Source organism: Micromonospora sp. DT31, from assembly GCF_049841795.1.
In the GTDB taxonomy this organism is placed as follows: domain Bacteria; phylum Actinomycetota; class Actinomycetes; order Mycobacteriales; family Micromonosporaceae; genus Micromonospora.
In genome coordinates, this window is record NZ_JBNCKZ010000004.1 from 232,376 (window position 1) to 286,666 (window position 54,291).

A 54,291-nucleotide genomic window follows, 5' to 3' on the forward strand; every position below is an offset into this window, starting at 1 on the left:
CCGACCGGCCCGCGCTCCCGCCGCCCGCCGCGGCCGGCCGCCCCACGCCGCCCGCCGGCCCCAGCATGGGCCCCGCCCCCCAGCGCCGCCGGGCGGCCGGCTCCCGCCGGCCGCCCTTCGCCGTCTTTCCCCGCCCGGGTGGGTCCGCCCTGCCGATCACGAAGTTGACGGCGGAAATGGAGATCCACCAGGCGGCCAACCTCATGATCGGTCCAGGAAGGGGTGGGAGGTGAAGGGGTCCGTCAGGTGGGGGGTCGCCAGGGTCGCGGGGGCGAGAGTGGCCAGCAGGTTCGCGCGGGAGTGGCGTGCCGCCTCCGGGTCGACCTCGTGCGCGTACGCCAGCTCGGGATCGACGAGCTGCACCGCGTGCACCAGGAGGTCGCCAGTGATCAGGAGGCGCTCGTCGGCCGCCTCGACCAGCACCGACTGATGGCCCGGCGTGTGCCCGGGCGTGGGCAGCAGTCGTACCCCCGGGGTGAGGGACGTCTCGCCGTCGACCACCCGCAGCCGGCCGACGGCGCGCAACGGCGTCAGCAGCCGGACCGGTAGCTCCGGGTGGAACAGCTCCAGCGCGGAAAGCTCGGCGCGCTGGATCAGATGCTCCGCGTTCGGGAAGAGCGGGCCGGCCCAGCCGACGTGGTCGGTGTGCAGGTGGGTGAGGACCACGGTGCGTACGTCGGCCGGGTCGATCCCGGCGGCGGCCAGCTCGGCGGGCAGCTGGCCCGGCACCGGCGCCCAGCTCGCGGCGAGTGAGTCGGCCGGGCCGATGCCGGCGTCGACGAGGGTGACCGGCCCGTCGCCGACCCGCACCGCGAAGGCGCGGAACCGCAGCCACCACCGGCCGTCGTCGGTGACCCCGCCCGGATCGAGCCGGTCGACCGCCTGCCAGTGCGCGGCGGTGGCGCCGGGAAACGCCTCGCCGCGAGGCTGGAAGAAGGGCCCCTCGCCGTCGGAGAGCGCGGTGACCGTGATAGACCCGAGGGTGCGGCTGCGCGGCATCGGCTGATGGTGCCAGGGGCCGCAGTGCGGCGCAGCCCGCTTTCCGGCGGTCCACCCCGGGCCGCCTGGGGACTGCCGGCCAGTTTCCAGTACGCTCGTACTGCTTGAGCACGTGTCCCCCGAGAGGAGCGCCGGCCGATGGCGAAGATCAAGGTAAACAACCCGGTCGTGGAGATCGACGGCGACGAGATGACCCGGATCATCTGGAAGCAGATCCGGGAGCAGCTGATCCTGCCCTACCTCGACGTCGACCTGCACTACTACGACCTGTCGATCCAGCACCGCGATGCCACCGACGACCAGGTCACGGTCGACGCCGCCAACGCCATCAAGGAGCACGGCGTCGGCGTCAAGTGCGCCACCATCACCCCCGACGAGGCCCGGGTGGAGGAGTTCGGCCTGAAGAAGATGTGGCGGTCGCCCAACGGCACCATCCGCAACATCCTGGGCGGCGTGGTCTTCCGCGAGCCGATCATCATGTCGAACGTGCCGCGGCTCGTCCCGGGCTGGACCAAGCCGATCATCATCGGCCGGCACGCCCACGGCGACCAGTACAAGGCCACCGACTTCGTCGTCCCCGGCCCGGGCAAGGTGACCATCACCTACACCCCGGCCGACGGCAGCGCCCCGATGGAGATGGAGGTCGCCAACTTCCCCGGCAGCGGCATCGCCATGGGCATGTACAACTACGACGAGTCGATCCGGGACTTCGCCCGCGCCTCGTTCCGGTACGGCCTGGACCGCAAGTACCCGGTCTACCTGTCGACCAAGAACACCATCCTCAAGGCGTACGACGGTCGGTTCAAGGACCTCTTCGCCGAGGTCTTCGAGAACGAGTTCAAGGCCGAGTTCGACGCCGCCGGCATCACCTACGAGCACCGGCTGATCGACGACATGGTCGCCGCCGCGCTCAAGTGGGAGGGCGGCTACGTCTGGGCCTGCAAGAACTACGACGGTGACGTGCAGTCCGACACCGTCGCGCAGGGCTTCGGCTCGCTGGGCCTGATGACCTCGGTGCTGCTCTCCCCGGACGGCCGTACGGTCGAGGCCGAGGCGGCGCACGGCACCGTCACCCGGCACTACCGGCAGTACCAGAAGGGCGAGAAGACCTCGACCAACCCGATCGCCTCGATCTACGCCTGGACCCGGGGCCTGGCCCACCGGGGCAAGCTGGACGGCACCCCGGCGGTCACCGAGTTCGCCGACACGCTGGAGAAGGTCATCGTGGACACCGTCGAGGGCGGCCAGATGACCAAGGACCTCGCGCTGCTCATCTCGCGGGACGCCCCGTGGCTGACCACGGACGAGTTCATGAACGCGCTCGACGAGAACCTGGCCCGCAAGCTCGCCTGACTGATGTAAGGAAGGGCCCCCTCTTAACGCCTGGCGTTGTGGAAGGGGCCCTTCCTTTCACGTGGTGCGGAGGAGTTCGGCGGCACGCTCGGGGGCGATGTCGTTGATGAAGACGCCCATGCCGGACTCCGACCCGGCCAGGTACTTCAACTTGTCCTTGGCCCGGCGGATGCTGAACACCTGCAGGTGCAGGTGGCCCAGTTCCCGGTCGATCCGCACCGGCGCCTGGTGCCAGGCCGCGATGTAGGGCATGGGCAGGTCGAACAGCCCGTCGAAGCGGCGCAGCAGGTCCAGGTAGAGCGGCCCGAAGGCGTCCCGCTCGGCGTCGTTCAGCGCCGGGATGTCCGGTATCGGCCGGTGCGGCGCCACGTGCACCTCGAACGGCCAGCGGGCCGCCGCCGGCACGTACGCGGTCCAGTGTTCGTTGCTCGTCACCACCCGCTCCCCGGCGGCCCGCTCGGCGGCCAGCACGTCGGCGTAGAGGTTGCCCCCGATGCGGTCGGCGTACCGCCGGGCGGCGCCCAGCATGGCGCGGGTCCGGGGGGTGACGAACGGGTACGCGTAGATCTGACCGTGCGGGTGGTGCAGGGTCACGCCGATCTCCACGCCCCGGTTCTCGAACGGGAAGACCTGTTCCACCCCGGGCAGCGCGCTCAGTGCGGTGGTGCGGTCGGCGAGCGTGTCCAGTACGGTCCGCACCCGACGCGGGGTGAGCCGGGCGAACGAGGCGTTGTGGTCGTCGGTGAAGCAGACCACCTCGCACCGGCCGAGGCCGGGCCGTACCGGGGTGAACGGGGTGATCTCGGGCGGCTCGTCGGCGACCCGCTGGCTGAGCGAGGGGAACCGGTTCTCGAACACGACCACGTCGTAGTCGGGCGCCGGGATCTCGCTGTGCCGGTCGCCCCGGGACGGGCAGAGCGGGCACTGGTCGGCCGGCGGTAGGAAGGTGCGCGTCTGCCGGTGTACGGCGACCGCCACCCACTCGTCGGTCAGCGGGTCGTAGCGCAGTTGGGAGGCAGGCGGAGGCGGGGGCAGGTCCCGCAGGTCCGGCTGGTCCCGGATCGTGTCGTCCCGCTCGTCGAAGTAGATCAACTCACGGCCGTCGGCCAGTTCGATCTCCGTACGTTTCACTCCGCACCCCTCTTCGCCGGTACCGTCACCAGCTCGCCGACCCGGTCGCCGAGTACCCGCTGTGCCTGGGGTGCCAACCGGTCGTCGGTGACCAGCACGTCCGCCGCGTCCAGGCCGACGATCGAGGAGATGCCGACCGTGCCCCACTTGGTGTGGTCGGCGAGCACCACCAGCCGGTCGGCAGCGGCCACGAGTGCCCGGTTCGTGTCGGCCTCCATCAGGTTGGGCGTGGTGAACCCGGCCCGTTCGCTGATCCCGTGCACGCCGAGGAAGAGCAGGTCGAGGTGCAGCGCGGCGATCGCGGCCACGGCGAGCGGGCCGACCAGCGCGTCCGACGGCGTGCGTACGCCGCCGGTGAGCACCACGGTCCGGTCGGGTCGGCCGTCGGCGTGCAGGATCTCGGCCACCGGCAGCGAGTTGGTGACCACCGTCAGGTCGGGCACGTCCAGTAGGCGACGGGCCAGTTCGGCGGTGGTGGTGCCGGCGGACAGGGCGATCGCGGCGCCCGGGCGGACCAGCCGCGCGGCGTGCTCGGCGATCGCGGCCTTCTCGGTGGACTGTCGGACGGACTTGGCGTGGAAGCCGGGCTCGTCGGTCGAGCCGGGGCCGGCCGCCGTCGCCCCGCCGTGCACCTTGGCGATGAGGCCCTGGTCGTGCAGGGTCTCCAGGTCCCGCCGGATGGTCATGTCGGACACGCCGAACTCGGTGGCGAGTTCGGTGACCCGGACCCCACCCGTGGTGCGGACCCGTCCCAGGATGGCCGTCTGCCGTTGCCGCGCCAGCATCCCCTTCACCTCCCGAGCCCGAGCCTGAGCCCGAGCGCCAAACGCGCGCACGCGGTCGAACGTGTTCCAACAAACCCGAACACTACCGGGCGGCCGGGGACACGGCGACGCCGCCGTCCCGCTGCGGACGGCGGCGTCCAGGTGGGCCGGTCCGGTGGACCGGAGCGGTGGCGGTCAGGTGGACCGGTGCACGGCGGTCAGGCGGGCGGGAGGCGGGGCTCCACCCAACCGGTCTCGGTGAGGTGCTCCATCACCTGGGCGACCGCCTCCTCGACACTCAGATCCGAGGTGTCCACCACCAGATCCGCGTCGGTGGGCTCCTCGTACGGGTCGTCGATGCCGGTCATCCCGGTGAGCAGGCCGGCCCGGGCGCGCGCGTACAGACCCTTGCGGTCCCGCTGCTCGCAGACCGCCAGCGGGGTCGCGACGTGGACCAGCAGGAAACCGGCGCCGGAGGCCTGGGCCATCTCCCGGGCGGTGGCCCGGGCCGCCGCGTACGGCGCGATCGGGCAGCAGATGCCGACCCCCCGGTGCCTGGCGATCTCCGCGGCCACCCAGCCGATCCGGCGTACGTTCAGATCCCGGTCGGCCTTGCTGAAGCCCAGACCGGCGGAGAGTTCCCGCCGCACCACGTCACCGTCGAGCAGCGTGATCGTCCGGTCGCCCTGCTCCCGCAGGACGTCGGCCAGTCCTCGGGCGATCGTCGACTTGCCCGAGCCGGACAGCCCGGTCAGGAAGATCACCAGGCCGCGGTGCCGACGCGGCGGGCGGGCCCGGGTCAGCTCCCGGGCCACCGCCGGCGGGGTGTGCCACTCCGGCAGCGGGAAACCCCGGTCCAGCAGGTCGTCGATCTCCTCGGTGCTGAGCGCCAACCGTCGGTTGCGCGGCGGGATGTCCTCCCGCCAGCGCCACTGCCCGTCCCGGTTGTCGTACGCCAACTCCCGGGGCACCAGCACTCGCAGGCCGGCGCCGGAGAGCATTCCCTCGGTCGAGAGCAGGTGCGTCACCCCGTACGAGGCGGCGACCCGCGCCCGCAGCAACGCGTCGCTGATCTCGTCGCGTCGCCGGGCCAGCGGCACCGCGATCACCGTCGCCGGGGCATCCGGTCGCGGGCGGCGAACACGCTGCGTACCAGCGCCTCGGCGGGCAGGCCGCCTGTCGACTCCTCGCTCGCCGGGATCAGCACCAGCAGATGCGCCCCGAGCGTGCGGGCGGCGTGCGCGATCTGCGCCAACTGTGGGCGGTGCAACGGCCGGTCGGCGAAGACACCGAGCACCCGGCCCGGCGGCAGCAGTCCGCGTACCTCGTCCGGGCTGCGCCGCAGGCGCTGGAACGGCCCGTGGCCGCCGTCGCCCAGGCGCCGCACCGCGCCCCCCACCCCGACGGTGCCGTCACGCGCGGGCCAGACGTCGGTCACGTCCATCGCCGCCACCGGCGCACCCTCACCGTCGGTCAGCACCAGCGCGCGGCGGGCCGGGTCGGTCAGGTCCAGCCCTTCGGCGAGAGCCGCCGGCACCTGGAGCGTCACCGGCACCGGCCACGGCGTGCCGTCGGCGAGCCGGCCGCGCCGGCCCAGCGACGCCAGGTCGGCCCGGGACAGGAACCCGGTCAGCGGCGCGTACGCCCCGGTCAGCAGCAACTCCAGATCGGCCAGCTCAGCGGGCCTGGGCGCGTATGACGGCGCATCCCGCAGAACGTCCTCGGGCAGCACCCACCCGTTGTTCATCGAACCCCCAACTCACCGGCCGGCACACAGTTTCGCAGCCCACCGGCGATCGGTCGAGAGCGCCACTCCACCTCGGGCGGCGACGGCCCGCGGAGCACGGGCCGCGGGTGGAGTCAGGGTGACCGAATCCTCACCGGCCGGGCTCCGCACGTCGATCGTTCGACCGGTCGCCGCGCCGCACCGTCCGGCCGAGCGCGCGCCCCACCCGCCGGACCGCCCGGTCGACGCGGGACCGCAGTAGGCGGGTGTCCTCCACCCGCGGCGCCGCGCCGTCGGTGGCGCAGCGCACCAGCAGGGGCAGCCGGGAGTCCAGCGCCCACCCGGCCTGCACCAGCCGGGCCCGGACCTCCCAGGTGCCTGCGGTGCGGCCGCCGCCCAGCGCGGCGAAGTCGACGGTGGCGGTGGTCCGGTGCCGCACCTGGGCGTCGCCGTCACCGGACGGGATCCGTTCGGTCGTGGTGGTGACCGGCAGGAAGAACTCCTCCCGGGTCTCCCGGCGGCGGACCACGACCTCCGTCTTCGTGCCACCGGCATGCAGCGCCGGCCCGGTGCGGGGTTCCACCTCGGCCACCGGGAGCACCGGCAGGCCCCGTCCGTCGAACCGGACGGGTTGTTCGCCGGCGCCCAGGTGACCGGTGACGGCGAGCGTCAGCGTCGAGCCGGCCACGGACCACCTGTCGACCGTGGCGTGCGCGCGGACACTCACCTCCCACTCCGCCAGCCGCCGCAGGTCCGCGACCCGGCCCTGCTCGGCCAGGTGCGCGACCACCCGGTACAGCGGTGGCAACCCGGCCACGTCGTCCGGCGTGAAGCGGTCCCGCAGCAGGCCACCCACCTCGCCCGCCACCTGTTCGACCCACTGCTCGGGTGCGCTCAGCAGGGCCCGACCGCGCAATCGGTTCAGCATCTCCTTGCGCAGCCAGCGGCGGTGCAGGCGGAGCCGGGCCGCGGCCGGAGGTCGGTGGGCGGCCACGATGTCCAGCGCGGCCCGGAGGGCGGAGTAGTACTCGGCGGGGTCCATCCGGGTCGCCGTGACGTTGCCGGCGTCCGTGCGACGGTAGTGGTGGTAGCAGAGGTGGTCGGCCAGAACGCAGACCCGCTCGGCCAGCAGGTAGGCCTGCGTCATCAGCCGGTGGTCCTCCAGGCGGCGCGGGTGGCCCTCGGGGAAGCGCAGCCCGTGCCGGTGCAGGAAGGACCGCCGGAACAGCTTGTGGCAGGTCAGACTGTCGGCAAGCGGCGCGTCGACAAGGGTGGTGCCGAACCGGTTCTCCCGGAACAGTTCCCGCGGGACGCCCCGGCCGTGCCCGACCATCCGGCCGATGACGATGTCCGCGTCGTGCGAGCGGGCGCAGTCGAGCAGCCGGGCCAGCGCCCCGTCGCCGAACCAGTCGTCGTCGTCGGCGAAGAAGACGTATTCGCCGCGGGCCTGCTCCAGCCCCTGGTTGCGCGGATGCGACGGCCAGCCCGAGTGCTCCAGGTGCAGCACCCGCAGGTGCGGGTCGGCGGCGGCCAACGCGTCCAGGCGCTGCGGCGTGTCGTCGGCCGACCCGTCGTCGGCGAAGATCACCTCGTAGTCGCCGGGCGGCAGCGCCTGCCGGCCCAGCGAGGTCACCAACGGTTCGAGGTGCTGCCCGCTGTTGTGCGTGGGCACCACCACGCTCACCCCGGGCCGGTCCACGCCAGCACTCATATCGCCCCCTACGATCGAGCGGACCGGTGCTCGGCGGGCCCGATCCGGCCATCACGGTCGCAGCTTCCGTCGATGTCCGCCACCCCGTCCCGTCCGGCGCCCGGTCGGTCGCCGGCCACGCCCGCCCGCGCTGTCCGGGCGGAATCAGGGACAACCCCGAGCGTTTCCTGGTGCCCTCGGGGCGTCGGGGTTCCTAGGCTGGCAGCGTGACACTGCTCGCGACCGAGTCGCTGACCAAGACGTACGGAGGCCGGGTCACCGCGTTGGCCGACCTCACCGTGTCGGTCGAGCCGGGGATCATCGGACTGGTGGGCGCGAACGGCGCCGGCAAGTCCACCCTGATCAAGATCCTGCTGGGTCTGCTCCCGCCGACAGGCGGCCGGGTGCGGGTGCTCGGCCTCGACCCGACCACCGATCCGGCTGCCGTCCGCGCCCGGGTCGGCTACATGCCCGAACACGACGCGCTCCCGCCCGACCTGTCCGCCGCCGAACTGGTCACCCACCTGGGTCGGATCAGCGGGCTGCCGCGCACGGCCGCCCGGGAACGGGCCTCCGAGGCGCTGCGCCACGTCGGCCTGCACGAGGAGCGGCACCGGGCCGTCGGTGGCTACTCCACCGGCATGAAGCAGCGCGTCAAGCTCGCCCAGGCGCTCGTGCACGACCCCGACCTGCTGCTGCTCGACGAGCCCACGAACGGCCTCGACCCGGCCGGCCGGGACGCCATGCTCGCCCTGATCCACCGGATCGGCACCGAGTTCGGCATCTCGGTGGTGGTCTGCTCGCACCTGCTCGGCGAGGTGGAGCGGATCTGCGACACCCTGGTCGCCATCGACGGCGGCCGGCTGCTGCGCGCCGACCGGGTCTCCGCCATGACCACCGCCACCGACGTCCTCGCGGTCGAGGTGAGCGAGGGCACCGAGGAACTCGCCGCCCGGCTCACCGCGCTCGACCTGCCGGTGACCCGGGACGGGCGGCTGCTGCTCGTCCCGCTCGCCGACGACGCCACCTACGACCAGATCCTCGGCGCGGTCGCCGAGCTGGACCTGCCACTGCACCGGCTGGACCAGCGACGGCACCGGGTGGCCGAACTCTTCGCCACCAGGGAGCCCAGCCATGTCTGAAGCCACCGGCGTCATCCACGACATCGGCTACCAGCGCTACACCGGCCCGCGGCTGGGCCGCCGGCAGGTGTTCGGCGCGCTCTACGCGCACGGCGTGCGTACCGTCTTCGGTTTCGGCCGCAGCGCCAAGGCGAAGATCTTCCCGTGGCTGGTGGTCGCGGTGGTCACCGTGGTGGCCGCCGGCCTGACCGCGGTACGCAGCCAGACCGGGCAGACCGTGATGACGTACGCCCAGTTCGCCGACTCGATGAGCTGGCTGGTCATCTTCTTCGCCGCGGTGGCCGCCCCCGAACTGGTCTCCCGCGACCTGCGCAGCGGCGTGCTGCCGCTCTACTTCTCCCGGCCGCTGCCGCGCGGCGACTACGCCATCGCCAAGCTGCTGGCGCTGATCACCGCGCTCTGGCTGCTGCTCGGCGGCCCCCAGTTGGTGATGTTCCTCGGCGCCGCGTTCACCACCTCCCGCGGCGTACGCGGGGTGTGGGACGAATTGCTCGACCTGCTGCCCGGCCTGCTCTACGCCGGACTGTGGGCGGTGGTCTTCGCGTCGATCGCCCTGCTGGTCGCCTCGCTCACCGGCAAGCGGGCGTTCGCCGCCGGTGGCATCGTGGCGGTCTTCCTGATGACCACGCCGGTGGTCGGCGTGCTGACCATCCTGCCGTCGACCACGGTCAACGATCTGGCCTTCCTCGCCTCCCCGTCGACGCTCGTCGGCGGGGTGGGCACCTGGGCGCTCGGTGACCTGCTCACCCAGGGGCAGGGCGGCGGTGTTCCGGTCGGCGACTACGGGCCCGTCTACGGCGTCGTGGCGGTGCTGCTCGTGGCCGCCTGCGTCAGCCTGCTGCTCCTGCGATACCGGAAGGTGGCCGCCCGATGACGGCGATCAGCACGCAACCGGCGGCCGGCGTGCCCGCCGCCGCGACGAGCACGCTCGACCTGGCCGGCGTCTCCCGCTGGTACGGCAACGTGGTGGCGGTCAACGACGTCACCATGCGGCTCGGCCCCGGGGTGACCGGCCTGCTCGGCCCGAACGGCGCGGGCAAGACCACGCTGCTGCACATGATGGCCGGGTTCCTGGCCCCGTCCCGGGGCACGGTGACGCTGGACGGGGAGCCGACCTGGCGCAACCCCGGCGTCTACCGGCGGCTCGGCCTGGTCAGCGAACGCGAGGCGGTGCACACGTTCCTCAGCGCGTACGAGTTCGTGCTGGCCAGCGCGAAGCTGCACCGGCTGCCCGACCCGGAGGCGGCGACCCGGCGGGCGATCGACCTGGTCGAGCTGGAGGGCGCGCAGAGCCGGCGGATCGGCACCTACTCCAAGGGCATGCGGCAGCGCACCCGGGTCGCCGCCGCGCTTGTGCACGACCCGCAGGTGCTGCTGCTCGACGAGCCGTTCAACGGGATGGACCCGCGCCAGCGGCTGCACATGATGGCGCTGCTGCACCGCCTCGGCGACGACGGGCGGACCATCCTGTTCAGCTCGCACATCCTGGAGGAGGTCGAGCAGGTCTCCGGCACGGTGCAGGTGATGGTCGCCGGCCGGCTGGCCGCCTCCGGCGACTACCGGACCATCCGCCGGTTGATGACGAACCGGCCGCACGTCTTCACGGTGCGCTCCACCGACGACCGGGCACTGGCGGTGGCGCTGATCGCCGAGCCCTCGGTGTCCGGCGTCGAGCTGGGCCGCACCGGGCTGACCGTCAAGGCGGGCGACTACGGCGCGTTCACCCGGGCGTTGCCCCGGATCGCGCTCCGGCACGACATCCGGGTCCGGCAGCTCCTGCCGCAGGACGAGTCGCTGGAGAGCGTCTTCTCATATCTGGTGGAGGCCTGATGTCGACCGTTACCTGGATCACCGCACGCGGTCTGTTCGGCCGGAGCCGGTTCCTCATGCTGCTGCCGCTGCCCCTGATCCTCGTCGGCCTGGCGGTGCTCTGCCGGTCGCTGGGCGTGGACCCGGGCCAGTGGGGGCCGCCGGTCCTTGTCGGCCTCGGCCTGGCCGTGGTGCTGCCGGTGGTCGCCCTGATCGTCGGCACCGGCGTGCTCGGCGCGGAGATCGACGACGGCACGGTGGTGCACATCCTGACCAAGCCGCTGCCCCGCTGGCAGATCGTGCTGCCGAAGCTGGCGGTCGCGGCCGGGGTCAGCGCGGTCACCGTGGGTGCCCCGATCTACGTGGCGGGCGTGCTCGCCGACTCGGTACGCCTCGGTCTGGCCCTGGTCGCGGCCTCGGCGGCGGGCGCGCTGGCGTACTCGGCGCTGTTCCTGGCGCTGAGCCTGGTCACCCGGCGGCCGGTGCTCCTCGGCCTGGTCTACGTGCTGATCTGGGAAGGGCTGCTCGGCCGGTTCGTCAGCGGCACCCGGGTGCTGTCGATCCAGCAGTGGGTGATCGCCCTGGCCGACAAGATGGCGCCGACGCCGCTGCTCGGCACCACCGTCTCGGTGCCGGTCGCGGCGGTGCTCACCGCCGTGGTGGCGGTCGGTTTCACCGTGCTGGCGATCGACCGTCTGCGTTCGTTCAGCGTGGCCGGCGAAACCAGCTGACCTCGGGCGGTGCCCCGTTTCCCGCGTCCGCCGCGGACGGAAATGGGGTACCGCCCGACCCCACCCGGTCTGTTAGGTTGCCCCGCGACCACACCAGACACGGGGAGAACACCTTGCGTAGCACTCGACTGGCCCTGCTGGCCCCGGCCGCGGTGGCGGTGCTCGTCATGTCCGCCTGCACCGACGGCGACGACACCTCGTCGGCCGCACCGGCGACGCCCGCCGCGCCGGCCGCCACGTCCGTGCCGCCCAAGTCGGCGGCCCCGGCCCGGGTGGGTCTGGACGCCGCCACCCGGACGGCGTGCGCGGCGGCGGAGAAGGACATCACGTCCGCCCTCAAGGAGGTCGCCGCCGCGGAGAAGATCGGCCCGCCGGCCGGGCACTCCGCGGTGAGCGCGCAGTACTCGGCCGGCGCGGCCGTGCTCTACACGCACGCCTTCACCGGCAGCGACGAGGTCAACGGCGCGGTGAAGGGGGTCGCGACCGCGATGAGCGACCTCGCCGACACCTGGGCGAAGGCGCCGAAGAAGGCGCCCAGCAAGGCGGAACTGACCGCCGCGCGGGACAAGCTCAAGGCGGCCTGCGCGGCCGGCTAGGCACCTGACGCGCGCGGGGGCGACCGGCACGCCGCCGGCCGCCCCCGCGCCGTCCGACCGGTCAGAACGCGCAGGCGACGACCAGTTCCGTGGTGCGGTCGGGCAGCAGGTCCAGCTTGCCGATCCGGCCCGCCGAGCGCAGGTCGTCGGCGACGGTGGCGAGCTGGTCCAGCAGGGCCGCCGGGCCGAGCGCCTCGGCCAACGGCACCTCCGCCCGCATCGACAGTTTCCGCTCCGACTTGGCCCGTCGGACCTGCCCCAGCGCGTCCGCGGCCAACCGCAGCAGCCCCGGGTCGCCCGGCGCCGCCATCGCCTGGCCCACCTCATGGGTGGTGGGCCAGGTCGCGCGGTGCACCGAGCCGTGCCGCCACCACGACCACACCTCCTCGGTGACGAACGGCAGCACCGGTGCGAACAGCCGCAACTGCACCGACAGCGCGGTCGCCAGCGCCGCCCGCGCCGACTCCGCCGCCGGCCCGGCGCCGTAGGCGCGTTCCTTCACCAACTCGATGTAGTCGTCGCAGAACCGCCAGAAGAACGACTCCGTGGCCACCAGGGCGGCCGTGTGGTCGTACCCGTCGAGCGCGGCGGTCGCGGTGGCGACCACGGCGGACAGTTCGGCGAGCATCGAGGTGTCCAGCGGTGCGGTGACGGGGGCCCGCAGCGCGTCGGCGGCGCCCGGCCCGAGCACGAACCGGGACGCGTTGAGCAGTTTCGTGGCGAGCCGCCGCCCCACCTTCACCTGCGCCGGGTCGAAGGCCAGGTCGGTGCCGGGCCGGCCGTTGGCGGCCCAGTAGCGGACCGCGTCCGAGCCGTACTCGGTGAGCAACCCCATCGGCGTGACCACGTTCCCCTTGGACTTGGACATCTTCTTGCGATCCGGGTCGAGGATCCAGCCGGAGAGCACCGCCGTGGCCCAGGGCAGGGTGCCGTGTTCCAGGTGCGCGCGGGCCACGGTGGCGAACAGCCACGTCCGGATGATGTCGTGCCCCTGCGGGCGCAGGTCCATCGGGAAGACCCGGGAGAACAGGTCCGGGTCGGTCTCCCACCCACCGACGATCTGCGGGGTCAGGGACGAGGTGGCCCAGGTGTCCAGCACGTCCGGGTCGCCGGCGAAACCGCCCGGCTCGCCGCGCTGCGATTCCTGGTAGCCGGGCGGCGGCTCGCTCGTCGGGTCGACCGGGAGTATCGCCTCATCCGGTGTGAGAGGCTGGGACCAGTCCGGCTCGCCAGTGTCGTCGAGCCGGTACCACACCGGCACCGGCACGCCGAAGAACCGCTGCCGGCTGACCAGCCAGTCGCCGGTGAGGCCGCCGACCCAGTGCTCGTAGCGGTGCCGCATGTGCTCCGGCACCCAGCGCAGCTCCCGCCCCCGGGCCAGCAACTCCTCCCGCAGGCCGGTGTCCCGGCCGCCGTTGCGCAGATACCACTGCCGGGTCGAGACGATCTCCAGCGGCCGGTCGCCGCGCTCGTAGAACTTCACCGGGTGGGTGATCGGACGCGGTTCGCCGACCAGGTCACCCGCGTCGGCCAGCAACTGCACGAGCGTGCGCCGGGCGCCGTTGACGGTCTGCCCGGCCACCGCCGCGTAGGGCCCCGCCGGCACGCCGGCCGGCGGCTCCGGCAGCAGCCGCCCGTCCCGGCCGATCACCACCCGGGTGTCCAGGCGCAGCTCCCGCCACCAGGTCACGTCCGTCAGGTCGCCGAAGGTGCACACCATCGCGATGCCCGTGCCCTTGGCCGGGTCCGCCAGCGGGTGCGCGCGCACCGGCACCCGGACCCCGAAGACCGGCGTACGCACAGCCGCGCCGACCAGGCCCGCGTACCGCTCGTCGTCCGGGTGGCAGACCAGCGCCACGCACGCCGGCAGCAGCTCCGGCCGGGTGGTGTCGATGAGCACCTCGCGGCCGTCCGGCCCGGTGAACCGCAGCCGGTGGTACGCCCCCGGCCGCTCCCGGTCCTCCAGCTCCGCCTGCGCCACCGCGGTGCCGAACCCGACGTCCCACAGCGTCGGCGCCTGCGCCTGGTACGCCTCGCCCCGGGCCAGGTTGCGCAGGAACGCGCGCTGGCTGGTGGCCCGGGCCGCCGACCCGATCGTGGTGTACGTCAACGACCAGTCCACCGACAACCCGAGCCGCCGCCACAGTTCCTCGAACGCCTTCTCGTCCTCCACCGTCAGCAGTTCGCACAGCTCGATGAAGTTGCGGCGGGAGATCGCGGTCGGGTTCTTCCGGGCCGCGTCGTCCACCGGGGCGGCCGGCGGACGCCAGTGCCTGTCGTACGGCAACGCCGGGTCGGGGCGCACGCCGTACACGTTCTGCACCCGGCGTTCGGTGGGCAGCCCGTTGTCGTCCCAGCCCATCGGGTAGAAGACGGTCCGTCCGCGCATCCGCTGGAACCGGGCCGTCGTGTCGGTGTGCGTGTACGAGAAGACGTGCCCCATGTGCAGCTCGCCCGACACGGTCGGCGGGGGAGTGTCGATGGCGTATACGTCCGACCGCTCCTTCGTGCGGTCGAACGTATACGTGCCGTCGGACTGCCAGCGGCGGGCCCAGGTCTCCTCGATGCCGTCCAGGCTCGGACGTTCGGGGACACCGCCGCGGGCGTTCCTCGTCGTGTCGGTCATCAGCCGATGGTAGGCAGCCGGGGCCCCGCCGCTCCACAATTTTGCCGTGCTCGGCGGCGTGCCGGCCTTTCCCGGCTGTGACAAGATCGCACCGTCGACGACGATGGGGGATGCGCCATGATGGACCGGCCTGTACGGACATCGACCGTTGCCGGCACCGTCGCCGCCGCGCTCGCCGCACTGCTGACGGGGGCCTACTTCGGGACCCGCGGCCTCGCGGTGGCCCGTCAGGTGAGCCTTGTCGATTTCGCCCGCAACGACCCGGGCGTGTCGTCCCGGATCGGACACACACTCGTCGCGGTGGCCGTGGGCGGGTTGCTCGCCGTGCTCCTGACCGCCGTCGCCGTCACCGACCGGCTGCCCGGCTGGCCGGTGGTGGTCGCCGGGCTGGCGCTCGACTACCTGGCCGCGCAGATGATCTCCAGTCTCGGGATCGGAAGCATGATCCGGGGCGGGGGCCTGTCGGCCGAGCAGATGCTGGCGCTGTCCGTCATGGCGGTCGCGGCGGCGCTGGTGCTCGGCGGTGCGCTGTCCGCGCTGGCCCGGCTCGGGCCGCCGCGACGTTGGGTGGTCGCCGCCGCACTCGCCGCCGGCCTGGTCCTCCACCCGGCGGTACAGGACCTGTTCCGGTTGGCGGGAGAGGGGGCCGGCGTCGGCATCGGCGCCTCCTGGTCGGTCCAGATCGGCGTCAGCGTGCTCGCGGTCGTCGTCGCCGCGGTGCTCGCGCACCTGGAGCGGTCCGACAGGCACCCTTCGGCCTGGCGGTTCCGGATCGGCCCGCCGATCGCCGTCACCGTCACGGTCGTGCTGCTCCTGTTCGGGTTCCTGGTCAGGTCGCTTGTGGGCGAGGCGTTCCGGAGCGGGACGGGCGGGCTGAGCCGGCCCGGGTCCGCCGGCGACCTCATGTACTTCCTTCCGATCGTCATCGCCGTGCTGTGCGGGATCTTCCTGTTCGGCTACGCCCGCCACATCGGACAGGCCGCCGGTGCGCGGTGGGTGGTGCTCGGCTTCGCGGCCGGCCCGCTGCTCTTCCACGGGTTGCAGGTGTCCTTCTACAGCCAGCCGCAGCAGGCGTATCCGGTCGCGCTGGCCGCCGCCGTGGCGGTCGGCGCCGGCATCGCGCTGGCCCGGCTGGCGCCCCGGGTGTTGCCGTGGGACGCGGCCGGCGTCTTCCTGGCCGTGTTGGCGATGGTGATCGGCATCCGGACGGTGCTTTCCCGGTGGCCCGATTATCCCGAGCTGCTGGTGCCCCTGATCTCGGCGATCGGCGCCGGCCTGGCGATCGGGGCCGGTCTGGTGCTGGCTGCCGCCGACCCGTCGGACGACCTCCACCCGGAGCCCGGGCGGACGGCCGCCGTGCTGGCGACCGGGGCGGCCGCGATGACGGTGTCCGCCGTGGCCCTGGCCCCGGCCCTGATGACGGCTTACAGCGTCAGCCGCTTCCTGGCCCTGCCGGCCGTCCTGGGGATGTGCGGTCTGCTCCTCGTGTTGCTCTTCGCCATGGGCCTGGCCGCGTCCCGCCGGCCTCCCGAGGGTCCCGGGGCCGCCGCGAAGAGCCCGCACCTCGACCGGGCCGCCGGATGACTGTCAGCGCAGGGAGTCGCGCCACTGCCGGTGCAGGGCGGCGTAGCGGCCGCCGGCGGTGACGAGTTGGGCCGGCGGGCCGTCCTCCACGACCCGTCCGCCGTCGAGCACCAGCACCCGGTCGGCGGTCTCCACGGTGGACAGCCGGTGGGCGATGACCAGGGCGGTCCGGTCACGTAGGACGTGGTGCAGCGCCCGCTGCACCACACGTTCGGTGGGCACGTCGAGCGACGAGGTCGCCTCGTCGAGGATCAGCACCCGGGGGTCGGCCAGGAACGCCCGGGCGAACGCGACAAGTTGCCGCTGCCCGGCGGAGAGCCGGCCGCCGCGCCGGTGCACGTCGGTGGCGTATCCGTCGGGCAGCGCGGCGACGAAGTCGTGCGCGCCGATGGCCCGGGCCGCCGCCACCACCGCCTCGTCGTCGGCGTCCGGGCGGCCGAACCTGATGTTCTCCGCGACCGAGCCGCTGAACAGGTGGGTCTCCTGGGTCACCAGCGCCACCGCCCGACGCAGCTCGGCGTCGGCCAGGTCGCGCAGGTCCACGCCGTCCAGGCGCACCGACCCGGTCTCCGGGTCGTGGAAGCGGGCCAGCAGCTTGGCGACGGTGGACTTCCCGGCGCCGGTCGGCCCGATCAACGCCACCGTCTGCCCGGCCGGCACGGTCAGCTCCAGGCCGGCGAGGATCGGGGTGTCCCGCCGGTAGCCGAAGGAGACCGACCGGAACACCACCGCGCCGCGCGGCGGCCCGGCGGGCAGCGGCACCGGCCGCGCCGGCTCGGCCACCGCCGGACGTTCGTCCAGCACCCCGGCCAGCTTCTCCAGCGCGGCGGTCGCCGACTGGAGCGAGTTGTAGAACTGGCTCAGCTCCTCCATCGGCTCGAAGAACCGGCGCAGGTACAGCAGGAACGCGGCCAGCACGCCGACCTCGGTCCGGCCGCCCAGCACCCGCCAGCCGCCGTAGCCGAGCACCACCGCGGCGGTCAGGTTGCCGATCAGCCGGATGCCCGGCGAGTAGACGGCGATCAGCCGGAACGCCCGCAGGCTGGCCTGGCGGTAGTCGTCGTTCACGGCGGCGAAGATGCGCCGGTTGCGGGGCTCCCGCCGGTAGGCCTGCACCGCCCGGATGCCCCGCAGCGACTCCACGAAGTGCACGATGACCAGCGCCACGGCCTCCCGGGTGCGACGGTACGCCCCGGCCGAGGCGCGGGCGAACCAGCGGGACAGCACCACCAGGAACGGGAAGGCGAGCAGGGTGACCGCGGCCAGCGGCAGATCCAGCCAGAGCAGGATGCCCGCCACCGACAGCACCGACAGCCCGGCCATGACCAGCTTGTCGATGCCGCCGTCGACCAGCTCGGCGATCGACTCCAGGTCGCTGGTGAGCCGGGACACCATCCGGCCGGACGTGTACCGCTCGTGAAAGCCGACGTCGAGGCGCAGGAAGTGCGCGTACACCCGCCGTCGCAGGTCCAGCAGGACGGCCTGGCCGATCCGGGCGGCCAGGCCGAGGAACGCGCGCCGGGCCGCGTACTCGATGCCGGCGGCGACGACGAACGCGGCGGCGACCGCGACCAGCGGGCCCGGGTCGCCGGCCCGCAGCGGCCCGATGCCGCGGTCGATGCCGAGCATGACCAGGTACGGGCCGGACATCGCGGCGGCGTTCTGGGCCAGCAGCACTGCCACCGCCAGCCCGAGGGGACGCCGGTGCGGGCGGAGCAGTTCGCGCAGCAGGAGCCGGCTGCGGACGCGCAGCCGGCGCACCGCCTCCGGCGACGAGTCCTCGGCCCGGCTGCGGTCGGCGTCCGGGTCGGTGGCCTGCCCCCGCCACCACGACAGGTCGGCGTCGCCCGGTTCCGCGCCGCCGTCCGGCGACGGGCCGGGATCGGACACGCCGCGCGGGCGGGGCACCCGCGGCACGCGCCCGGTCACGAGCGCACCAGACCGATGCGGCCGGAGCGGCGGTCCGGTTCGGCGGAGAGCACCGCCCGGTAGGCCGGGACCCCGGCCAGCAGTTCCGAGTGGGTGCCGACGGCGACGATCCGTCCGCCCTCCAGCAACGCCACCCGGTCGGCCAGGGCCACCGTGGACGGGCGGTGCACCACCAGGAGCGTGGTGGTGGCGGTGGCCCGCAGCACCCGGCGCAGGGCCGCCTCGACCAGCGCCTCGGTGTGCACGTCGAGGGCGGACAGCGGATCGTCGAGAACCAGCAGCGCCGGTCGACCGAGCACCGCCCGGGCCAGCGCCAGGCGCTGCCGCTGCCCGCCGGAGAGCGACAGCCCCTGCTCACCGACCCGGGTGGCCAGCCCCCACGGCAGTTCGTACGCGAACTCCGCCTGGGCCAGCGCCAACGCGGCCCGGATCTCGTCCTCGCCCGCGTCCGACCGGCCGAGGGTCAGGTTCTCCCGGACCGACATGGAGAACAGCGTCGGCTCCTCGAAGGCCACCCCGACCAGCCGGCGCAGCGAGTCCAGGCGCAGGTCGCGCAGGTCGTGCCCGTCCAGGGTGATCCGGCCGCCGGTGACGTCGTGCAGCCGGGGGACCAGCGACAGCAGCGTGCTCTTGCCGCTGCCGGTCGCGCCGACGAGCGCCATCGTCTCGCCCGGCTCGACGGTCAGGTCCAGACCGCGCAGCACCGGTGTGGCGCTGCCGGGGTAGCGGAAACCCACCCCCTCGAAACGGAGCCGGGCGCGTACCCCGCCCCGGGCCAACGACTGGGCGTGCGGGGCGTCGACGATTGTCGGCGGGCTGTCGAGCACCTCCTGGATCCGGTCGGCGGCGGTGGCCGCCTCCTGGCCGTTCGCGATGATCCAACCCAGCGACTGCACCGGCCAGATCAGCATGAGCTGGAGGCTGACGAAGGCGACCAACTCCCCGATGGTCAGCGCGCCCTCGGCGACGGCCGCCGCACCGGCCACCAGGACCGCGCCGAGGGTCAGGTTGGGCACCAGGTCGAACAGGGCGGACGTGCGGGCCAGCAGGCGGGCCTTGCCGATCCCGGTGTCGTGCAGTCGGCGGGCGCCGGCGCCGAACCGGGCGGCCAGTTCCGGTCCTCGCCCGTACGCCCGCATGGTGCGCAGCCCCTGGGCGGTCTCCTCGACCAGGGTGGCGACGTCGCCCTGTTGGTCCTGCATCCGGCGCGACGCCGCGTGGTAGTGCCGGGCGAAGCGGCGGCTGATCAGGAACAGCGGGACGGCGCTGGCCCCCACCAGCAGCCCCAGCCAGGGATGCAGCCGGATCAGCAACACCACCACGGCGGCGTAGGTGACCAGGTTGAGCACCAGGAAGAGCAACCCGAAGGAGAGGAACCGCCGGATCACCGACAGGTCGCTGGTGATCCGGGACAGGAGTTGGCCGGACTGCCACCGGTCGTGGAAACCGATCGGGAGCCGTTGCAGGTGGGCGTAGATGTCGGCGCGGATGGCCGCCTCCATGCCCACCGAGGACGACGACTGGGTCCAGCGACGGATGAAGATGAGGACCGCCTCGGCGACGCCGAGCAGCAGCGCGAGAGCGCCGAGGCGCAGCAGGCCGGCCTCGTCGTGTCGGGCCACCGGCCCGTCCACCACCCGTTGCACCACCAGCGGGACGGCCAGGCTCGCCGCGGTGGCGGTCAGCGCCGCGACCAGCAGCCAGGCGAACTCCGTCGCGTACGGGCGCAGGTAGGGGCGCAGCCGCCAGAGGTTGCGCAGCGGCCGGGACCGGGCGGCGGTCTGCGCCGCGGGATTGCCGTCGCTGGACGCGGGCACTACCCGACGGTAGCGGCACGGGAGCCCGGTGTGGCTGTCAGCTAGCTGTCACCCGTCCCTCATGCCCGAGAAGCCACTTCTTCACGTCGAGCCCCCAGCGGTAGCCGCCGAGCGTGCCGTCGGTGCGCAGCACCCGGTGACAGGGCACGAAGAGGGCCGCGGCGTTACGGGCGCAGGCCGCCGCGGCGGCCCGGATCGCCGCCGGTCGCCCGGCCAGCGCGGCGAACCCGGTGTAGGTCACCGGGTCGCCCGGTTTGACGTCGCGCAGGACCCGCCAGGCGTGCGTCAGGAAGATGCCACTGCTGTGCTGCTGCACCGGCACCGCGTCGATCGCGGACAGGTCACCGTCGAGGTAGGCCCGCACGGCGGCGGTCACCGGACCGAGGTCGGCCCGCTCCCGCAGGTCGCCGCGAAGGCTGAGATGGGTCAACGGCACCAGAGCAGCCGGGTCGGCAGTGAAGCCGGCCGCGCGTACCGCCCCGTCGGAGCCGGCGAGCACGCTCAACGGGCCGGCGGGGGTGTCGATGACGGTGCTGTCCAGGGTGTTCATGCCGCTCTCCAGAGTCGGATCGTCGCGTAGGACCGCCAGGGACGCCAGCGTTCCGCGTGCGCGAGCAGGGTCTTCGGGTCGCGGGGTAGGCCGAGGGCGGCTGCGCCCCGGCGTACGCCCAGGTCGGTGGTGAGGGCGACGTCGGGGTCGCCGAATGCGCGGATGGCCAGGTAGCCGGTGGTCCACGGCCCGACGCCGGGCACCGCGTCCAGTCGCCGGAGCGCCTCCTCCCGGTCAGCGCCGGGTTCCAGGTTGAGCTCGCCGCCGGCGACGGCACGGGCCAGCGCCCGGATCGTGTCCCGCCGCGCGCCCGGCATCCGGAACGCGGTGTCCGGGGCCGCCAGCACCGCCTCGGCGCTGGGGAACGCCCGCAGGCCGCCCGCGCGCTCGTCGGCGCCCGTGTCGTCGGGGGATCGGGTGGCGGCGAGCAGGTGGGTGAGCGTGGTCCGGGCCGAGCGCACCGACACCTGCTGGGTGGCGACGGCGCGGACGGCCAACTCGAAGCCGTCGACCGCGTGCGGGAGCCGGACACCGGGCTCGGCGGTGACGAGCTGCGCCAGCGCCGGGTCGGCGGCCAGGGTGGCGTCCACCGCGACCGGGTCGGCGTCCAGATCGAGCAGTCGGCGGCAGCGGGCCACCGCGGGAGCCAGATCCCGCATGTCGGCCAGCCGCAGCGTGGCGGCCACGTGCCCGTCCGACGGGGTCAACCCGACGGTGGCCGGACCGTGCGGCAGGCGCAGCCCGCGGTGGTAGGTGCCGTCGCGGACCATCTCGACGCCGGGCAACGCGCGCAACGCGAGGAAATCCAGCAGGGCGCCGGGGTGCAGCGGCGGCCGATAGGCCAGCCGCAGCGTGAGGGTGCCCGCCCCGCCGGCCGCCGCCCGCCCGGTGTGCCCCGCCCTCAGCTCGGAGGGGGCTGCCCCGTAGATCTCGCGGACCGTGGCGTTGAACTGCCGCACGCTGCCGAAACCGGCGGCGAAGGCGATCTCGGCCAGGCCGAGGTCGGTGGTCTCGATGAGGACCCGGGCGGTCTGCGCGCGCTGTGCCCGGGCCAGTGCCAACGGGCCCGCGCCCAGCTCGGCCTGGAGCATCCGGTGCAGGTGCCGCTCGGTGTAGCCGAGGCGGCCGGCCAGGCCGGGCACCCCGTCCCGGTCGACCACCCCGTCGGCGATCAGCCGCATCGCGCGGCCGACCACGTCGGCCCGGACGTCCCACTGCGGCGAGCCCGGCGCCGCGTCCGGCCGGCACCGGCGACAGGCGCGCAGCCCGGCCCCCTGGGCGGCGGCGGCCGACGGAAAGAACCGGACGTTCTGCCGCTTGGGTGTGATCGCCGGACAGGACGGCCGACAGTAGATGCCGGTCGAGGTCACGCCGGTGTAGAACCAGCCGTCGAACCGCTGGTCACGGCTGTCGACGGCTCGGTAGCACCGCTCGAAGTCCAGCTCCATGCCCTCGATCCTGCCTCGCCGGCCCGACCCGGGGCTGGCGGAATTCGGACGTGACGGGCACCAGTTCCACCAGCTCGGCGAGGTGGCGGGATCGGCGCTGCGTGGATGCCGCCACCCCGGCGAGGTTGGGCGGATCTTGTCGGGAGAGCCGAAAAAGTGTCGTAAGTGGTCGGTACCGTCCCGCCACCAACTCAAGAAGAGGTGCGGAGCATGGCGAGCGTGGCCGGGCGGGGTGTCCGCTGATGCGAGCGGACCGCTCACCGCTGGACGCCCGGGTGGTGCAGGGCTTCTACGACCGGATGCGGGTGGTGGCGCCGGCTGCCTACGGGGCCATCGAACGGGACCGCGCCGACGACCCCGGTCGACCCTTCGCGGACACCGCGTGCGGTCGGCTGGCCGGCTCGCTCGACCCGGAAGGGCTGCGCGCGCTCGGCATGTGGGCGCATCACTGGTGCATGCGGTTCTACGACGACGACACCCGGGTCGGCCTGCGGCTGGTGCGGGAGATCGCCGCCCGGCCCGCCCTGGGCTGGACCGCCGACGAGGTGCGGTGGCTGCTCGACCGGTCGGCGGAGGCGGGGCCGGCAGCCGCGCACCGGTTCACGCTGCCGCTCGCGGCCGCGGCGCACCTGCCCACCGGCGCGCTGCCCGAGGGCGTGGCCGTCGAGCCCCGGCCGGAGAGTTGGCGCCGACTGCGGGCCGGCTGACCGTGCGCCGGCCGGGGCGACCGGGGCGATCGCCGTCGACCGTCTGGTCCGGCAGTTGGGCGAGCACCATGGCGCCGATCGCCACCGCGAAACCGGCGAGCTGGAGCGGGTCGAGGGCCTGGTCGAGGAGCAACCAGCCGAGGCTCGCGGCGGTGAGCGGGCTGAGCGCGCCGAGCACCGAGACCCGGGCGGCCGGCAGTCGCACCGCGCCCCGGAAGAACAGCACGTACGCCAGGGCGGTGCCGACCAGCCCGAGCCACGCGTACCCGAGCAGGGCCGGGCCGTCCGGGGCGGGTGGCGCGCCCTCGACCGCGCCGGCGACCGGCGCGATCATCAGGCCGCCGGCGACGAGCTGCCAGCTGGTCGCGGCGAGCGGGCCGGCGCCGGGCGGCCGGCCCCAGCGGCGGGTGAGCACCAGTCCGGTGGACATCGCGGCGGTGCCGGCGAGGCCGGCGAGGACGCCGAGCGGGTCGAGGCCGGCGCCCGGCCGCAGCACCACCAGGGCCACCCCGGCCGGCGCGACGACCGCGGCGACCAGCGCCGGCCGGCTGAGTCGCTCCCGCAGCAGCGCGACGGTGAGCAGCGCGACAAGCAGCGGCCCGGCGGCCCCGAGCACGGCGGCGGTGCCGCCGGGCAGTCGGTACGCGGCGAGGAAGAGCAGCGGGAAGAACACGCCGATGTTCAGCGCGCCGAGCAGCGCGGCCCGCCCCCACCAGACGCCGTGCGGACGCTGCCGGGTCAGGGCGAGCAGCAGCAGGCCGGCCGGCAGCGCGCGGATCGCCCCCGCCCAGAGCGGCCGGTCGGGCGGGAGCAGTTCGGCGGTCACCAGGTAGGTGGTGCCCCAGGTGACCGGCGCGACGGCGGTGAGCGTGACATCGGTCCAGCGGCGGGTCATCCCTACCTCTTCCCTTGAAGATAAGTATCTTAGGCTCAAGCTAATTAGCGTCGAGTGAAAGGGGAAGTGCGACGTGCGGCACAATCGGCAGCCGTGACGAGCGACGAGGTGGACCTGATCGTCGAGCAGTGGCGGCGTGAGCGACCCGACCTCCGGCCCGAGCCGATGGCCGTGTTCGGCCGGATCTACCGGCTGGCCCGCCTGGTCGGCGATCGACAGGAGAAGGTGTACGCCGACTGGGGCATCGGCCGGGGTGAGTTCGATGTGCTGGCCGCGCTGCGCCGGTCCGGCTCGCCGTGCACGCTGGCACCGAAGGCGCTCGCCGCCTCGCTGATGCTCACCTCCGGCGGGATGACCGGCCGCCTCGACCGGCTGGAGCGGGCCGGCCTGGTCCGCCGTGCGCCGGACCCGGCCGACCGGCGGGCCCTGCGGGTCAGCCTCACCGACGACGGTCGCCGGGTGGTCGACGAGGCGGCCGAGGCGGGGCTCGCCGTGCAGCGACGACTCATCGACGCGCTGCCCGCCGCCGACCAGGACCGGCTGGCCGACCTCCTGCGCACCCTGCTCGCGGCGGCTGCGGCCGAGCCACCGGACGGGGCACAATGATCGACACCACCACCACCGGCCGGAAGGACGCCCATGCCCGCCACCGAACCGACCATCGTCGCCACCAGCATGGGTTTCGCCAGCGGGCGCCGCGGCCCCTGGGACGCGCGGCCGACCCCGCTGTTCGACCTGATGGCCGAGTTGGCCGGGGCCGGCGACTCGCCCCGGATCTGCTACCTCGGCCAGGCCACCGGTGACCAACCGACGTCCTTCGCCGCCTTCCACGGCGCCTTCGCCGGCACCCGCTTCCGCGCCTCCCACCTGGCGCTGTTCCCGATGCCGAACGTCGAGGACATCCGCGCCCACCTGCTCGCCCAGGACATCGTCTGGGTCGGCGGGGGCAGCGTGGCCAACCTGTGCGCGGCATGGCGGGTGCACGGCCTGCCGGAGATCCTGCACGAGTGCTGGCAGGCCGGGGTGGTGCTCGGCGGCGTCTCCGCCGGCTCGATCTGCTGGCACCTCGGCGGATCCACCGACAGCTACGGGCCGACGCTGCGCCCGTTCACCGACGCGCTCGGCTGGCTGCCGTACGGCAACGGCGTGCACTACGACAGCGAGGAACAGCGGCGACCGGTGATGCACGAGCTGGTCGGCAACGGGACGCTGCCCACCAGCCACTGCACCGACGACGGCGTCGGGTTGGTCTACCGCGGCACCCGCCTGGTCGAGGCGGTGGCGGACCGCCCCGGCGTGGCCGCCTACGAGCTGGTCCGCGACGAGGACGGCACCGTGCGGGAGACCCGGATCGAGCCGCGCCTGCTGACCGCCGAGCCGCGGTGACCCGCTTCGCGGACCTACCTGCCCGGGTGCGGCGGTCAACCGCGTAAGCTCGTTCGTCGTGAGTCTCACCATCGGCATCGTCGGCCTGCCCAACGTGGGCAAGAGCACCCTGTTCAACGCGCTGACCAAGAACAACGTGCTCGCCGCGAACTACCCGTTCGCCACCATCGAGCCGAACGTCGGCGTGGTCGGGCTGCCCGACGACCGGCTGGGCAAGCTGGCCGAGATCTTCTCCTCGCAGAAGGTGCTGCCCGCGCCGGTCTCGTTCGTCGACATCGCCGGGCTGGTCCGGGGCGCCTCCAAGGGGCAGGGCCGGGGCAACGCGTTCCTGGCCAACATCCGCGACGCCTCGGCGATCTGCCAGGTGGTGCGCGCCTTCTCCGACCCCAACGTGGTGCACGTCGACGGCAAGATCTCCCCGGCCGACGACATCGAGACGATCAACACCGAGCTGATCCTCGCCGACATCCAGACGCTGGAGAAGGCGCTGCCCCGACTGGAGAAGGAGGCCAAGCTCCGCAAGGACCGGGCCGCCGCCGTCGAGGCCGCGAAGAAGGCGGTCGAGGTCCTCGACGGCGGCGTCACCCTGTACGCGGGCGCCGCCGCCGCGAAGGTCGAACTGGAACACCTGCGCGAGCTGCACCTGCTCACCACCAAGCCGTTCCTCTACGTCTTCAACGTCGACGAGGCCGAGCTGGGCAACGCCGAGTTCCTCGACGAACTGCGCGGCCTGGTCGCGCCCGCCGAGGCGATCTTCATGGACGCGAAGATCGAATCCGAGCTGGTGGACCTGCCCGAGGAGGAGGCCCGCGAGCTGCTGGAGTCGATCGGGCAGTCCGAGCCGGGCCTGGACCAGCTCGTCCGCGTGGGTTTCCGCACGCTCGGGCTCCAGACGTACCTGACCGCCGGCCCCAAGGAGGCGCGGGCCTGGACCGTCCCGGTCGGCGCGACCGCGCCGGAGGCCGCCGGGGTGATCCACAGCGACTTCCAGCGCGGCTTCATCAAGGCCGAGGTGGTCTCCTACGCCGACCTGGTCGCGGCCGGATCGATGGCGGCGGCGAAGGCCGCCGGCAAGGTCCGGATCGAGGGCAAGGAGTACGTGATGCAGGACGGCGACGTGGTCGAGTTCCGCTTCAACGTCTGAATCCGCCCGTTTCCGCGGGCAGGAGGATGTTTCCCCGCTCTGGGGCACGGTCCGCCAGTGCTGTCGATGTCAGCGTCATCCTGCCGCTCGAAGGGCATGGCCTGGCTGGACGTCGGTCCCCGCCAGGTCCGGCAGTACGAGCGACGCGGTGCCGGGATGCGAGTGCAGCTCAACAAAGGCGCGGGTGGTAGCCACGGCCTTGCCGTCATGCAGAACCTCTACCAGATCGCCTTGGCGCAGCCCGGTCGGACCACAAGGGCCGGACACGATCACAGGGCGTCCCGTGAAGCGGAAAACATGGGAGATCACCATCTGGAAACGCGGTTGCGGCATGAGCCGAGGGTAGAAGCGGCTGGGGCGCAGATGGGGCCCACGACAACATCGAACGTCGGCAAATCAGCCACCCGTCGACGTTCGGCACCCGGAGGGTGTCGCCACGGCCCGACGCCCTACCTGCTCACATGCTGGGGGGATTGTGATGCCTCGTGGTGATGCCGGAGGCGACGTGGCGCTCCGTCTCGTGTCGTTGCTGGTCGGCGCGGCCGTCCTGGAGCGCCGCCGGATCCTCCCCCGACGAGACCCGCCTCCGGTCTCGCCGGCTCACGACGACAAGGACCGCGAGCACCACCACCGCCAACACCACCAGCGACACCAGCACCGCCTTCATGCCGTCGAGGCTACGACACGCCGACCACCGGCCCCAGCGGCAAGCAGATCAGCGGCACGCGGAACCCGGACCCAGCGTGATCTTCGTCGGGATGCGCGCCTGGCGGACCCTCGTCGGTGCTGGACCTTTCCCCAGGGACAAGGCCCAGCATCGTCGGCGCCGGCCACCGCCGGTCACGAGCCACTGGGGAGTGTGGAGTATGGGAGCGCCGACGACGGCCGGAACCGGCAGCGTCAGTGAGGGCGCCGAGGGGCGCAAGCGGGGCGCGTACCTGGTGGACCGGCGTCCGTTGGCGATCCCCGCGTACCGCCGGCTGTGGGTCGCGTCGCTGGTCGCCGCGGTGGGTGGTTCGTTCGGTGTGCTCGCCGTTCCCACGCAACTGTTCACCTTGACCGGCTCGTCCGCGACTGTCGGGGTCTCGGCGGCGGTCTCGCTGGTCGCGTTGGTGGTCTCGGCGCTGTGGGGCGGTGCCCTCGCCGATGCCACGGACCGTCGTCGGCTGCTCCTGGTCACACACGGTTGCCTGGCGCTGACGTATGCGGGGCTGTGGGCCCAGGCGGCACTGGATCTGCTGTCGGTGCCGGTGCTGATGGCGCTGGTCGCGTGCCAGGGTCTCAGCTACGGGACCGTCATGGCGACGATGGGGGCGGCCGTGCCGCGCGTGGTGCCGGCGGAACTGCTGGCCGCCGCGAACGGCTTGAGCGCGCTGGTCCGGTATGCCGGGTCGATCGTGGGGCCGCTGCTGGCCGGGGCGTTGATCCCGGTGGTGGGACTTGACACCTTGTACCTGTTGGACACGTTGGCGCTGTTGCTGGTCATCTGGTCGGTGTTCCGGCTGCCCCGACTCCCACCGGTGCCCGCGCCCGCGCAGACCCGCCGGCCGATGGTCCCCCGGCTGCTGGACGGGTTCCGCTACCTCTTCTCCCGGCCGCTGCTTGTGGCGCTGATCGGGGTGGACCTGGCCGCGATGGTGTTCGGTTCACCGTGGGTGCTCTACCCGGAACTGGCCGAGCGCGAGTTCGGCGGCGCGACCGGAGGTGGGTTCGAGCTCGGCGTGCTCTACGCCAGCTACCCGGCGGGAGTGTTCGCGGTCGGGATGGTGTCGGGCGTGTTCACCCGCGCCCGGCGGCACGGTGCGCTGCTGGTGTCCGCCGCCGCCGTCTGGGGTTTGACGGTCGTTCTGCTGGGGCTGACACCCCACCTGTGGCTCGCCGCCGCGGCGCTGGTGGTCGGTGGAGGGGCGAATTTCGTGCTCAGCATGTTCCGGCGGGCCATCAGTCAGGCGCACACCGACGACAGGCTGCGCGGCCGGATCGAGGGCTCGATGATCGTGGTCACGGTGGGCGGTCCGCAGATCGGTAACGTCCTGCACGGCGTGGCCGGCGCGGCCTGGGGGACACGCGTGGCGATCTCGGTGGGTGGAGCGCTCACCATCCTCGCCGTGGCGGGCATCATCCGGGCGGTGCCGCACCTGTGGCGGTACGACGCATCGCAGCAGACCCGCACGTAGCTCTCCGAAGCTCGATCGCCGGCCGCCGGAAAGTCATTTCAGGCGCGGTATGGTTCCGTCCCGCCAGCGGTAGAGGTCGCGCAGCAGGGAAATCTCGGCTCCGTGATGGATCAGCTCCCTGTTGACGTGCAGGATTCTGTTCTCCATGGAAAACCGCTCGGGACCAATCGTGGGCGGACTTTCCAGGTCGGCGTCCGAGAGGTCGCGAACCCCCGCGTTCCATTTCCCGTACATCTCATCGAGCTGTCTCAGCGCCTCGTCAGCGGTCCCCGCGTAGGCGAATGTCTCGGAGTCGACGTCCTGGCCGCCGAAGTACCATCCGACCCGATAGCCCAGACACGAGACGATGATGTGCGCCAGCCGCCAGGCAATCGTGGTCACCGGCGCCGGCACCGGGCCAGGGAACACGTAGTCCATCGTCCATTCCCCCGAACCGTCCGACATCGGTGCGGCCGAGGTGCCCCGCGGGCGGATGCTCCAGCAGCCGCGCACCGGCTCCCAGAAGTACTCCTCGTCGGTGAGACCGTCCAGCCGTGGCCGCAGGTTCTTGCGCCAGTACCAGTCCACCTGCTCCGAGAGCTGCTCGCTTCTGGTCACTTCCGCACCCTACAGGCAACGGATACCTGGCTACGGCCTCGCGGGCACCAGGTCATTGCCTGTCGCGTGCCCGGTCCGTGCCTGATGTATGGGCAAGACGAGTCAACGGCGGCGCGGCCTCATCGACCGCCCGCCGGGTGCGCTCCTCCGGGGCCGGCATCAGGTGCCCGTACGTCGACAGGACCAGGGTCGCGTTCTCCTGCCCCAGCCGCTCGACGGCCGTGATGACCGACTGATCGAGGGAGGCAGGCGACACTCCGCTCCCGCAGGGCGAGGATCATGTAGAACGTCGTCATGAACGACGACGTGGCCGAGGTCCTGGCGCTCGAGCGATCCCGCCTCCGGTCTCTCGTCGAGAGAGACATGGCCGCAGCCGAACGAATCCACGCCGACGACTACGAGCTCATCACGCCGGCCGGAAGAACGCACACGAAGGCGACGTACCTCGGCGATGTGGCGTCCAAGCGCCTTGAGTACCTCGATTTCGAGCCCTCTTCGTCAATCTCGGTGCGCGCGTCGCCGGACCTCATCGTCCTTCGCTACATCGCGCGCATCCGGTTGAGTGTGGGAGTTGCCGACGACGAGGTGGAGCTGAGCGCGTGGCACACCGACCACTATGAAAAGCGTGACGGCACGTGGACTGTCGTCTGGTCACAGGCGACCGAGATCGTGGCCTGACCCCGACCCACCACTCGACTCCTTCCCTGCGCAGAGGGGACTACCGGATCTGGCCGCGCTCCACACCCTGAGGGTCGCCCATCAGTTGGCGGACGAGTGTCGCGTACCAGCCGGCGGAGGGCGAGCCGGCTGAGGCCGTCAGTGCTTCCAGAGGTCCTCCGTGCGGAAGTACCTGGCGGTGAACTCCTCTTCCAGGGAGCCGGTGTCCGTCTCGTCCGTCCACCAGCCTGGCCAGACATCGACGCCGGAGGGCGCACTGATGGCCATCAGGACGGCGGAGCACCGGTGGCAGCGCCGAGGAGCAGAGTCCCGGAACCGCCCGCCGCAGTCACAGCGTCGTAGTCGTGCTTCAAGCGCGTCCATCAGCGCGGCATAGTGCCCGTCTCGGGCAGGGAGCGCATCCGCGATGGCGATACAGGTGCCGTCGTACCAACTGACATCCACCCGCATCGGGCAGCCGTCGCAATAGAGGAAGTAGCAGTCCAGCAGCGGTGAGTGATCGAGACGGTAGAGGCGTTCGTGGCACTCCGGACAGGTGACTTCCTCCCCGTTGAGCCAGTTGTCGTCGAGTTCGTCCGGGTGCTCCACGGCACGATGATGCCACCATCGGTGTGGTTCGACGTCGCTACCATCGTCCGATGTATCTGGTGGAGGTCACCTCGACGCCGGCGGTGGCCGGCGATCGCGACACCGTGGGCGGATGGCCGATCCTGGAGCCGGGCCAACCATGGCCGGCCTGCGAGTGCGGCGTCCGCATGGCGCGGCAGACCACAGGGCCGCGTCAGGTGGTCAGCAGCAGCCAGGTGTCCGGAGGAAGATGCGGCTTGCCGGGAACAGCGCGCTGCTTCCGACGCCGCTGCGGCGGACGGCTCGCACGACGAAGAACTCGACGATGCGCAGCGGTGCGACAGTCACGCCGGACACGAACGCGAAGCCCACCGGGTTTTCGTCCCGACGAATGAGGTAGCCGGCGGTGTTCGTGTCATGGAGGTGGTGCGGCAGGCGTCCGGGAGCGAACAGGCCCGTCACGTCCGGCAGCATGCCGCGAAACTCGGAAAGGTCGTGCCGGTACAGCTGCCAGAGCCGTTCCAGCACGGGCAGGTCATCGGGGAGGAGTGACCGGAGGCTGACGGGCTTCTGCATACGTCGCTGTGTGCCCGCTGAGTCGATGGGAAAACCGTCCCGGCGGACGCCGTGGTGGCGCCCCCGCCTACCGGTCCCTAACGCGCGCGAACCACCGCCGTGACCTCGACTTCGAGCACAGCGCCGGGCAGGAAGAGCTTGCTGACCTCGACTGTCGTGCTCGCCGGCGGTGGCGTGCCGGGGAAGAGACGGCGCCGGACGGCCCCGTACGCCGGAAGATCCGCGAGATCCGTCATGAACGTCCGGACGTGCAGCACGTCGTCGAGGCCGGCGCCGTGCGCGGCGAGCACACCGCCGACGATCTCGAAGATCCGTTCGGCCTGAGCGCCGGGGTCTCCGGGGGCGACGACCTCGCCGTCGTCGTCGACGGCGACCTGTCCGGCGAGCATCAGGAGCGCGCCGCCGCCGACATCGATTCGGGCGACGTGGGCGAAGCGGTCGCCGAACGGGGCCGCGACGGATGCGGGGTTGTCCAGGGTGGGCTTCATCGGAGTTCCTTCATGACGTCGGCGGGACGAGGGAGGAGAGGTCCGCGTCCTGGTCGGGCGCGGCCTGCATCAGGTCGAGCGCGGCCTTGAGCATCGGAGGCGACGTCGAGAGGCGCAGCGCCAGCCGCGCGTCCTTCGCCGCCAGCGCGACCGCGAACGAACTGCCCGACGCTCCGACCCGTTTGACCGCGCCGGCGAGGGGTCCACCGCCGAGGATCTCGAGGGCGCTCTGCCGGTCGACGCCGAGCGCCGCGGCGACGGCAAGCGCGTCGTGCAGGCCGGCGACAGCGGTCACCAGGCCCGTGTTCGCGACGAGCTTGACGGCCGCGCCGGCCCCGATCGGGCCGCAGTGCCGGATCGAACCGAGTTGCCGCAGTAGGGGAGCCGCGTTCGCCACGGCGTCAGCGGAGCCGCCGGCGAAGATCCGCAACGTGCCGGTCTCGGCGGCGTCGACACTGCCGCCGACGGGGGCGTCGAGCAACGAGACGCCCGCCGGGAGGCGATCGGCTACCGCCCGGATCTCGTCGGGCCCGACTGTCGACATCTGCACCACGACCGCCCCGGGCCGCAACGCGGCGGCGGCGCCGTCCGGCCCGAACAGCACCGCCTCGACCGCACGGGCGTCGGTGAGCATGACGATGGCGACGCCGGCGCCGTCCGCCGCGGCGCCCGGGGTCGCGGCCACCGTCGCGCCGTTGGTGGTCAGCTTCCCCGCGCGCGCCGGGCTGCGATTCCACACCCTGACCCGGTGACCGCCCGCGAGGAGGCGGCGCGCGATCGGCGCACCCATGTGGCCGGTGCCGAGAACCGCGATGATCTCCATGCCGGCAACGCTAGAGCGGCGCAGGCGATGCCACCAGCGAATGTCCGGCATGGATGCCATGCGTCGTTAGCATGTCAGTCGTGGAAACCCAGCTGCTGGAGGTGTTCCGCACCGTCGCGGAGCACGGCTCCATCACGACCGCCGCCCGCGCGTTGAGCTTCACCCAGTCGGCTGTCTCCCGCCAGATCGCCGCGCTCGAGGCCGAGATCGGCGCGAAGCTCTTCGACCGGCTGCCCCGCGGCGTCGCCCTCACCGAGGAGGGGCGCGGGCTGCTCCCGCACGCCGAAGCGGTCGTCAACCGGCTCGCCGAGGCCCGGCGTGACCTCACCGAGCTGCGTGAACTCGGGCGGGGGCGACTGCGGGTGGGTGCCTTCCCGACCGCGGTCGCGGCGCTCGTGCCCCGGGCGATGGCATCGATGCGCTCGGCGTACCCACAGATCTCGCTGTCGCTGGTCGAGGGCGTGACGCCGCGGCTGCTGGAGCGACTGCTCGCGGACGAGGCGGACGTGGCAGTGGTCAGCACCTCACCCACGAGCGAGCTGGACCGCGAGCGCTTCGACCTGCGGCATCTGCTCGACGAGCGGCTTCTGGTCGCGGTCGCGCGCGACCACCGGCTCGCGCGCCGCCGCACGGTGCGACTGGCGGACCTCGCGGAGGACGCATTCGTCGTGGGCTCGACCACCGCGGAGAACACCCTGCTCCGCGCGAGCCTGCCCAGCGGCTTCACCCCACGTGTCGACATCGTCGCGGCCGAGTGGACCGGCAAGCTGGGGTGCGTCGCCGCCGGGTTGGGGGTGGCCCTGGTTCCCGCCCTGGCGGTACGCGGAACGCCGCCGGACATCGCCCTGCTACGTCTGCATCCGGAGGACGAGTCGGTGCGGCGGGTCTTCGCGGCAACGGTGCGGGGCAGGACACCGTCATCGGCGGTCACGCGTTTCCTCGACCACCTGCGGGCGGCGGGACGCCGCCTCGGCTGACGGCCCGGCCGACTCCCCGATGGGATCTGACGGCCCAGTCCACACAGGCCACGACCGCCGGCCCGCGCGAGGCGGGCCGGCGGTCGTGCCTGGGCACGGTCAGGCGTTGGCCCGTCGGATGGCCACCATGCCTCCGAGCGCCGCCACCGCGGCCACCAGGGCGGGCCATCCCACCAGCAGGCTGGCCTGGTGCTGGCTGCTCAGCCACTGCCAGATGTCACCGAACCAGCCCTGCCAGATGATCAGTGCGACGAGCAGGCCGGACCCCAGGATCATGGCCGCACCGGCGGCGAACAGCCCGTTCATGCCGAACCTGACGTACCAGACGGCGGTGAAGATGCTGAGGAAGTTCAGGCATAGGAACGGCACCGCGTAGACGGCGATCTGCAACAGTCCGTTGTCGACGTCGATGTACGGTGCCCGGAAGAACCGCAACTGGGTGCCGAAGCCGTCGGTGGCGCCCTCGACCAGGTTGAGCAGGTAGAGCAGGACGCCGTAGACGACCGCCTGCACCACGTTGACGAGCACGGTGGCCAGATAGAAGGTGCGCCGGGTGACGCCCATGCCGAGCGCGAACGGGAACACCTGGCTGATCGAGGCGGCGGCGACGATCGCGCAGACGATGTAGAGGCTGGCCAGGCCGCCTGTGGTGTTCTTGCCCGGCGCCGCTGAGTCGATGGCGGCGAAGATCAGGATGTTGATGCCGAGGGAGAGGCCCATGATTGCCCAGGGCCAAGCCAGTTGGCCGAGCCAGGCGACGGTGTGCATCCGGGCGGCGTCGAGGATGCGAGTCATCGGGCGTTCGTCCTTTCCGTGGTCAGGCGCACGACGGCCTGCTGGAGCGACACCGGCGCCAGGTCGATGCCGAGCTTCTTGGCGCGCATCCGTTCGGCGTTGTCGAACGCCCCGCGCAGTGTGGTCCGGGCGGTGCGGCCGAGTTGCTCGCGGTGCAGCACCGCGTGCGCGGTGGCGAACTCGTCCACCGCCTCGGCGGGGCCGGACGCCTCCATCACCTCGCCGCGCAGGTCCTCGCTTGACGCGTCGAGCAGCAGCTTGCCGTGGTCGAGCAGCAGCACGTGCTCGATCAGGTCGGCCACCTCGTCGATGAGGTGCGTGGAGAGCACGACCGTGCGCGGGTTCTCGGCGTAGTCGGCCAGCAGCCGGTCGTAGAAGAGCTGCCGGGCGACCGCGTCGAGACCGAGGTACGGCTCGTCGAAGAACGTCAGCGGCGCCCGCGCGGCCAGGCCGATCGTCACGCCAAGCGCGGACGTCATGCCCCGGGACAGCTTGCGCACGTTGCGCCTGCGTGGCAGGTCGAAATCGTCCACCAGGGACTGCGCGAAGTCCTCGTCCCAGTTGGGGAACAGCCGGCCCGCCAGGCTCAGGACGTGCCGGACCTGGTAGGCGGCGGGGTAGGTCTGGCTCTCCTTGATGAAGGCCACCTGGGACAGCGCCCGCTCGTTCTCGTACGGGCGCTCCCCGAACACCGTGAGGTCGCCGCTGGCGCCGCCCTGCTGGCCGGTGATCAGCTGCATCAGCGTCGTCTTGCCGGCGCCGTTGCGGCCGAGCAGGCCGTAGATCTTGTTTTCCGTCAGCGTGAAGGTGACGTTGTCGAGAGCGGTCACGTCGCCGAACCGCTTCGTGAGGCCGGTGGTCGCCACGACGCTCATCGTTGTTCCTCCCATGTCTCGATGAGCTTCTTCAGCTCTTCGGTGCCGATGCCCAACTTGCTGGCCTCCTCGATGAGGGGACGCACGTACTGGTTGGCGAAGTCGAGCCGGCGACGCTCTCGGAGCCTTTCGCTGGCCCCCGTTGCCACGAACATTCCGATCCCCCGGCGTTTGTAGAGAATTCCGTCATCGACCAAGCGGTTGATCCCCTTGGCGGCGGTCGCCGGATTGATCCGGTGAAACGCCGCCAGTTCGTTCGTGGACGGCACCTGGGTCTCTTCCGCGAGCGTCCCGTCGATGATCGAGTTTTCGATCAGCTCGGCGATCTGGACGAAGATCGGCCGACCGTCATCCATCCCGCTTCTTCGGTTCGTTACTCATGTAGGTAACCATGCCACCAGAGGGCCCGCGCGTCAAGCGCGTTCGGACACGCGTGACCGCCCGATCGCCAGAGGAGGGCGGAAGGGGGAGAAGGGGCGCAGGTCAGGTGATGTGCGGGCTGCGGCGTTCGACAAGCGTCACGTCGCGCCAGACGCCGTGGTGCCGGCCCACCCGCTCCCGGGTGCCGACCACCCGGAACCCGCACGCGGCGTGCAGCGCCAGGCTCGCGGTGTTCTCCGGGAAGATGCCGGACTGGATGGTCCAGATCCCGGCCGCCTCGGTGGAGGCGATGAGCGCATCCAGCAGGGCCCGGCCGACCCCGCGACCCCGAGCCTGCGGATGCACGTACACGGAGTGTTCGACCACCCCGGCGTAGGCACAGCGGTCGGAGACCGCCGAGCAGCCCACCCAACCGAGCACCCCGCCCGCCTCGTCGAGGGCCACCCACCGGTGGCCCGGCAGCCGCCCGGCGGTGAACCGCGCCCAACTGGGCGTCTCGGTCTCGAACGTGGCGTTCCCCTCGGCGATGCCGAGCCGGTAGATCTCCAGCACGGCGTCGGCGTGCGAGTCGTCCATCGCGGTGACGGTGACGGTCATCGGGACCTCCTGACCAGGACGGACGCGCACTGCGGCAGCGTCAGCGTAGTCGGGCGGGCGAGGACCGGGACGTGGTGCCCCGGTCGCACTCGCCGGGTGACCGCTACGGCCGCCGGTAGATCGAGATGTGTGCGGGACTGTCCGCGTCGAACGGCGTCCGGTGCCAGTCGGCGTACCGCTCGGCCAGCCGCAACCCGGCCCGCTCCGCCAGCTCGTCGACCTGCTCCGGCCAGGCGTAACGCATGGCGAACGGCTTCAGATGCACGCCCGAGGTGTCGAACGTGACGGTCTGCCGCACGAACGTCTGCGCCGCCCGGTCGTACTGGTGCAGGCGGATGGTGGCCGAGTTCTCGGTCACCTGCCGTACCTGGACCTGCTCGTCCCGGTCGAAGCCGGCCGGGTCGGGCACGAAGGTCTCGATGACGAACGCCCCGCCGGGCGCGAGCACCCGGGCGACGTTGCGGAAGCACGCCGCCTGGCGCTCCTCGGAGACCAGGTTGAACAGCGTGTTGAACACCAGGAAGACCAGACGGTACGGCCCGGTCACCGGGACGTCGGCCATGTCGCCGATGGTCACCGGCAGGTCCGCGCCGCCCGGCTTGGTGCGCAGGTGCGCCACCATCTCCGGGGACGCCTCGACGCCCTCCACGGCGAGGCCGCGGGCGGCCAGCGGCAGCGCCACCCGGCCGGTGCCGATCGCCAGTTCGAGCACCGGACCGCCGTCGGCCAGCGGGGCGAGGAAGTCGACCGCCGGGCCCGGGTCGGGATTGCCCGGGCCGTCGTAGGTGGCGGCCCAGAGTCGGCCGAACAGGCCGGGATCATCGAAGACTGACATTGCACCAGCAGACCAGTCGCCCTTCCTGGCGACAACCGGATTACCTCAGCGGGCGCGCAGCCCGTCGATCGGTGGCCCGCCAGGCCCGTACGCGCGCGACTCGCCCCCGCATGGCGGCGAGCGTGTCAGTTCGGCCGGGAGATCTGGTGGAGGATCACGTTGTGCACGTGGTGGCTCTTGTCCGCGCCCCGGAACTCCACCTCGTAGGTGTGCGCGCCGACGTGCACGGCGATCGACCCGGTGGAGAAGAAGGAGCCGCCCCACGACTTGTTGCTCACCACGCTCACACTGGTGATCTTCGAGTACGGGATGCTGGTGATGGCGTACCGCTTGCCGACGAACGAGCGGTCCTGGATGATCACCCGCCGGTCGGTCAGGCCGATGAAGCCGGTGCCGGCGCCCACCGCGTCGTAGACGGCGATGATCTGCTCACCGGGCAGCAGGCCGCTCTGGATCTGCTGGAACTGTTCCTTGCGGTCGTACGTCGGGCCAGACATGCGCCCGATGGTAGGCGGGACGCGCCAGCTCTTGTCGCTCCGCACGGCCGAGGCCCCGTTCAGCGGACGGGGCCTCGATCGTGTGTGTGGAGGTCAGCGGTCGGTGCGCGGGTCGTGGTCGCGGGTGCGGCTGCCGGCCTTGGCCAAGCCCCGGCTCACCAGGTAACCGATGGTCAGCAGGGTGATGTACCACCACGCCTTGTCGGCCGCGAAGTAGTCGGCGCCGTTGTCCGCGGCGCCGTCACCGACGGCGTTCGAGGCGATCAGGACACCGATGACGGCGAGGACGTAGATCGCCAGTTCGGTGGTCTTCCACGCCGGCTTGGTCTCCTCGCCGTGCCGGTGCGGGTGCCGCGTCGCGTCGACGTGGCCGGTGTGTCCGTGGTCGGTAGCCCGGTCGGTGGCCGCGGTGGGCGTCGTCATGGTCAGCTCCTCAAGGGGTATCGCACATTCCGTCTGCTTTCGGGAGCCTTGTGCCTCCCGGCGCCGGATGTCCTACCCTCGGGTCCGCCGAGTTAATCAGAATGGTTCAGGGATTTCTCAGCAACGTCATGCCTGGGTGACCGCCCGGACCGCGTCCTCGATGCGCGCGGCCAACAGCACCTCGCCCTCGGTCAGCGGCTCCCCGTCGTCACGCCCCAGCCTGATCTGGGTGCTGCCGGCGCGGCGGCTGATGTCGGGACGCAGCCGCAGCGCGTCGGCCACCACCGCGACCCGTTCGGTCAGGGCGGCGTGCTGGGAGTCGTCCAGCACGATGCTGCGGCGGATCTGCTCGCCCTCCCGGGTCCACCCCGAGAGCAGAGCGAGGGCGTCACTGAGATAGTCGTGTTTTGCCCGGCCGCTGAACAGCACGCGCATCACCGCACCCCCCAGGCGTTGTTGCCGGCTTGTGGCCAAATCGTCGCCGCCCCGTGTCTCAGTCGACGCTATCCAGTCTGTCCCCGCTCAGATGGTGTGTCCACGCCCACACTTCCGTCTTCTGCTGCCCTGATGGCTGACTCAGCTACCCAAACCGCCGATTGATCTGGCACTCTGGTGGCCCGTGCGGACCGAACGGGTTAGCGATGCCGGGCAGGCCGACCGGGTGAAGCCGAAAGTGGTCGTCGGGGCGGCGATCATCGAGGGCGACCGCGTGCTCGCCTGTGAACGTTCCCAGCCCGCCGAGGTGGCAGGCCGCTGGGAGTTCCCCGGCGGCAAGGTCGAGCCGGGGGAGAGCGAGTCCGACGCGCTCGCCCGGGAGTGCGTCGAGGAACTGGGCGTACGGGTGGCGGTCGGCGCCCGGGTCGGGCCCGACGTGCCGATGGCCCACGGGCGGTCGGTGTTGCGGATCTACGCCGCTCGGCTGCTCCACGGCGACCAGCCGACGGCACTGGAACACGCCGAGCTGCGGTGGCTGTCCGCGGCCGAGCTGGACAGCGTCGACTGGCTGCCGGCCGACGTGCCGATCGTGCCCGCACTGCGCCCGCTGCTCACCGGCTCCTGAGCCGGCGCCGCCCCGGCAGGTCGTCCCCGGACCGGGGTCGCGCCGCGCGGCCGGTCGCACAACAGGTCGGAAACGGGACGGGGGCCGGCGGCGTGTGCCGCTGGCCCCCGTCATCGTCGCGCCGACCGTCAGTGCTTCGGCTCGTCCTGCTGCGGGTGGGCGAAGTTGAGGTGCTCCGGAGGCAGCGGGAACGCCACGTCGTCGCCGAACGGCGACGGCGCGGCGGCCTTGTCGAAGGTCAGCTCGGTCAGCGGCAGCCGACCGTTCGCGTCCACCGCCGGCGCGGTCGGGTGCGGCACCTCGCGGTGCCAGTTGACCCCCTGCTGGGCCTGGCGCTCGGCGGCGCTGTCGTGCGAGCCGCCGGCGTGCGAGTGCACGCCGCGTTCCGCGCCGGACGTCACGGCACCGCTGGAATGCCCGCTGGTCGCGCTGGTCTGAGGCACCTGACCCCTCCGGAAGATCTTGTTACCGAGCCATACAAGGGGATCGTACCTGCGGTCGACGACCCGTTCCTTCATGGGGATGATCCCGTTGTCGGTGATCTTGATGTGCTCGGGGCAGACCTCGGTGCAGCACTTCGTGATGTTGCAGAAACCCAGCCCCATGTCGGACTGCGCGTACTCCTTGCGGTCGGTGCGCGCGTCCAACGGGTGCATGTCCAGCTCGGCGGCCCGGATGAAGTACCGGGGGCCGGAGAACGCCGGCTTGTTCTCGTCGTGGTCCCGGATCACGTGGCAGACGTTCTGGCACAGGAAGCACTCGATGCACTTGCGGAACTCCTGCGAGCGCTCCACGTCGATCTGCTGCATCCGGTAGTCGCCGGGCGCCACGTCGGCCGGGGGTGCGAACGCCGGGGTCTCCCGTGCCTTCTCGTAGTTGAAGGACACGTCGGTGACCAGGTCCCGGATCACCGGGAACGTGCGCAGCGGGGTGACCGTGACGGTCTCGGTCTCCTCGAACGTCGACATCCGGGTCATGCAGCCCAGCCGCGGCTTGCCGTTGATCTCCATCGAGCAGGAGCCGCACTTGCCGGCCTTGCAGTTCCACCGGCACGCCAGATCCGGCGCCTCGGTGGCCTGGAGCCGGTGGATCACGTCGAGGACGACCTCGCCCTCGTTCACCTCGACCGCGTAGTCCTGCAGGTCGCCGCCGGTCTCGTCGCCCCGCCAGATGCGGAACTGGCGCTTACTTCCCATCAGTGTTCGCCTCCTCGGTGCGGGCGTCGAGCTCGCCGAGTTCCTCGTCGGTCAGGTACTTGGACAGCTCGGCCCGGTCGAACAGCCCGATCAGCTCCGGGCGCATGGTCGGCAGCGACTTGTGGGTCAGCCGTACGGTGTCCCCGTCCAGCGAGCAGACCAGGTTGACTCGGCGCCACTTCGGGTCCATCGCCGGGTAGTCCTCCCGGGTGTGCCCGCCGCGCGACTCCTGCCGCTCCAGCGCCGCCTTCGCGGTGCACTCCGAGACCACGAGCATGTTGCGCAGGTCCAGCGCCAGGTGCCAGCCGGGGTTGTAGCGCCGGCCGCCGACCGCGCTCACCTTCGCGACCCGCTCCCGCAGCTCGGCCAGCCGGCCCAGCGCGTCGGCCAGCTCACCCTCGCGTCGGATGATGCCGACCAGGTCGCCCATCACCACCTGGAGATCCTGCTGGAGCTGGTACGGGTTCTCGCCGGTGTCCCGCTGCAGGGGCGCCAGCGCCGTGTCCACCGCGGCCTCCACCGCCGCCACCGACACCGCCGGGCGGGCGGTGAGCCCGTCGGCGTACGTGGCGGCGTGCCCGCCCGCGCGCTTGCCGAAGACCAGCAGGTCGGACAGGGAGTTGCCGCCGAGCCGGTTCGAGCCGTGCATGCCGCCGGACACCTCACCGGCGGCGAAGAGGCCGCGTACCGTGCCCGCCGCCGCGCCGCTGTCCGGGTCGACCTCGACCCCGCCCATCACGTAGTGACAGGTCGGCCCGACCTCCATCGGCTCCTTGGTGATGTCGACGTCGGCCAGCTCCTTGAACTGGTGGTACATCGAGGGCAGCCGACGGCGGATCTCCTCCGCCGACTTACGGGAGGCGATGTCCAGGTAGACGCCGCCGGCGGGCGTACCCCGACCGGCCTTGACCTCGCTGTTGATGGCGCGGGCGACCTCGTCGCGGGGCAGCAGCTCCGGCGGGCGCCGGTTGTTGTCCGGGTCGGTGTACCAGCGGTCCGCCTCCTCCTCGGTCTCCGCGTACTGCTTGCGGAACACGTCCGGGACGTAGTCGAACATGAACCGCTTGCCCTCGGAGTTCTTCAGCACCCCGCCGTCACCGCGCACCGACTCGGTGACCAGGATGCCCTTCACCGAGGGCGGCCAGACCATGCCGGTCGGGTGGAACTGGAGGAACTCCATGTTGATCAGCGTGGCCCCGGCGCGCAGCGCCAACGCGTGGCCGTCCCCGGTGTACTCCCACGAGTTCGAGGTGACCTTGTAGGACCGTCCGACACCGCCGGTGGCCAGCACCACGGCCGGCGCCTCGAACAGGATGAACTCGCCGGACTCGCGGTAGTAGCCGAACGCGCCGGCAATTCTGTGGCCGTCCGGCCCGGCACCGTCGAGCAGCAGCTCGGTGATCGTGGTCTCGGAGAACACCCGGATCCGGGCGTCGTAGCTGCCGAACTCCCGCTTGTCCTCCTGCTGGAGCGAGACGATCTTCTGCTGGAGCGTACGGATCAGCTCCAGGCCGGTCCGGTCGCCGACGTGCGCCAGGCGCGGATACTCGTGGCCGCCGAAGTTGCGTTGCGAGATCTTGCCGTCCTTGGTGCGGTCGAACAGCGCGCCGTACGTCTCCAGCTCCCAGATCCGCTGCGGTGACTCCTTGGCATGCAGCTCGGCCATCCGGAAGTTGTTCAGGAACTTGCCGCCGCGCATCGTGTCACGGAAGTGCACCTGCCAGTTGTCGCGCGAGTTCACGTTGCCCATCGCCGCCGCCGCGCCGCCCTCGGCCATCACCGTGTGCGCCTTGCCGAACAGCGACTTCGAGATGATCGCGGTCTTCTTGCCGGCCAGCCGGGCCTCGATCGCCGCGCGCAGGCCGGCGCCGCCGGCCCCGATGACGACGACGTCGTAGTGGTGTCGTTCGATTCGCGTCTCAGTCATGTCCAGGCTCTCAGTTGATGAACCGCAGGTCGTTGAACCAGCCGGCGGCGATCGCCATCACGTAGAAGTCGGTGAACGCCAGGGTGCCCAGGGTGATCCAGGCGAGCTGCATGTGCCGGACGTTCAGCCAGGACACCCCGGTCCACGCCTTGTAGCGCAGCGGATGCTTGGAGAAGTTCTTGAGCCGCCCGCCGATGATGTGCCGGCAGGAGTGGCAGGAGATCGTGTACGCCCAGAGCATCACCACGTTGCCGAGCAGGATGATGTTGCCCAGGCCGAACCCGAATCCTTCGGGGGAGTGGAAGGCGAGGACCGCGTCCCAGGTGTTGACCAGCGAGATGATCGCGGCGGCGTAGAAGAAGTAGCGGTGCAGGTTCTGCCCGAGCAGCGGGAACCGCGTCTCACCGCTGTACGTCTGGTGCCCGTCCGGCACGGCGCAGGCCGGCGGCGACAGCCAGAACGACCGGTAGTACGCCTTGCGGTAGTAGTAGCAGGTCAAGCGGAACAGCAGCAGGAACGGCAGGGTCAGCGCCGCGTCCGGGATGATCCACCAGCCGGGCAGGAACTGGCCGAAGTGCGAGGAGCCCTCGACGCACCGGTCCGTCACGCACGGGGAGTAGAACGGCGTCAGGTAGTGGTACTGCTCGACCCAGTACCACTTGTGCATGAACACCCGCACGGTCGCGTAGATGACCCACGCGCTCAGCCCGACCACGGTGATCAGCGGGGCGAGCCACCAGCGGTCGGTCCGCAACGTCTTCGCCGCGATGGCGGCCCGTGCCCGCCCTCCCCGCGGCTGCGATCTCGGCGTCCTGGCCGACGTAGTTGTCATTCGAGTCATCTCCCTGACGTCCCTGTCACGTCCTGCACACGCGCGAGACCACACCGGCGAACCGGTGCGGCTAAGTGACACACGTTACGCCGATCTTCACGGCCCGGCCGCGCAACGCAGTGTCCCGTGTGTCCCGCTGCTTGGAAAGAGCCGATTCATGATCAATATCGGGGACGTGGTGACGGTGCGCCGAAACGCCCCTGGCGTCGGCGCGGCGGCCCACCGGATCAGCCGGACGCGCCGCCGGTGAAGTGCCACGACGACAGCCGTAGCGCCGGTGCCTCCGACCAGGACCCCTCGACCCGGCCCGGCTGCCGGACCGGCGTCCGGCCCAGGCCGAGCACCCGACCCGGCCCCAGCGCCCGCGGGTAGGACTCGGTGAACCGGAAGTCCCGCACCGCCCGGGTCGGCACGCCGTCCTCGACCAGCCAGACCCCGTTGCGGGTCAGGCCGGTCACCACCAGCTGTTTCGGGTCCAGCACGCGGGTGTACCAGAAATCGCTCACCAGCAGCCCCCGTTCCATCCCGGCCACCAGGGCGGCGGTGTCCGGGTCGCCCACCGCTCCGGTCAGCCCCGCGCTCACCGGCCCGGCCGCCACCCGGCCGGCGTCGGTGTGCGCCGCGTCGGCCGGCAGCAGGCGCAGGTTCTGCGGGATCGGGCCGAACGTCGACCCGCCCGGCATCCCGTGCCCGGTGGACGCGGCGCCCGCCTCGGCGGCGCCGCGCCTGTCGTGTACCACCGCACGGGTGACACCCGCCTCCACCAACGGCAGCGCCCGCCGGGGCGTGCCCTCCAGGTCGAACGGCAGCGTGCAGGCGTGCAGCGGGTCGTCCACCACCGTCACCGCCGCATCGAACTGGGTCGCGCCCGGCTCGGCGAAGGACTGCCGTTCGGCGTACCGCTTGCCGTTGAAGCCGTACCAGGCGAGGTTCTGGAGCAGGTCGGCGACGGCGGCCGGTTCGAGCACCACCTCGTAGTGCCCCGGCGGCAACTCGATCGGGTCGGCGGCGGCACGTGCCTTCGCCGCAGCGCGGGCGCCGAGCACCGCGCCGTCGAGGTCGGCCAGCCGGTCGGCGCCGTGCCGGGCCATCCCGTCCGCACCGCCGGTGCGGGCGATGCCGTCCATCGCCGCCTCCGCCGCCCGGCCGGTGGCCGAGTGCCCGGCGGAATTCGCGAACGCCGCCGCCCGGTACCCGGTACGGCAGTAGCCGGCCGCCTCCAACCCCTCCACCGCGTCCACGAACGCGCGCACCCGCTCGGCCCGCTCGTCGGGCGAGGCGAACGCGGTGCCCTCGTCGACGGCCGGACCGGACGGCACCGGCGTCGGCGCGGTGAGCCCCGCCCACGCCGGGTCGGGCGGGGCGAGCCGGGCCGCGGCGCGGGTGCGCTCGACGAGCCCGGCCAGCCCGTCGGCGTCGACCCGGCTGCCGCTGCCGGTGGCGGTCCGCCCGTCCACGTGCAGCCGCAGGTGCACGCCGGTGTCGGTCTCGGCCACGTTCTGGTGGATGAACGAGTTGGCGAACCGGGTCAGCGCCGACTCGGCGTGGGTCACCAGCACCTCCGCCTGAGCGTCCGGCCCGGCCGCCCGCCTGACCAACTCCAGCACTCTTGCCGCGATCTCCCGCTCGGCGCTCATGCCCGCACCCCCACCCGGACGCCGCGGAACCGGGCCGGCGCGGCCGGGTGGCCGGTGTGGCCGACCTGACCCGGCTGCCCCTTCCCGCAGTTCGGGGTGCCCCACGCGACGGTCTCCGCGGAGAGCATGTCCATCGAGCGCCAGAAGAGCGGCCCGATGCCGGTGTAGGTCGGGTTGCGCAGCATCCGCCCCCGCCGGCCCTTCTTCACCTCCCAGCCGACCTCGCAGCCGAACTGGAAGTTGAGCCGCTTGTCGTCGATCGACCAGGACCGGTTGATGTCCATCAGCACCCCGTCGTCGGTGGCGGCGATGATCTCGTCGAGCGTGTGCGGGCCCGGTTCGAGGCCCACGTTCGTCATCCGCACCATCGGCAACCGGGCCCAGCCGTCGGCCCGTACGCTGCCGCCGTGGTCCAGGCCGGCGACGGCGGCCGAGTCCCGGCCGGCGAGCACCCCGACCCACCGTCCTTCGCGGACCGCGTCGCGGGCCACCGCCGGGGAACCCTCGTCGTCGTAGCCGAAGCTGCCCAGCGCGCCGGGGATGGTCGGGTCGATCGTCACGTTCATCAGCTCGGAGCCGTAACGCAGCGAGCCGAGCTGTGCCAGGTCGAGCCAGGACGTGCCGGCGAAGGCCGCCTCCCAGCCGAGGATGCGGTCCAGTTCGATGGCGTGGCCGACCGACTCGTGGATCTGCAACGCGAGCTGCTCGCCGCCGAGGATCAGGTCGGTCTCGCCGGCCGGGCACGGCGGCACGGTGAGCAGCTCGCGGGACTCCTCGGCGATCCGGGCGGCGTGCGCGGCCAGGTCGAGCGAGGTGACCAGCTCCCAGCCGGTGGTGCCGTACTGGCCGCGATAGCTCGGGTAGGAGCGGCGCTGCGTCTCGCCGTCGCCGATCGAGGTGGCCGAGATGCCGCCCCCGCACTCGCGGATGTGCTGGTCGATCCGGTGGCCCTCGCTGGAGACGAACCACTTGGTGGTGTCCCAGATCTGGTACAGCCCTTCGGCCAGGTCGGCGCCGTGCTCGCGCATCGTGGCCGTGGCGCCGACCAGCAGGTCACCCTTGTCCGACAGCGGCACGCCGAGCGGGTCGACCGCACACTGCGAGGACCAACTCGCCACCGCCGCCTCGACCGGGACCAGCTCGATCGGCGGGCCGGGCACCCGTGCGCTCGCGGTGGCGATGGCCGCGGCCCGCCGGCCGGCGTCGCGGGCCGCGGCGTCGGTCAGATCGGGTACGGCGGCGAAGCCCCACCCCGACCCGACCAGCGCGCGGACGCCCAGCCCGATGCTCTCGTCCTGGCTCAGCTCCTCGACGTCGCCGTTGCGGGCTGACATCGACTCGTAGCGGCGGTGCATCACCCGGGCGTCCGCGTAGCGGGCGCCGGCGTCGAGGGCGGCCTGCACGGCGGCGGTCGCCGCGTCGAACTCGCTCACCACGGCACCCCACTGCCCTGACGTTCTGCTCGCTGAGGCTCGCTCATGCGCCGACCCTAGGCGAGCGCCGTGGATGTCGCAGGTGAGGGCTGTCCCGTCGGAGACCGAGTCGTTACGCTCGGACCGCTGACAGACCGCTCGATGTAGCTTATTTTCGCCTCCAGGGGTTTCCTGTAGGTTCTCTTCATCACCGAAGGGGAGGCGGTCATGGGCAGGTCGGAGGCGGTGTCGTCCGGGGAGCCGGACCGCCCGGAGGTGCCGGAGCAGCGCTCCGGCGACGGGCCCTATCTCCAGGTGCGGGATCTGCGGGTGCGGTTCGACACCGAGGATGGTGTGGTGCGGGCCGTGGACGGGGTGTCGTTCGCGGTGGATCGGGGTCGCACGTTGGGGATCGTGGGGGAGTCCGGTTCCGGTAAGAGTGTGACGTCGTTGGCGATTCTGGGTTTGCACAACGTGAAGCGGGCGTCCATTTCGGGGGAGATTTCGGTGGGTGGGCGTGAGGTGGTGGGGTTGGGTGAGGAGGAGATTCGTCGGTTGCGGGGTCGTGACATGGCGATGATCTTTCAGGATCCGTTGTCGGCGTTGCATCCGTACTTTTCGGTGGGGAAGCAGATCGTGGAGGCGTATCGGGTGCATCATCCGCGGGCTGGTAGGCGTGAGGCCCGGTTGCGGGCGGTGGACATGTTGGGTCGGGTGGGGATTCCGCAGCCGGGTCGGCGGTTTGATCAGTATCCGCATGAGTTTTCCGGTGGGATGCGGCAGCGGGTGATGATCGCGATGGCGTTGGTGAACGATCCGGATTTGTTGATCGCGGATGAGCCGACGACGGCTCTTGATGTGACGGTGCAGGCGCAGATCCTGGATTTGTTGGCGGATTTGCAGGCGGAGTTCCGGTCGGCGATTGTGTTGATCACCCACGATTTGGGTGTGGTGTCGCAGGTGGCTGATGACGTGTTGGTGATGTATGCGGGTCGGGCGGTGGAGTACGGGGGTGTGGGTCGGGTGTTGCGGGCGCCGCAGCATCCGTACACGTGGGGGTTGTTGTCGAGTGTGCCGTCGTTGCACGGTGACGCGGATGCGGATCTGGTGCCGATCCCGGGTAACCCGCCGAGTCTGATCAATGTGCCGTCGGGGTGTGCGTTCCACCCGCGCTGCCGGTGGGCGGAGGTGAACGGGGATCGGTCCCGCACGCAGGTTCCCGAGTTGCGGGAGGCCGGGCAGGCCGGGCATGTGGTGGCGTGTCATTTGTCGGCGGGGGATCGGGAGCGCATCTACCGCGACGAGGTCGCCCGGGTGGGGGTGGCCCGATGAGCGTCGAGCAGAACGCCACGGCCACGGCCACGGCCGGCGGCGCGGCGGCGGCGGAGCCGCTGTTGTCGGTGCGCGGCCTGACGAAGCATTTCCCGGTGCGGCAGGGGCTGCGCGCCACGGGTGCGGTGCGGGCGGTCGACGGGTTGGACTTCGACGTGCGCCCGGGTGAGGCGTTGGGGTTGGTGGGGGAGTCGGGGTGCGGCAAGACCACGACCGGGCGGATGCTGGTGCGGCTGCTGCAACCCACCGCCGGGAGCATCCACTTCGCCGGGCGGGACATCACCCACGCCAGAGGCCGTGAGTTGCGCGGTCTGCGGCAGGATCTGCAGATCATCTTCCAGGACCCGTACGCGTCGTTGAACCCGCGGCACACCGTCGGTCGGATCGTGGCGATGCCGTTGCAGGTCAACCGGATCACCCCACCCGGCGGGATCAAACACCGGGTGCAGGAGTTGCTGGAACTGGTCGGGTTGAACCCGGAGCACTACAACAGATACCCGCACGAGTTCTCCGGCGGGCAACGCCAACGCATCGGCATCGCCCGCGCCCTGGCGCTGCAACCCAAACTGATCGTCGCCGACGAACCCGTCTCCGCCCTCGACGTGTCCATCCAGGCGCAGGTCATCAACCTGCTACGCGACCTGCAACGCGACCTCGACCTGGCGTTCGTGTTCATCGCCCACGACCTGGCCGTGATCCGCCACTTCTGCCACCGCGTCGCCGTCATGTACCTGGGCACCATCGTGGAGATCGGCGACCGCGACACCATCTACACCCACCCCCAACACCCCTACACCCGCGCCCTGCTCTCCGCCATCCCCGACATCACCACACTCGGACCGGCCGGACGCATCCGCCTCACCGGCGACGTCCCCACCCCCCTCAACCCACCATCAGGCTGCCGCTTCCGCACCCGCTGCTGGAAAGCCACCGACCACTGCGCCACCGAAACCCCCACCCTCACCACCCGCGACGGCGGCACCCAACAGACCGCCTGCCACTACCCGGAGAGCGGACCGGTCGGTGTGCCGACCGGTGAACCCGTGGAGGTGTCGAAATGAGCCTGTCCCCGGTCGAGGGCGTGGCGCTGGCGGAGATCGAGTCCTCCGGTCCGGAGCCCGACGAGAAGAAGGCGCTCGCCGGCCGGTCGCCGGGCCAGCTCGTCTGGGCCCGGCTGCGTCGCGACCGTACCGCCCTGGTCAGTGGGGTGGTGCTTGTCGTGTTCGTGGTGGCCGCGGTGGGCGCACCGCTGATCCAGCGGCTCTACGGCATGTCGCCGAACCAGCAGTTCGGTGAGCTGCTGGACGCCACCGGGATGCCGCTGGGCTACGTCGGCGGCGTCAGCGGTGACCACTGGTTCGGCCTCGAACCGGGTCTGGGCCGGGACATCTTCATCCGGATGATCTACGGCATCCGGACCTCGCTGCTGATCGCACTCGGCGCCGCGCTTGTCACCACCACCATCGGCGTGGTGCTCGGGATCGTCGCCGGCTTCCTCGGCGGCGTGGTCGACTCGGTGATCGGGTGGATCACCGACGTCGCGCTGGCGTTCCCGTTCCTCATCTTCGCGCTTGCCGTGGTGCCGACGTTCTCGCTGCGCTTCTACGGCCCCCGGGACGCGGTACCGACCTGGTTCGCGGTGACCACGCTGATCGTGGTCTTCGCCGCGTTCGGCTGGACGGGCACGGCCCGGCTGGTCCGGGGCCAGGTGGTGTCGTTGCGTGAGCGGGAGTTCGTGGAGGCGGCGCGGGCCAGCGGGGCCGGGCTCGGGCACATGCTGTTCCGGCAGTTGCTGCCGAACATCTGGGCCCCGATCCTGGTGGCGTTCTCGCTCGCGGTGCCGTCCTACGTGACCGGTGAGGCGGCGCTGTCCTTCCTCGGCGTGGGCCTGCCCGAGTCGGTGCCGAGCTTCGGTCGGATGATCTTCCGGAGCATCGACTACCTGCAGACGGACCCGGCGTACGTCTTCTTCCCCGGCATCACCATCTTCGCGCTCGTGTTGGCGTTCAACCTCTTCGGCGACGCGCTGCGCGACGCGCTCGACCCGAAGTCGTCACGGTAAGGGGTACGCCATGGTGCGGTTTCTACTGAAGCGGCTGCTGCTGGCGGTCTCGGTGCTGCTCGCGGTGAGCATCGTCAGCTTCCTCATGTTCTTCGCGTTGCCCCGTGACCCGGTGACCGGCATGTGCCCGAAGAACTGCAACGCCGAGCGGTTGGAACGGGTGCGGACGGAGTTGGGGCTCAACGACCCGAAGCCGACCCAGTACGCCAACTACATGAAGGGCATCTTCGTCGGCCGGGATCTGGGCAGCGCGCAGGGCGGCAAGTGCGAGGCGCCGTGCCTGGGCTACTCGTACGTCAACAGCGAGTCGGTGACCGACACGTTCGCCCGGGTGCTGCCGGTGACGCTGAACATCGTGCTCCCGGCGGCGGTGCTCTGGCTGGCGCTCGGGGTGGGGCTGGGGATGGTCTCCGCACTGCGGCGGGGGTCGCTGCTCGACCGCATCTCGATCGGGTTGACGCTGACGTTCGCCTCGTTGCAGCTCTACTTCGTCGGCGCGGTGCTGCTGCTGATCTTCGTGTACACGCTGAAGATCCTGCCCACCCCACGCTACGTACCGTTCCTGGAAAATCCGGTGGAGTGGGCGCGCGGGCTGGTGCTGGCGTGGGTGACGCTCGCGTTGCTCTTCTCCGCGATCTACGCCCGGCTGTCCCGGGCGCAGATGCTGGAGACGCTGTCCGAGGACTTCGTGCGTACCGCGCGGGCCAAGGGCGTGGCGAAACGCAAGGTGTACGGGCGGCACGCGCTGCGCGCCGCGATCACGCCGATCGTGACCATCGCCGGCATCGACGTGGGTGCGGCGCTCGGCGGCACGGTCATCACCGAGACGACGTTCGGCATCCAGGGGCTGGGGCGTACCGCGGTGGTGGCGGTGCGGCAGGGTGACCTGCCGACCATCATGGCCACGGTCCTGGTCTCGGCGTTGTTCGTGGTGGTGGCGAACATCGTGGTCGACATGCTCTACGCGTTCATCGACCCGCGGGTGCGCCTGAGTTGATCGTGGTGGCCGATTGTTGCGGCCCCGTTATCTGCCCGAAATTTACCGCAGGCGAAAGCTAGGCGAAGCTTTTCTTCATCAGACCCGGAGGAGTAAGTATGCGAGCAAGACTCGCCACCGCCATCGGCGGTGCGATGGCACTGGTGGTCGCCCTCAGTGCGTGCAGCGAGAACACCGGCGACAACGGCGACACCGGGGACACGAACAAGCCCCGCACCGGCGCCATCGCGACCGACCCGAAGGACTCGCTCGGCCCGGCGGCCGAGGTGCCCGGCGCGACCAAGGGTGGCACCTTCTACATCCTGCGGGAGAACAAGATCTCCCACCTGGACCCGCAGCGGGTCTACTCGTTCGCCGGCCTGATGGGCAGCCAGCTCTACGCCCGCTTCCTGACCACGTTCAAGGACGACGGCAAGGGCAACGTCACCCTGGTCGGCGACCTGGCCGAGACGCCCGGCACGAACGTCAACAACGACTGCAAGGTCTGGGAATTCAAGATCAAGCAGGGCGTCAAGTTCGAGGACGGCCGCCCGATCACCTCCAAGGAGATCGCGTACGGCATCGCCCGCTCGTTCGACCCGGACCTCACCGGCGGCCCCACCTACATCCAGGAGTGGCTGGCCGACACCCCGCAGTACGACACCAAGTGGGACTTCAAGAAGAACAAGACCTCGCTGCCGCCCGGCCTGACCACGCCGGACCCGCAGACGCTGCGCTTCGAGTTCAGCAAGCCCCGCTGCGACCTGCCGTTCGCGGCGTCCCTGCCGGCCACCGCGCCGCTGCCGCCGGACAAGGACACCGGCGTCAACCTGGACAACCAGCCGTTCTCGTCCGGCCCCTACCGGTTCACCAAGATCCAGTCCGGTGTGGAGATGGTGCTGGAGCGCAACCCGAACTGGGATGCGGCCACCGACCCGGTGCGGCACGCGTACCCGGACAAGTTCATCTGGTCGCTCGGCCCGGACAACACCACCCAGACCAACCGGGTCCTCGCCGGCACCGGCAACGACGCGGCGGCGGTGGCCACCGGCGGCGTGCCGCCCGAGCTGATCGCGAAGATCACCGGCGACCCGGCGCTCAAGGCGCGGATGATCGTCGCGGCCACGCCCAACGCGTACCGGCTGAGCATCAACACCACCCGGGTCACCGACCTGTCCGTGCGGCAGGCGATCAACTACGCGATCGACCGCAGCAGCATCACCAAGAACCTCGGCGGCCCGTACGGCGCGGTGCCGCTGACCACGCTGCTGCCCCCGACCACGCTCGGCTACAAGAAGTTCGACGCGTACCCGGCCGGGGAGAGCGGCGATGCGGCGAAGGCGAAGGAGACGCTGGGCGGCAAGCCGGTGAACCTGGTGCTCGGCACCTCGGACGACACCCCGTCGCAGGAGAGCGCCACCCAGGTCAAGAACGCGCTGGAGAAGGCCGGCTTCACGGTCACCATCAAGCCGATCCCCGAGGACGGCTACCTCGACTTCGTGAAGAAGAAGACCAACCCGTGGGACATCTGGATCGACTCCTGGGCCGCCGACTGGCCCAGCGGCGCCTCGATCCTGCCGGTGCTCTTCGACGGTCGCAGCCTCAAGGCCGAGGGCAACAGCAACACCTCCCAGATCAACAACGAGGCGCTCAACGCCGAGTTCGACCGGGTGCTCGCCCTCGACCCGGCCAAGCAGGCCGACGAGTGGAGCAAGCTGGACGAGAAGCTGATGAAGGAGTCGGCGCCGGCGGTGCCGCTCTACAACGAGGTGGTCTCCGTGGCCCACGGTGAGAAGGCCGGCGGCCTCTTCGTCGGCAGCATCTTCGGCTGGCCCAGCTTCGTCAACGCGTACGTCAAGCAGTAGCCGCAGCCGCTGTAAGGAAGGGCCCCTTGTTAACGCGCGTCGTTAACAAGGGGCCCTTCCTCTACCGCAGGCGTTAACAGGGGGCCCTTCCTTACAGGTGGTGGCGGAGGAAGTCGAGCTCCAGGCGGAGCAGGCGCTCGGAGACCCCACCGGCGGCCAGGTGGCTCGCGCCGGTCAACGGCAGCACCGCGTGCGGGCGGCCGGTGGACAGCAACGCGGCCGACAGTCGCAACGTGTGCGCGGCCAGCACGTTGTCGTCGACCAGGCCGTGCACCAGCAGCATGTGCCGGGCCTGCCCCGGGTCGCTCACCGGCTCGGCGGCCAGCTCGACGAGCGAGTGGTGGGCGTAGATGTCGCTGCTGTCCTCCGGCATCCCCAGGTAGCGCTCGCTGTAGGCGGTGTCGTACAACGCCCAGTCGGTGACCGGCGCGCCGACGATCGCGCACTTGAACAGCTCCGGGTGGCGCAACGCGGCCAGCCCGGCCAGCCAGCCGCCGAACGACCAGCCGCGCACCGCCACCCGCTCCAGATCCAGGTCGGGGTGCTTGCCGGCGAGCGCCGTCAGCGCGTCCACCTGGTCGGTGAGGATGACGTCGGCGACCCGGCGGTGGATCGCCTTCTCGAACGACGGCGCGATGCCCGGGGTGCCCCGGTTGTCGATGGTGACCACCGCGAAGCCCTGGTCGGCCCACCACTGCCGTTCCAGCCAGGCGCTGCGGGCCGCCACGACCTCCTGGTGGCCGGGGCCGCCGTAGATGTCCAACAGCACCGGCAGCCGGGTGCCCTTGACGTGCTCGCTCGGGTAGAGCACCGCACTGGGCAGCCGCCTGTCGGTCACCCGGACCAGGGTCGGCCGCGGCGCGTACGAGCAGGTGGCGGCGAACGAGCGCAGCTCGCCCACCTCCCGGTCGGCGTGCCACACCCGCCAGCGGACCCCGGCGTGCTCGAGCGAGGCGACGCCCACCGCGAGCGTGGACCCGCCGAGCGCGGCGGTGTGCCATCCGGGGTCGCTGCCCATCCGTCGGGCGTCCATGCCGCCGCCGATGGTGGTCCGCACCCGGTAGAGGTGCTGCTGGCTCGGCTCGCCCTCGCTGGCCTCCACCAGCAGGTCGGCGGCCGTGTTCGGGCCGGCCGGCAGCCGCCCGACGACCCGCCGCACGTACAGCGAGGGCGGGGTGAGCAGTGTGCCGTCGGCGAACAGGCAGCGGGCGTCGTAGCCGTCGTGGGCCAGTTCCCCGCCGACCAGCACCCGCCCGTCGGGCAGGTGCGCCGGGGTGCCCGGGATCGGCTCCACCCAGCGCGGGTCGGCCAGTTCCGCGTGCACCTGCGTCTCCCCGGTGCGCGGGTCGACCGCCAGCACCAGGCCGTGCTGCTGCGAGCGGCGCAGCACCGTGATCAGCGGCCCGCCCTCGGCCCACTCCACCGAACTGAGGTAGGGGTAGGTCTCCCGGTCCCAGTGCACGTCGACCCAGCCGTCGTCGAGGTCGAGCAGGTGCAGGCTGACCTCCGCGTTCGGGCCACCGGCCACCGGGTACGCCAGCGACGTCGGCGGGCTCGCCGGGTCGGCCGGGTCGTGCAGGTACCAGCGGTCCAGGCGGGACTCGTCGACCCGGGCGGCCAGCACGCCACGCCCGTCCGGCGACCACCAGTAGCCCCGGTAGCGGTGGAACTCCTCGGCCGCGATGTGCTCGGCCAGCCCCCAGGTCACGCCGCTGTCCTCACCGGCGAGCAGGTTGTCCGTGCCGTCGGGGTCGACCACCCGCAGCTGGCCCCGGCGGACGCCCTCGGCGGTGTCGGTGACGTAGGCCAACCGCGCGCCGGTCGGGTCGGGTCGGGGGTCGATGACCGGCCCGACGGTGGTCACCTCGACCACGTCGCCGTGCACCAGGTCGGCCCGGAACAGCCGTCCGGCAAGCGCGAACACGGCGACCCGGCCGGCGGCGTCCAGGGCGTACGAACCGATGCCGCCGGAGCTGAGCCGCAGCCGTTCGCGCAGCGCCCGTTCACCTGGTGCGAGGTGGGCCGGCTCGGCGTCGCCGCCGAGCAGCACCGCCGGGTCGGCGATCAGGCGTTCCTCGCCGCCTTCCACGTCGAGCAGCCAGAGCGCGTCGGCCGGGTCCTCCGGTCCCGCGGACCGCAGGAAGATCACCCGCGAGCCGTCGCCCGCGACGGTGACGGCGCGCGGCGCCCCGTGGCTGAACCGACGGGTACGGGCGGCCAGCTCGGGAAAGTCCACGCCTGGATCGTAGGCGGGCACCGGGCGTGATGTGGCCGACCTGGGCGGACGCATCACCTCGGGCGGGCAGGACCGCCGGTTAGAGTGACGGGCGTGACGACGCTGCCCGACCGCCGCCTGCTGCTGGTCCACGCACATCCCGACGACGAGTCGATCGGCACCGGCGCGACGATGGCGCACTACGCCGCGACCGGCGCCCACGTCACGTTGGTGACCTGCACGCTGGGCGAGGAGGGCGAGATCCACGTGCCGGCCCTGGCGCAGCTGTGCGCGGCCGAGGCCGACCAGCTCGGCGGCTATCGGATCACCGAACTCTCCGCCGCCTGCGCGGCGCTCGGCGTCACCGACCACCGGTTCCTCGGCGGGGCGGGCCGCTACCGCGACTCCGGCATGATGGGGCTGGCCACAAACGAGCACCCGCGGGCGTTCTGGCGTGCCGACCT

Annotated in this window: 53 protein-coding genes and 1 pseudogene (1 of these 54 running past the window's edge); 21 read left to right on the top strand and 33 right to left on the bottom strand. The window is 71.8% G+C overall.

Features of this window, described 5'->3' with window-relative positions:
• The coding region (locus tag ACLQ2X_RS09560; protein WP_425680604.1) for a hypothetical protein at positions 1-205 on the bottom strand (205 nt) is incomplete at its 3' end.
• Positions 202-999 carry an MBL fold metallo-hydrolase gene (locus tag ACLQ2X_RS09565; protein ID WP_425680605.1) on the bottom strand — a complete coding sequence of 266 codons (798 nt, stop codon included), beginning with the start codon at positions 997-999 and terminating at the stop codon, positions 202-204. The genes ACLQ2X_RS09560 and ACLQ2X_RS09565, both read right to left, overlap by 4 nt.
• Before the next feature lie 138 nt (positions 1,000-1,137).
• On the opposite strand from ACLQ2X_RS09565, the gene ACLQ2X_RS09570 reads away from it, so the two are divergent.
• The gene (locus ACLQ2X_RS09570) at positions 1,138-2,352 is read left to right on the top strand and encodes an NADP-dependent isocitrate dehydrogenase (protein WP_425680606.1); all 1,215 of its coding nucleotides are present in this window, start codon (positions 1,138-1,140) and stop codon (positions 2,350-2,352) included.
• A gap of 57 nt (positions 2,353-2,409) precedes the next feature.
• On the opposite strand, the gene galT is transcribed toward ACLQ2X_RS09570, so the two are convergent.
• From galT to ACLQ2X_RS09590, 4 genes and pseudogenes are all read right to left on the bottom strand, one after another.
• A complete protein-coding gene (galT, locus tag ACLQ2X_RS09575) occupies positions 2,410-3,483 on the bottom strand; it encodes a galactose-1-phosphate uridylyltransferase (protein ID WP_425680607.1) in 1,074 nt (357 codons plus the stop codon).
• Positions 3,480-4,268 (bottom strand): DeoR/GlpR family DNA-binding transcription regulator, encoded by a 789-nt coding sequence (locus tag ACLQ2X_RS09580; protein ID WP_425680608.1) that lies wholly within the window; start codon positions 4,266-4,268, stop codon positions 3,480-3,482. The genes galT and ACLQ2X_RS09580 overlap by 4 nt, the downstream gene beginning before the upstream one ends.
• A 197-nt stretch (positions 4,269-4,465) precedes the next feature.
• Positions 4,466-5,994, bottom strand: a pseudogene (cysC, locus tag ACLQ2X_RS09585) (adenylyl-sulfate kinase).
• Between the two features lie 130 nt (positions 5,995-6,124).
• A complete protein-coding gene (locus tag ACLQ2X_RS09590) occupies positions 6,125-7,684 on the bottom strand; it encodes a glycosyltransferase family 2 protein (protein ID WP_425680609.1) in 1,560 nt (519 codons plus the stop codon).
• Positions 7,685-7,890: 206 nt separating this feature from the next.
• Between ACLQ2X_RS09590 and ACLQ2X_RS09595 the strand changes: the two genes are divergently transcribed.
• The 5 genes from ACLQ2X_RS09595 to ACLQ2X_RS09615 all read left to right on the top strand — a co-directional run bounded on the left by ACLQ2X_RS09595 (position 7,891) and on the right by ACLQ2X_RS09615 (position 11,941).
• Positions 7,891-8,805, top strand: a complete 915-nt coding sequence (locus ACLQ2X_RS09595; protein ID WP_425680610.1) for an ABC transporter ATP-binding protein — start codon at positions 7,891-7,893, stop codon at positions 8,803-8,805.
• Entirely contained in the window at positions 8,798-9,679 is an 882-nt protein-coding gene (locus ACLQ2X_RS09600; protein WP_425680611.1) for an ABC transporter permease, read from the top strand. The genes ACLQ2X_RS09595 and ACLQ2X_RS09600 overlap by 8 nt, the downstream gene beginning before the upstream one ends.
• Entirely contained in the window at positions 9,676-10,635 is a 960-nt protein-coding gene (locus ACLQ2X_RS09605) for an ABC transporter ATP-binding protein (protein ID WP_425680612.1), read from the top strand. The genes ACLQ2X_RS09600 and ACLQ2X_RS09605 overlap by 4 nt, the downstream gene beginning before the upstream one ends.
• Positions 10,635-11,345: an ABC transporter permease subunit gene (locus tag ACLQ2X_RS09610; protein WP_425680613.1), complete on the top strand. Its 711-nt coding sequence runs from the start codon at positions 10,635-10,637 to the stop codon at positions 11,343-11,345. Before ACLQ2X_RS09605 ends, ACLQ2X_RS09610 begins: the two co-directional genes overlap by 1 nt.
• A 113-nt stretch (positions 11,346-11,458) precedes the next feature.
• The gene (locus tag ACLQ2X_RS09615) at positions 11,459-11,941 is read left to right on the top strand and encodes a hypothetical protein (RefSeq protein ID WP_425680614.1); all 483 of its coding nucleotides are present in this window, start codon (positions 11,459-11,461) and stop codon (positions 11,939-11,941) included.
• A 61-nt stretch (positions 11,942-12,002) separates the two neighbouring features.
• Here the strand turns inward: ACLQ2X_RS09615 and valS are convergent, their stop codons facing one another.
• Complete coding sequence (valS, locus tag ACLQ2X_RS09620) at positions 12,003-14,567, bottom strand: valine--tRNA ligase (protein WP_425680615.1); 2,565 nt, start codon at positions 14,565-14,567, stop codon at positions 12,003-12,005.
• Between the two features lie 117 nt (positions 14,568-14,684).
• Between valS and ACLQ2X_RS09625 the strand changes: the two genes are divergently transcribed.
• The gene (locus tag ACLQ2X_RS09625; protein WP_425680616.1) at positions 14,685-16,151 is read left to right on the top strand and encodes a hypothetical protein; all 1,467 of its coding nucleotides are present in this window, start codon (positions 14,685-14,687) and stop codon (positions 16,149-16,151) included.
• A 3-nt stretch (positions 16,152-16,154) separates the two neighbouring features.
• Here the strand turns inward: ACLQ2X_RS09625 and ACLQ2X_RS09630 are convergent, their stop codons facing one another.
• From ACLQ2X_RS09630 to ACLQ2X_RS09645, 4 genes are all read right to left on the bottom strand, one after another.
• Complete coding sequence (locus ACLQ2X_RS09630; protein WP_425680748.1) at positions 16,155-17,987, bottom strand: ABC transporter ATP-binding protein; 1,833 nt, start codon at positions 17,985-17,987, stop codon at positions 16,155-16,157.
• A gap of 89 nt (positions 17,988-18,076) precedes the next feature.
• Positions 18,077-19,897 carry an ABC transporter ATP-binding protein gene (locus ACLQ2X_RS09635; RefSeq protein ID WP_425680617.1) on the bottom strand — a complete coding sequence of 607 codons (1,821 nt, stop codon included), beginning with the start codon at positions 19,895-19,897 and terminating at the stop codon, positions 18,077-18,079.
• 37 nt (positions 19,898-19,934) lie between these two features.
• Positions 19,935-20,447: a methylated-DNA--[protein]-cysteine S-methyltransferase gene (locus tag ACLQ2X_RS09640; RefSeq protein ID WP_425680618.1), complete on the bottom strand. Its 513-nt coding sequence runs from the start codon at positions 20,445-20,447 to the stop codon at positions 19,935-19,937.
• Positions 20,444-21,895, bottom strand: coding sequence for an AlkA N-terminal domain-containing protein (locus tag ACLQ2X_RS09645; protein ID WP_425680619.1), 1,452 nt, complete (start codon positions 21,893-21,895; stop codon positions 20,444-20,446). Before ACLQ2X_RS09645 ends, ACLQ2X_RS09640 begins: the two co-directional genes overlap by 4 nt.
• Before the next feature lie 242 nt (positions 21,896-22,137).
• On the opposite strand from ACLQ2X_RS09645, the gene ACLQ2X_RS09650 reads away from it, so the two are divergent.
• On the top strand, positions 22,138-22,602 hold the full coding sequence (locus tag ACLQ2X_RS09650) for a hypothetical protein (protein WP_425680620.1): 465 nt from the start codon (positions 22,138-22,140) through the stop codon (positions 22,600-22,602).
• Here ACLQ2X_RS09650 and ACLQ2X_RS09655 read toward each other — a convergent pair.
• Positions 22,496-23,497, bottom strand: coding sequence for an EamA family transporter (locus tag ACLQ2X_RS09655; RefSeq protein ID WP_425680621.1), 1,002 nt, complete (start codon positions 23,495-23,497; stop codon positions 22,496-22,498). The genes ACLQ2X_RS09650 and ACLQ2X_RS09655 overlap by 107 nt on opposite strands.
• A 93-nt stretch (positions 23,498-23,590) precedes the next feature.
• Here ACLQ2X_RS09655 and ACLQ2X_RS09660 point away from each other — a divergent pair, with 93 nt between their 5' ends.
• Genes ACLQ2X_RS09660 through ychF form a run of 3 tightly spaced genes read left to right on the top strand, consistent with a single transcriptional unit; the run spans position 23,591 to position 26,027 of the window.
• Entirely contained in the window at positions 23,591-24,103 is a 513-nt protein-coding gene (locus ACLQ2X_RS09660; RefSeq protein WP_425680622.1) for a MarR family winged helix-turn-helix transcriptional regulator, read from the top strand.
• Positions 24,104-24,136: 33 nt separating this feature from the next.
• Complete coding sequence (locus ACLQ2X_RS09665; RefSeq protein ID WP_425680623.1) at positions 24,137-24,883, top strand: Type 1 glutamine amidotransferase-like domain-containing protein; 747 nt, start codon at positions 24,137-24,139, stop codon at positions 24,881-24,883.
• A 58-nt stretch (positions 24,884-24,941) separates the two neighbouring features.
• Positions 24,942-26,027: a redox-regulated ATPase YchF gene (ychF, locus tag ACLQ2X_RS09670; protein WP_425680624.1), complete on the top strand. Its 1,086-nt coding sequence runs from the start codon at positions 24,942-24,944 to the stop codon at positions 26,025-26,027.
• A 75-nt stretch (positions 26,028-26,102) separates the two neighbouring features.
• Here the strand turns inward: ychF and ACLQ2X_RS09675 are convergent, their stop codons facing one another.
• Complete coding sequence (locus ACLQ2X_RS09675) at positions 26,103-26,360, bottom strand: hypothetical protein (protein WP_425680625.1); 258 nt, start codon at positions 26,358-26,360, stop codon at positions 26,103-26,105.
• A 124-nt stretch (positions 26,361-26,484) separates the two neighbouring features.
• Positions 26,485-26,694, bottom strand: coding sequence for a hypothetical protein (locus tag ACLQ2X_RS09680; RefSeq protein WP_425680626.1), 210 nt, complete (start codon positions 26,692-26,694; stop codon positions 26,485-26,487).
• A 199-nt stretch (positions 26,695-26,893) separates the two neighbouring features.
• Between ACLQ2X_RS09680 and ACLQ2X_RS09685 the strand changes: the two genes are divergently transcribed.
• Positions 26,894-28,204: an MFS transporter gene (locus ACLQ2X_RS09685; protein WP_425680627.1), complete on the top strand. Its 1,311-nt coding sequence runs from the start codon at positions 26,894-26,896 to the stop codon at positions 28,202-28,204.
• Positions 28,205-28,237: 33 nt separating this feature from the next.
• On the opposite strand, the gene ACLQ2X_RS09690 is transcribed toward ACLQ2X_RS09685, so the two are convergent.
• Positions 28,238-28,801 carry a DinB family protein gene (locus ACLQ2X_RS09690; RefSeq protein ID WP_425680628.1) on the bottom strand — a complete coding sequence of 188 codons (564 nt, stop codon included), beginning with the start codon at positions 28,799-28,801 and terminating at the stop codon, positions 28,238-28,240.
• Between the two features lie 294 nt (positions 28,802-29,095).
• Here ACLQ2X_RS09690 and ACLQ2X_RS09695 point away from each other — a divergent pair, with 294 nt between their 5' ends.
• Positions 29,096-29,479, top strand: coding sequence for a nuclear transport factor 2 family protein (locus tag ACLQ2X_RS09695; protein WP_425680629.1), 384 nt, complete (start codon positions 29,096-29,098; stop codon positions 29,477-29,479).
• A gap of 138 nt (positions 29,480-29,617) precedes the next feature.
• Here ACLQ2X_RS09695 and ACLQ2X_RS09700 read toward each other — a convergent pair whose 3' ends face one another.
• The 4 genes from ACLQ2X_RS09700 to ACLQ2X_RS09715 form a co-directional block, all read right to left on the bottom strand.
• On the bottom strand, positions 29,618-30,067 hold the full coding sequence (locus tag ACLQ2X_RS09700) for a hypothetical protein (RefSeq protein ID WP_425680630.1): 450 nt from the start codon (positions 30,065-30,067) through the stop codon (positions 29,618-29,620).
• A 201-nt stretch (positions 30,068-30,268) separates the two neighbouring features.
• Positions 30,269-30,622, bottom strand: coding sequence for a hypothetical protein (locus ACLQ2X_RS09705; RefSeq protein ID WP_425680631.1), 354 nt, complete (start codon positions 30,620-30,622; stop codon positions 30,269-30,271).
• 77 nt (positions 30,623-30,699) lie between these two features.
• Entirely contained in the window at positions 30,700-31,110 is a 411-nt protein-coding gene (locus ACLQ2X_RS09710; RefSeq protein ID WP_425680632.1) for a RidA family protein, read from the bottom strand.
• Positions 31,111-31,120: 10 nt separating this feature from the next.
• Positions 31,121-31,933, bottom strand: coding sequence for an NAD(P)-dependent oxidoreductase (locus ACLQ2X_RS09715; RefSeq protein WP_425680633.1), 813 nt, complete (start codon positions 31,931-31,933; stop codon positions 31,121-31,123).
• Positions 31,934-32,013: 80 nt separating this feature from the next.
• On the opposite strand from ACLQ2X_RS09715, the gene ACLQ2X_RS09720 reads away from it, so the two are divergent.
• The gene (locus tag ACLQ2X_RS09720) at positions 32,014-32,910 is read left to right on the top strand and encodes a LysR family transcriptional regulator (RefSeq protein ID WP_425680634.1); all 897 of its coding nucleotides are present in this window, start codon (positions 32,014-32,016) and stop codon (positions 32,908-32,910) included.
• A gap of 99 nt (positions 32,911-33,009) precedes the next feature.
• Here ACLQ2X_RS09720 and ACLQ2X_RS09725 read toward each other — a convergent pair whose 3' ends face one another.
• From ACLQ2X_RS09725 to ACLQ2X_RS09760, 8 genes are all read right to left on the bottom strand, one after another.
• Positions 33,010-33,705 carry an ABC transporter permease gene (locus tag ACLQ2X_RS09725; protein ID WP_425680635.1) on the bottom strand — a complete coding sequence of 232 codons (696 nt, stop codon included), beginning with the start codon at positions 33,703-33,705 and terminating at the stop codon, positions 33,010-33,012.
• The gene (locus ACLQ2X_RS09730; RefSeq protein ID WP_425680636.1) at positions 33,702-34,580 is read right to left on the bottom strand and encodes an ATP-binding cassette domain-containing protein; all 879 of its coding nucleotides are present in this window, start codon (positions 34,578-34,580) and stop codon (positions 33,702-33,704) included. Before ACLQ2X_RS09730 ends, ACLQ2X_RS09725 begins: the two co-directional genes overlap by 4 nt.
• The gene (locus tag ACLQ2X_RS09735) at positions 34,577-34,936 is read right to left on the bottom strand and encodes a GntR family transcriptional regulator (RefSeq protein ID WP_425680637.1); all 360 of its coding nucleotides are present in this window, start codon (positions 34,934-34,936) and stop codon (positions 34,577-34,579) included. Before ACLQ2X_RS09735 ends, ACLQ2X_RS09730 begins: the two co-directional genes overlap by 4 nt.
• Positions 34,937-35,063: 127 nt before the next feature.
• Positions 35,064-35,558, bottom strand: coding sequence for a GNAT family N-acetyltransferase (locus ACLQ2X_RS09740; RefSeq protein ID WP_425680638.1), 495 nt, complete (start codon positions 35,556-35,558; stop codon positions 35,064-35,066).
• Between the two features lie 103 nt (positions 35,559-35,661).
• A complete protein-coding gene (locus tag ACLQ2X_RS09745; protein ID WP_425680639.1) occupies positions 35,662-36,393 on the bottom strand; it encodes a class I SAM-dependent DNA methyltransferase in 732 nt (243 codons plus the stop codon).
• Positions 36,394-36,518: 125 nt separating this feature from the next.
• Positions 36,519-36,890: a PH domain-containing protein gene (locus ACLQ2X_RS09750; protein ID WP_425680640.1), complete on the bottom strand. Its 372-nt coding sequence runs from the start codon at positions 36,888-36,890 to the stop codon at positions 36,519-36,521.
• Positions 36,891-36,983: 93 nt separating this feature from the next.
• Positions 36,984-37,313 carry a hypothetical protein gene (locus tag ACLQ2X_RS09755; protein ID WP_425680641.1) on the bottom strand — a complete coding sequence of 110 codons (330 nt, stop codon included), beginning with the start codon at positions 37,311-37,313 and terminating at the stop codon, positions 36,984-36,986.
• A gap of 126 nt (positions 37,314-37,439) precedes the next feature.
• On the bottom strand, positions 37,440-37,748 hold the full coding sequence (locus tag ACLQ2X_RS09760; protein ID WP_425680642.1) for a 4a-hydroxytetrahydrobiopterin dehydratase: 309 nt from the start codon (positions 37,746-37,748) through the stop codon (positions 37,440-37,442).
• A gap of 184 nt (positions 37,749-37,932) precedes the next feature.
• On the opposite strand from ACLQ2X_RS09760, the gene ACLQ2X_RS09765 reads away from it, so the two are divergent.
• Positions 37,933-38,373 carry a (deoxy)nucleoside triphosphate pyrophosphohydrolase gene (locus tag ACLQ2X_RS09765; protein WP_425680643.1) on the top strand — a complete coding sequence of 147 codons (441 nt, stop codon included), beginning with the start codon at positions 37,933-37,935 and terminating at the stop codon, positions 38,371-38,373.
• Positions 38,374-38,501: 128 nt separating this feature from the next.
• Here ACLQ2X_RS09765 and ACLQ2X_RS09770 read toward each other — a convergent pair whose 3' ends face one another.
• The 5 genes from ACLQ2X_RS09770 to ACLQ2X_RS09790 all read right to left on the bottom strand — a co-directional run bounded on the left by ACLQ2X_RS09770 (position 38,502) and on the right by ACLQ2X_RS09790 (position 45,398).
• Positions 38,502-39,569: a succinate dehydrogenase/fumarate reductase iron-sulfur subunit gene (locus ACLQ2X_RS09770; protein ID WP_425680644.1), complete on the bottom strand. Its 1,068-nt coding sequence runs from the start codon at positions 39,567-39,569 to the stop codon at positions 38,502-38,504.
• Positions 39,559-41,496 carry a fumarate reductase/succinate dehydrogenase flavoprotein subunit gene (locus ACLQ2X_RS09775; RefSeq protein ID WP_425680645.1) on the bottom strand — a complete coding sequence of 646 codons (1,938 nt, stop codon included), beginning with the start codon at positions 41,494-41,496 and terminating at the stop codon, positions 39,559-39,561. The genes ACLQ2X_RS09770 and ACLQ2X_RS09775 overlap by 11 nt, the downstream gene beginning before the upstream one ends.
• 10 nt (positions 41,497-41,506) lie before the next feature.
• On the bottom strand, positions 41,507-42,328 hold the full coding sequence (locus tag ACLQ2X_RS09780; RefSeq protein ID WP_425680646.1) for a hypothetical protein: 822 nt from the start codon (positions 42,326-42,328) through the stop codon (positions 41,507-41,509).
• Positions 42,329-42,555: 227 nt separating this feature from the next.
• Complete coding sequence (locus tag ACLQ2X_RS09785) at positions 42,556-43,965, bottom strand: TldD/PmbA family protein (protein WP_425680647.1); 1,410 nt, start codon at positions 43,963-43,965, stop codon at positions 42,556-42,558.
• On the bottom strand, positions 43,962-45,398 hold the full coding sequence (locus tag ACLQ2X_RS09790) for a TldD/PmbA family protein (protein WP_425680648.1): 1,437 nt from the start codon (positions 45,396-45,398) through the stop codon (positions 43,962-43,964). Before ACLQ2X_RS09790 ends, ACLQ2X_RS09785 begins: the two co-directional genes overlap by 4 nt.
• 207 nt (positions 45,399-45,605) lie before the next feature.
• Between ACLQ2X_RS09790 and ACLQ2X_RS09795 the strand changes: the two genes are divergently transcribed.
• From ACLQ2X_RS09795 to ACLQ2X_RS09815, 5 genes are all read left to right on the top strand, one after another.
• Positions 45,606-46,709: an ABC transporter ATP-binding protein gene (locus tag ACLQ2X_RS09795; protein WP_425680649.1), complete on the top strand. Its 1,104-nt coding sequence runs from the start codon at positions 45,606-45,608 to the stop codon at positions 46,707-46,709.
• Positions 46,706-47,770 (top strand): ABC transporter ATP-binding protein, encoded by a 1,065-nt coding sequence (locus ACLQ2X_RS09800; protein WP_425680650.1) that lies wholly within the window; start codon positions 46,706-46,708, stop codon positions 47,768-47,770. Before ACLQ2X_RS09795 ends, ACLQ2X_RS09800 begins: the two co-directional genes overlap by 4 nt.
• Positions 47,767-48,771 carry an ABC transporter permease gene (locus ACLQ2X_RS09805; protein WP_425680651.1) on the top strand — a complete coding sequence of 335 codons (1,005 nt, stop codon included), beginning with the start codon at positions 47,767-47,769 and terminating at the stop codon, positions 48,769-48,771. The genes ACLQ2X_RS09800 and ACLQ2X_RS09805 overlap by 4 nt, the downstream gene beginning before the upstream one ends.
• A gap of 10 nt (positions 48,772-48,781) precedes the next feature.
• Entirely contained in the window at positions 48,782-49,768 is a 987-nt protein-coding gene (locus ACLQ2X_RS09810) for an ABC transporter permease (protein ID WP_425680652.1), read from the top strand.
• Between the two features lie 98 nt (positions 49,769-49,866).
• Positions 49,867-51,612, top strand: coding sequence for an ABC transporter substrate-binding protein (locus ACLQ2X_RS09815; protein WP_425680653.1), 1,746 nt, complete (start codon positions 49,867-49,869; stop codon positions 51,610-51,612).
• 91 nt (positions 51,613-51,703) lie between these two features.
• Here the strand turns inward: ACLQ2X_RS09815 and ACLQ2X_RS09820 are convergent, their stop codons facing one another.
• Complete coding sequence (locus ACLQ2X_RS09820) at positions 51,704-53,848, bottom strand: prolyl oligopeptidase family serine peptidase (protein WP_425680654.1); 2,145 nt, start codon at positions 53,846-53,848, stop codon at positions 51,704-51,706.
• 84 nt (positions 53,849-53,932) lie between these two features.
• On the opposite strand from ACLQ2X_RS09820, the gene mshB reads away from it, so the two are divergent.
• A protein-coding gene (gene mshB / locus ACLQ2X_RS09825) for an N-acetyl-1-D-myo-inositol-2-amino-2-deoxy-alpha-D-glucopyranoside deacetylase (protein WP_425680655.1) crosses the window boundary here: on the top strand, positions 53,933-54,291 show its beginning. It continues 559 nt past the right edge of the window; only the first 359 of its 918 coding nucleotides appear in the window; its start codon is at positions 53,933-53,935; its stop codon lies off the right edge, out of view.

What these genes read in the sequence shown, in the direction of transcription:
- ACLQ2X_RS09800 (WP_425680650.1), top strand. Translation starts at nt 46,706, where the DNA reads ATGAGCGTCGAGCAGAACGCCACGGCCACGGCCACGGCCGGCGGCGCG.
- ACLQ2X_RS09580 (WP_425680608.1), bottom strand. Translation starts at nt 4,268, where the DNA reads ATGCTGGCGCGGCAACGGCAGACGGCCATCCTGGGACGGGTCCGCACC.
- ACLQ2X_RS09640 (WP_425680618.1), bottom strand. Translation starts at nt 20,447, where the DNA reads ATGAACACCCTGGACAGCACCGTCATCGACACCCCCGCCGGCCCGTTG.
- ACLQ2X_RS09655 (WP_425680621.1), bottom strand. Translation starts at nt 23,497, where the DNA reads ATGACCCGCCGCTGGACCGATGTCACGCTCACCGCCGTCGCGCCGGTC.
- ACLQ2X_RS09775 (WP_425680645.1), bottom strand. Translation starts at nt 41,496, where the DNA reads ATGACTGAGACGCGAATCGAACGACACCACTACGACGTCGTCGTCATC.
- ACLQ2X_RS09605 (WP_425680612.1), top strand. Translation starts at nt 9,676, where the DNA reads ATGACGGCGATCAGCACGCAACCGGCGGCCGGCGTGCCCGCCGCCGCG.
- ACLQ2X_RS09680 (WP_425680626.1), bottom strand. Translation starts at nt 26,694, where the DNA reads ATGAAGGCGGTGCTGGTGTCGCTGGTGGTGTTGGCGGTGGTGGTGCTC.
- ACLQ2X_RS09770 (WP_425680644.1), bottom strand. Translation starts at nt 39,569, where the DNA reads ATGGGAAGTAAGCGCCAGTTCCGCATCTGGCGGGGCGACGAGACCGGC.
- ACLQ2X_RS09805 (WP_425680651.1), top strand. Translation starts at nt 47,767, where the DNA reads ATGAGCCTGTCCCCGGTCGAGGGCGTGGCGCTGGCGGAGATCGAGTCC.
- ACLQ2X_RS09760 (WP_425680642.1), bottom strand. Translation starts at nt 37,748, where the DNA reads ATGCGCGTGCTGTTCAGCGGCCGGGCAAAACACGACTATCTCAGTGAC.
- ACLQ2X_RS09695 (WP_425680629.1), top strand. Translation starts at nt 29,096, where the DNA reads ATGAACGACGACGTGGCCGAGGTCCTGGCGCTCGAGCGATCCCGCCTC.
- ACLQ2X_RS09730 (WP_425680636.1), bottom strand. Translation starts at nt 34,580, where the DNA reads ATGAGCGTCGTGGCGACCACCGGCCTCACGAAGCGGTTCGGCGACGTG.
- ACLQ2X_RS09750 (WP_425680640.1), bottom strand. Translation starts at nt 36,890, where the DNA reads ATGTCTGGCCCGACGTACGACCGCAAGGAACAGTTCCAGCAGATCCAG.
- ACLQ2X_RS09610 (WP_425680613.1), top strand. Translation starts at nt 10,635, where the DNA reads ATGTCGACCGTTACCTGGATCACCGCACGCGGTCTGTTCGGCCGGAGC.
- ACLQ2X_RS09675 (WP_425680625.1), bottom strand. Translation starts at nt 26,360, where the DNA reads ATGCCGCAACCGCGTTTCCAGATGGTGATCTCCCATGTTTTCCGCTTC.
- ACLQ2X_RS09815 (WP_425680653.1), top strand. Translation starts at nt 49,867, where the DNA reads ATGCGAGCAAGACTCGCCACCGCCATCGGCGGTGCGATGGCACTGGTG.
- ACLQ2X_RS09735 (WP_425680637.1), bottom strand. Translation starts at nt 34,936, where the DNA reads ATGGATGACGGTCGGCCGATCTTCGTCCAGATCGCCGAGCTGATCGAA.
- ACLQ2X_RS09650 (WP_425680620.1), top strand. Translation starts at nt 22,138, where the DNA reads ATGCGAGCGGACCGCTCACCGCTGGACGCCCGGGTGGTGCAGGGCTTC.
- ACLQ2X_RS09755 (WP_425680641.1), bottom strand. Translation starts at nt 37,313, where the DNA reads ATGACGACGCCCACCGCGGCCACCGACCGGGCTACCGACCACGGACAC.
- ACLQ2X_RS09565 (WP_425680605.1), bottom strand. Translation starts at nt 999, where the DNA reads ATGCCGCGCAGCCGCACCCTCGGGTCTATCACGGTCACCGCGCTCTCC.
- ACLQ2X_RS09740 (WP_425680638.1), bottom strand. Translation starts at nt 35,558, where the DNA reads ATGACCGTCACCGTCACCGCGATGGACGACTCGCACGCCGACGCCGTG.
- valS (WP_425680615.1), bottom strand. Translation starts at nt 14,567, where the DNA reads ATGACCGACACGACGAGGAACGCCCGCGGCGGTGTCCCCGAACGTCCG.
- ACLQ2X_RS09710 (WP_425680632.1), bottom strand. Translation starts at nt 31,110, where the DNA reads ATGAAGCCCACCCTGGACAACCCCGCATCCGTCGCGGCCCCGTTCGGC.
- ACLQ2X_RS09625 (WP_425680616.1), top strand. Translation starts at nt 14,685, where the DNA reads ATGATGGACCGGCCTGTACGGACATCGACCGTTGCCGGCACCGTCGCC.
- ACLQ2X_RS09590 (WP_425680609.1), bottom strand. Translation starts at nt 7,684, where the DNA reads ATGAGTGCTGGCGTGGACCGGCCCGGGGTGAGCGTGGTGGTGCCCACG.
- ACLQ2X_RS09600 (WP_425680611.1), top strand. Translation starts at nt 8,798, where the DNA reads ATGTCTGAAGCCACCGGCGTCATCCACGACATCGGCTACCAGCGCTAC.
- ACLQ2X_RS09665 (WP_425680623.1), top strand. Translation starts at nt 24,137, where the DNA reads ATGCCCGCCACCGAACCGACCATCGTCGCCACCAGCATGGGTTTCGCC.
- ACLQ2X_RS09745 (WP_425680639.1), bottom strand. Translation starts at nt 36,393, where the DNA reads ATGTCAGTCTTCGATGATCCCGGCCTGTTCGGCCGACTCTGGGCCGCC.
- ACLQ2X_RS09810 (WP_425680652.1), top strand. Translation starts at nt 48,782, where the DNA reads ATGGTGCGGTTTCTACTGAAGCGGCTGCTGCTGGCGGTCTCGGTGCTG.
- ACLQ2X_RS09725 (WP_425680635.1), bottom strand. Translation starts at nt 33,705, where the DNA reads ATGACTCGCATCCTCGACGCCGCCCGGATGCACACCGTCGCCTGGCTC.
- ACLQ2X_RS09685 (WP_425680627.1), top strand. Translation starts at nt 26,894, where the DNA reads ATGGGAGCGCCGACGACGGCCGGAACCGGCAGCGTCAGTGAGGGCGCC.
- ACLQ2X_RS09570 (WP_425680606.1), top strand. Translation starts at nt 1,138, where the DNA reads ATGGCGAAGATCAAGGTAAACAACCCGGTCGTGGAGATCGACGGCGAC.
- ACLQ2X_RS09705 (WP_425680631.1), bottom strand. Translation starts at nt 30,622, where the DNA reads ATGCAGAAGCCCGTCAGCCTCCGGTCACTCCTCCCCGATGACCTGCCC.
- ACLQ2X_RS09780 (WP_425680646.1), bottom strand. Translation starts at nt 42,328, where the DNA reads ATGACAACTACGTCGGCCAGGACGCCGAGATCGCAGCCGCGGGGAGGG.
- ACLQ2X_RS09785 (WP_425680647.1), bottom strand. Translation starts at nt 43,965, where the DNA reads ATGAGCGCCGAGCGGGAGATCGCGGCAAGAGTGCTGGAGTTGGTCAGG.
- ACLQ2X_RS09645 (WP_425680619.1), bottom strand. Translation starts at nt 21,895, where the DNA reads ATGGAGCTGGACTTCGAGCGGTGCTACCGAGCCGTCGACAGCCGTGAC.
- ACLQ2X_RS09715 (WP_425680633.1), bottom strand. Translation starts at nt 31,933, where the DNA reads ATGGAGATCATCGCGGTTCTCGGCACCGGCCACATGGGTGCGCCGATC.
- ACLQ2X_RS09795 (WP_425680649.1), top strand. Translation starts at nt 45,606, where the DNA reads ATGGGCAGGTCGGAGGCGGTGTCGTCCGGGGAGCCGGACCGCCCGGAG.